The organism is Streptomyces sp. NPDC057854 (assembly GCF_042797055.1).
Lineage (GTDB): Bacteria > Actinomycetota > Actinomycetes > Streptomycetales > Streptomycetaceae > Streptomyces.
The window spans coordinates 55,265-108,220 of sequence record NZ_JBHVMF010000026.1 but is presented as its reverse complement, the minus strand read 5'-3'; the positions used below and the strand labels follow the sequence as shown (position 1 = coordinate 108,220).

Annotated in this window: 58 protein-coding genes and 1 tRNA gene (2 of these 59 only partly in view); 33 read left to right on the top strand and 26 right to left on the bottom strand. The window is 74.5% G+C overall.

Features of this window, described 5'->3' with window-relative positions; all coding sequences use genetic code 11:
* Positions 1-800 carry the 5' portion of a formate dehydrogenase accessory sulfurtransferase FdhD gene (gene fdhD, locus ACFVQZ_RS30660; protein ID WP_383627972.1) on the bottom strand. The gene continues 43 nt to the left of window position 1, outside the view, so only the first 800 of its 843 coding nucleotides appear in the window; its start codon is at positions 798-800; its stop codon lies beyond the left edge, outside the window.
* Between the two features lie 224 nt (positions 801-1,024).
* On the opposite strand from fdhD, the gene ACFVQZ_RS30655 reads away from it, so the two are divergent.
* The 5 genes from ACFVQZ_RS30655 to ACFVQZ_RS30635 all read left to right on the top strand — a co-directional run bounded on the left by ACFVQZ_RS30655 (position 1,025) and on the right by ACFVQZ_RS30635 (position 4,557).
* Positions 1,025-1,969: a beta-ketoacyl-ACP synthase III gene (locus ACFVQZ_RS30655; protein WP_383627970.1), complete on the top strand. Its 945-nt coding sequence runs from the start codon at positions 1,025-1,027 to the stop codon at positions 1,967-1,969.
* Positions 1,970-2,136: 167 nt separating this feature from the next.
* Positions 2,137-2,694: a hypothetical protein gene (locus tag ACFVQZ_RS30650; protein ID WP_383627968.1), complete on the top strand. Its 558-nt coding sequence runs from the start codon at positions 2,137-2,139 to the stop codon at positions 2,692-2,694.
* An 81-nt stretch (positions 2,695-2,775) separates the two neighbouring features.
* Positions 2,776-3,411, top strand: a complete 636-nt coding sequence (locus ACFVQZ_RS30645) for a class F sortase (RefSeq protein WP_030495608.1) — start codon at positions 2,776-2,778, stop codon at positions 3,409-3,411.
* A 290-nt stretch (positions 3,412-3,701) separates the two neighbouring features.
* A tRNA-Leu gene (locus ACFVQZ_RS30640) sits at positions 3,702-3,789 on the top strand.
* Positions 3,790-3,882: 93 nt separating this feature from the next.
* Positions 3,883-4,557 carry a hypothetical protein gene (locus tag ACFVQZ_RS30635; protein ID WP_383627965.1) on the top strand — a complete coding sequence of 225 codons (675 nt, stop codon included), beginning with the start codon at positions 3,883-3,885 and terminating at the stop codon, positions 4,555-4,557.
* Between the two features lie 6 nt (positions 4,558-4,563).
* On the opposite strand, the gene ACFVQZ_RS30630 is transcribed toward ACFVQZ_RS30635, so the two are convergent.
* Genes ACFVQZ_RS30630 through ACFVQZ_RS30620 form a run of 3 tightly spaced genes read right to left on the bottom strand, consistent with a single transcriptional unit; the run spans position 4,564 to position 6,248 of the window.
* A complete protein-coding gene (locus ACFVQZ_RS30630; protein ID WP_030495610.1) occupies positions 4,564-5,274 on the bottom strand; it encodes a class I SAM-dependent methyltransferase in 711 nt (236 codons plus the stop codon).
* Between the two features lie 33 nt (positions 5,275-5,307).
* The gene (locus ACFVQZ_RS30625) at positions 5,308-5,748 is read right to left on the bottom strand and encodes a hypothetical protein (RefSeq protein WP_030495611.1); all 441 of its coding nucleotides are present in this window, start codon (positions 5,746-5,748) and stop codon (positions 5,308-5,310) included.
* Positions 5,742-6,248: an ATP-binding protein gene (locus tag ACFVQZ_RS30620; protein ID WP_321192904.1), complete on the bottom strand. Its 507-nt coding sequence runs from the start codon at positions 6,246-6,248 to the stop codon at positions 5,742-5,744. The genes ACFVQZ_RS30625 and ACFVQZ_RS30620 overlap by 7 nt, the downstream gene beginning before the upstream one ends.
* Before the next feature lie 251 nt (positions 6,249-6,499).
* Between ACFVQZ_RS30620 and ACFVQZ_RS30615 the strand changes: the two genes are divergently transcribed.
* The 3 genes from ACFVQZ_RS30615 (at position 6,500) to ACFVQZ_RS30605 (ending at position 8,507) form a co-directional block, all read left to right on the top strand.
* Entirely contained in the window at positions 6,500-7,375 is an 876-nt protein-coding gene (locus ACFVQZ_RS30615) for a helix-turn-helix transcriptional regulator (RefSeq protein WP_030495613.1), read from the top strand.
* Positions 7,376-7,612: a DUF397 domain-containing protein gene (locus tag ACFVQZ_RS30610; protein ID WP_030495614.1), complete on the top strand. Its 237-nt coding sequence runs from the start codon at positions 7,376-7,378 to the stop codon at positions 7,610-7,612.
* A 76-nt stretch (positions 7,613-7,688) separates the two neighbouring features.
* The gene (locus ACFVQZ_RS30605; protein WP_030495615.1) at positions 7,689-8,507 is read left to right on the top strand and encodes an SAM-dependent methyltransferase; all 819 of its coding nucleotides are present in this window, start codon (positions 7,689-7,691) and stop codon (positions 8,505-8,507) included.
* 58 nt (positions 8,508-8,565) lie between these two features.
* Here ACFVQZ_RS30605 and ACFVQZ_RS30600 read toward each other — a convergent pair whose 3' ends face one another.
* Positions 8,566-9,909: a 6-phospho-beta-glucosidase gene (locus ACFVQZ_RS30600; protein WP_383627961.1), complete on the bottom strand. Its 1,344-nt coding sequence runs from the start codon at positions 9,907-9,909 to the stop codon at positions 8,566-8,568.
* Positions 9,910-10,013: 104 nt separating this feature from the next.
* Between ACFVQZ_RS30600 and ACFVQZ_RS30595 the strand changes: the two genes are divergently transcribed.
* Positions 10,014-10,457, top strand: a complete 444-nt coding sequence (locus ACFVQZ_RS30595; RefSeq protein ID WP_383627959.1) for a YchJ family protein — start codon at positions 10,014-10,016, stop codon at positions 10,455-10,457.
* Positions 10,458-10,494: 37 nt separating this feature from the next.
* On the opposite strand, the gene ACFVQZ_RS30590 is transcribed toward ACFVQZ_RS30595, so the two are convergent.
* From ACFVQZ_RS30590 to ACFVQZ_RS30580, 3 genes are all read right to left on the bottom strand, one after another.
* Positions 10,495-12,597 carry an MDR family MFS transporter gene (locus ACFVQZ_RS30590; RefSeq protein WP_383627958.1) on the bottom strand — a complete coding sequence of 701 codons (2,103 nt, stop codon included), beginning with the start codon at positions 12,595-12,597 and terminating at the stop codon, positions 10,495-10,497.
* A 63-nt stretch (positions 12,598-12,660) separates the two neighbouring features.
* The gene (locus ACFVQZ_RS30585) at positions 12,661-12,909 is read right to left on the bottom strand and encodes a hypothetical protein (RefSeq protein WP_383628000.1); all 249 of its coding nucleotides are present in this window, start codon (positions 12,907-12,909) and stop codon (positions 12,661-12,663) included.
* Between the two features lie 390 nt (positions 12,910-13,299).
* Positions 13,300-14,358, bottom strand: coding sequence for an ATP-dependent DNA ligase (locus ACFVQZ_RS30580; protein ID WP_030495620.1), 1,059 nt, complete (start codon positions 14,356-14,358; stop codon positions 13,300-13,302).
* Between the two features lie 52 nt (positions 14,359-14,410).
* On the opposite strand from ACFVQZ_RS30580, the gene ligD reads away from it, so the two are divergent.
* Entirely contained in the window at positions 14,411-15,463 is a 1,053-nt protein-coding gene (ligD, locus tag ACFVQZ_RS30575; RefSeq protein WP_383627957.1) for a non-homologous end-joining DNA ligase, read from the top strand.
* A gap of 45 nt (positions 15,464-15,508) precedes the next feature.
* Positions 15,509-15,781: a WhiB family transcriptional regulator gene (locus tag ACFVQZ_RS30570; RefSeq protein ID WP_051787973.1), complete on the top strand. Its 273-nt coding sequence runs from the start codon at positions 15,509-15,511 to the stop codon at positions 15,779-15,781.
* Between the two features lie 28 nt (positions 15,782-15,809).
* Here the strand turns inward: ACFVQZ_RS30570 and ACFVQZ_RS30565 are convergent, their stop codons facing one another.
* From ACFVQZ_RS30565 to ACFVQZ_RS30555, 3 genes are all read right to left on the bottom strand, one after another.
* Entirely contained in the window at positions 15,810-16,784 is a 975-nt protein-coding gene (locus ACFVQZ_RS30565) for an acyl-ACP desaturase (RefSeq protein WP_030495623.1), read from the bottom strand.
* Positions 16,785-16,990: 206 nt separating this feature from the next.
* Positions 16,991-17,260 carry a hypothetical protein gene (locus ACFVQZ_RS30560; RefSeq protein WP_383627954.1) on the bottom strand — a complete coding sequence of 90 codons (270 nt, stop codon included), beginning with the start codon at positions 17,258-17,260 and terminating at the stop codon, positions 16,991-16,993.
* Between the two features lie 13 nt (positions 17,261-17,273).
* Positions 17,274-18,119, bottom strand: a complete 846-nt coding sequence (locus ACFVQZ_RS30555) for a helix-turn-helix domain-containing protein (RefSeq protein WP_383627952.1) — start codon at positions 18,117-18,119, stop codon at positions 17,274-17,276.
* Positions 18,120-18,308: 189 nt separating this feature from the next.
* Between ACFVQZ_RS30555 and ACFVQZ_RS30550 the strand changes: the two genes are divergently transcribed.
* Positions 18,309-18,785: a hypothetical protein gene (locus ACFVQZ_RS30550; protein WP_321192911.1), complete on the top strand. Its 477-nt coding sequence runs from the start codon at positions 18,309-18,311 to the stop codon at positions 18,783-18,785.
* Here the strand turns inward: ACFVQZ_RS30550 and ACFVQZ_RS30545 are convergent.
* From ACFVQZ_RS30545 to ACFVQZ_RS30535, 3 genes are all read right to left on the bottom strand, one after another.
* Positions 18,771-20,417: an ABC-F family ATP-binding cassette domain-containing protein gene (locus ACFVQZ_RS30545; protein WP_383627950.1), complete on the bottom strand. Its 1,647-nt coding sequence runs from the start codon at positions 20,415-20,417 to the stop codon at positions 18,771-18,773. The two genes, ACFVQZ_RS30550 and ACFVQZ_RS30545, sit on opposite strands and share 15 nt — an antisense overlap.
* 329 nt (positions 20,418-20,746) lie before the next feature.
* Positions 20,747-21,163 carry an SsgA family sporulation/cell division regulator gene (locus tag ACFVQZ_RS30540; protein ID WP_030495628.1) on the bottom strand — a complete coding sequence of 139 codons (417 nt, stop codon included), beginning with the start codon at positions 21,161-21,163 and terminating at the stop codon, positions 20,747-20,749.
* Between the two features lie 140 nt (positions 21,164-21,303).
* Positions 21,304-21,783, bottom strand: coding sequence for a (4Fe-4S)-binding protein (locus ACFVQZ_RS30535; RefSeq protein WP_383627947.1), 480 nt, complete (start codon positions 21,781-21,783; stop codon positions 21,304-21,306).
* Between the two features lie 158 nt (positions 21,784-21,941).
* Here ACFVQZ_RS30535 and ACFVQZ_RS30530 point away from each other — a divergent pair, with 158 nt between their 5' ends.
* Positions 21,942-23,024: a WD40/YVTN/BNR-like repeat-containing protein gene (locus tag ACFVQZ_RS30530; RefSeq protein WP_383627945.1), complete on the top strand. Its 1,083-nt coding sequence runs from the start codon at positions 21,942-21,944 to the stop codon at positions 23,022-23,024.
* 21 nt (positions 23,025-23,045) lie between these two features.
* On the opposite strand, the gene ACFVQZ_RS30525 is transcribed toward ACFVQZ_RS30530, so the two are convergent.
* Positions 23,046-23,345 carry a YciI family protein gene (locus ACFVQZ_RS30525; RefSeq protein ID WP_030495631.1) on the bottom strand — a complete coding sequence of 100 codons (300 nt, stop codon included), beginning with the start codon at positions 23,343-23,345 and terminating at the stop codon, positions 23,046-23,048.
* Positions 23,346-23,599: 254 nt separating this feature from the next.
* Between ACFVQZ_RS30525 and uppS the strand changes: the two genes are divergently transcribed.
* From uppS to ACFVQZ_RS30495, 6 genes are all read left to right on the top strand, one after another.
* Positions 23,600-24,346: a polyprenyl diphosphate synthase gene (gene uppS / locus ACFVQZ_RS30520; protein ID WP_383627998.1), complete on the top strand. Its 747-nt coding sequence runs from the start codon at positions 23,600-23,602 to the stop codon at positions 24,344-24,346.
* Positions 24,343-25,806, top strand: coding sequence for an oxygenase MpaB family protein (locus ACFVQZ_RS30515; RefSeq protein ID WP_383627943.1), 1,464 nt, complete (start codon positions 24,343-24,345; stop codon positions 25,804-25,806). The genes uppS and ACFVQZ_RS30515 overlap by 4 nt, the downstream gene beginning before the upstream one ends.
* A gap of 26 nt (positions 25,807-25,832) precedes the next feature.
* The gene (locus tag ACFVQZ_RS30510) at positions 25,833-26,585 is read left to right on the top strand and encodes an endonuclease V (RefSeq protein ID WP_383627941.1); all 753 of its coding nucleotides are present in this window, start codon (positions 25,833-25,835) and stop codon (positions 26,583-26,585) included.
* A gap of 49 nt (positions 26,586-26,634) precedes the next feature.
* Positions 26,635-26,772: a morphogenic membrane protein MmpA gene (gene mmpA, locus ACFVQZ_RS30505; RefSeq protein ID WP_321192914.1), complete on the top strand. Its 138-nt coding sequence runs from the start codon at positions 26,635-26,637 to the stop codon at positions 26,770-26,772.
* Positions 26,769-27,155 (top strand): VOC family protein, encoded by a 387-nt coding sequence (locus ACFVQZ_RS30500; RefSeq protein WP_030495635.1) that lies wholly within the window; start codon positions 26,769-26,771, stop codon positions 27,153-27,155. Before mmpA ends, ACFVQZ_RS30500 begins: the two co-directional genes overlap by 4 nt.
* 94 nt (positions 27,156-27,249) lie before the next feature.
* The gene (locus ACFVQZ_RS30495; RefSeq protein ID WP_036415222.1) at positions 27,250-27,681 is read left to right on the top strand and encodes a RidA family protein; all 432 of its coding nucleotides are present in this window, start codon (positions 27,250-27,252) and stop codon (positions 27,679-27,681) included.
* 18 nt (positions 27,682-27,699) lie between these two features.
* Here the strand turns inward: ACFVQZ_RS30495 and ACFVQZ_RS30490 are convergent, their stop codons facing one another.
* Positions 27,700-28,905: a saccharopine dehydrogenase NADP-binding domain-containing protein gene (locus ACFVQZ_RS30490; RefSeq protein ID WP_030495637.1), complete on the bottom strand. Its 1,206-nt coding sequence runs from the start codon at positions 28,903-28,905 to the stop codon at positions 27,700-27,702.
* A 230-nt stretch (positions 28,906-29,135) separates the two neighbouring features.
* Between ACFVQZ_RS30490 and ACFVQZ_RS30485 the strand changes: the two genes are divergently transcribed.
* From ACFVQZ_RS30485 to ACFVQZ_RS30470, 4 genes are read left to right on the top strand one after another with little or no spacing between them, the layout of a single operon-like run.
* The gene (locus ACFVQZ_RS30485; RefSeq protein ID WP_030495638.1) at positions 29,136-30,302 is read left to right on the top strand and encodes a CaiB/BaiF CoA-transferase family protein; all 1,167 of its coding nucleotides are present in this window, start codon (positions 29,136-29,138) and stop codon (positions 30,300-30,302) included.
* The gene (locus tag ACFVQZ_RS30480; RefSeq protein ID WP_030495639.1) at positions 30,299-31,450 is read left to right on the top strand and encodes an acyl-CoA dehydrogenase family protein; all 1,152 of its coding nucleotides are present in this window, start codon (positions 30,299-30,301) and stop codon (positions 31,448-31,450) included. Before ACFVQZ_RS30485 ends, ACFVQZ_RS30480 begins: the two co-directional genes overlap by 4 nt.
* A gap of 44 nt (positions 31,451-31,494) precedes the next feature.
* Positions 31,495-32,709, top strand: a complete 1,215-nt coding sequence (locus ACFVQZ_RS30475) for an acetyl-CoA C-acetyltransferase (protein ID WP_383627937.1) — start codon at positions 31,495-31,497, stop codon at positions 32,707-32,709.
* A gap of 44 nt (positions 32,710-32,753) precedes the next feature.
* Positions 32,754-34,928, top strand: coding sequence for a 3-hydroxyacyl-CoA dehydrogenase NAD-binding domain-containing protein (locus tag ACFVQZ_RS30470; protein ID WP_383627935.1), 2,175 nt, complete (start codon positions 32,754-32,756; stop codon positions 34,926-34,928).
* Here ACFVQZ_RS30470 and ACFVQZ_RS30465 read toward each other — a convergent pair.
* Genes ACFVQZ_RS30465 through ACFVQZ_RS30455 form a run of 3 tightly spaced genes read right to left on the bottom strand, consistent with a single transcriptional unit; the run spans position 34,915 to position 36,453 of the window.
* On the bottom strand, positions 34,915-35,652 hold the full coding sequence (locus tag ACFVQZ_RS30465) for a MerR family transcriptional regulator (protein WP_030495642.1): 738 nt from the start codon (positions 35,650-35,652) through the stop codon (positions 34,915-34,917). The two genes, ACFVQZ_RS30470 and ACFVQZ_RS30465, sit on opposite strands and share 14 nt — an antisense overlap.
* 52 nt (positions 35,653-35,704) lie before the next feature.
* Positions 35,705-36,244 carry a Clp protease N-terminal domain-containing protein gene (locus ACFVQZ_RS30460; RefSeq protein ID WP_030495643.1) on the bottom strand — a complete coding sequence of 180 codons (540 nt, stop codon included), beginning with the start codon at positions 36,242-36,244 and terminating at the stop codon, positions 35,705-35,707.
* Positions 36,244-36,453 (bottom strand): helix-turn-helix domain-containing protein, encoded by a 210-nt coding sequence (locus tag ACFVQZ_RS30455; RefSeq protein ID WP_030495644.1) that lies wholly within the window; start codon positions 36,451-36,453, stop codon positions 36,244-36,246. Before ACFVQZ_RS30455 ends, ACFVQZ_RS30460 begins: the two co-directional genes overlap by 1 nt.
* Positions 36,454-36,539: 86 nt before the next feature.
* On the opposite strand from ACFVQZ_RS30455, the gene ACFVQZ_RS30450 reads away from it, so the two are divergent.
* Both ACFVQZ_RS30450 and ACFVQZ_RS30445 read left to right on the top strand, forming a co-directional pair.
* Complete coding sequence (locus ACFVQZ_RS30450; RefSeq protein ID WP_030495645.1) at positions 36,540-37,025, top strand: macro domain-containing protein; 486 nt, start codon at positions 36,540-36,542, stop codon at positions 37,023-37,025.
* Positions 37,026-37,069: 44 nt separating this feature from the next.
* Positions 37,070-37,582: a hypothetical protein gene (locus ACFVQZ_RS30445; RefSeq protein WP_036415225.1), complete on the top strand. Its 513-nt coding sequence runs from the start codon at positions 37,070-37,072 to the stop codon at positions 37,580-37,582.
* A gap of 10 nt (positions 37,583-37,592) precedes the next feature.
* Here the strand turns inward: ACFVQZ_RS30445 and sph are convergent, their stop codons facing one another.
* A complete protein-coding gene (gene sph, locus ACFVQZ_RS30440; protein ID WP_383627931.1) occupies positions 37,593-38,582 on the bottom strand; it encodes a sphingomyelin phosphodiesterase in 990 nt (329 codons plus the stop codon).
* 172 nt (positions 38,583-38,754) lie between these two features.
* On the opposite strand from sph, the gene ACFVQZ_RS30435 reads away from it, so the two are divergent.
* Positions 38,755-39,246, top strand: a complete 492-nt coding sequence (locus ACFVQZ_RS30435; protein ID WP_063835331.1) for a hypothetical protein — start codon at positions 38,755-38,757, stop codon at positions 39,244-39,246.
* 139 nt (positions 39,247-39,385) lie between these two features.
* Entirely contained in the window at positions 39,386-40,252 is an 867-nt protein-coding gene (locus ACFVQZ_RS30430; protein WP_383627929.1) for an oxygenase MpaB family protein, read from the top strand.
* 24 nt (positions 40,253-40,276) lie between these two features.
* Here the strand turns inward: ACFVQZ_RS30430 and ACFVQZ_RS30425 are convergent, their stop codons facing one another.
* The gene (locus ACFVQZ_RS30425; RefSeq protein WP_383627927.1) at positions 40,277-41,797 is read right to left on the bottom strand and encodes a M1 family metallopeptidase; all 1,521 of its coding nucleotides are present in this window, start codon (positions 41,795-41,797) and stop codon (positions 40,277-40,279) included.
* A gap of 206 nt (positions 41,798-42,003) precedes the next feature.
* Here ACFVQZ_RS30425 and ACFVQZ_RS30420 point away from each other — a divergent pair, with 206 nt between their 5' ends.
* The 4 genes from ACFVQZ_RS30420 (at position 42,004) to ACFVQZ_RS30405 (ending at position 45,952) form a co-directional block, all read left to right on the top strand.
* The gene (locus tag ACFVQZ_RS30420) at positions 42,004-43,317 is read left to right on the top strand and encodes a M14 family metallocarboxypeptidase (RefSeq protein WP_383627925.1); all 1,314 of its coding nucleotides are present in this window, start codon (positions 42,004-42,006) and stop codon (positions 43,315-43,317) included.
* Between the two features lie 117 nt (positions 43,318-43,434).
* Complete coding sequence (locus ACFVQZ_RS30415) at positions 43,435-43,740, top strand: hypothetical protein (protein WP_030495651.1); 306 nt, start codon at positions 43,435-43,437, stop codon at positions 43,738-43,740.
* A gap of 114 nt (positions 43,741-43,854) precedes the next feature.
* A complete protein-coding gene (locus ACFVQZ_RS30410; RefSeq protein ID WP_383627922.1) occupies positions 43,855-45,492 on the top strand; it encodes an ABC-F family ATP-binding cassette domain-containing protein in 1,638 nt (545 codons plus the stop codon).
* Positions 45,493-45,547: 55 nt separating this feature from the next.
* A complete protein-coding gene (locus tag ACFVQZ_RS30405) occupies positions 45,548-45,952 on the top strand; it encodes a hypothetical protein (protein ID WP_030495653.1) in 405 nt (134 codons plus the stop codon).
* 60 nt (positions 45,953-46,012) lie between these two features.
* On the opposite strand, the gene ACFVQZ_RS30400 is transcribed toward ACFVQZ_RS30405, so the two are convergent.
* The 3 genes from ACFVQZ_RS30400 to ACFVQZ_RS30390 form a co-directional block, all read right to left on the bottom strand.
* Entirely contained in the window at positions 46,013-48,391 is a 2,379-nt protein-coding gene (locus ACFVQZ_RS30400) for a Tex family protein (RefSeq protein ID WP_383627920.1), read from the bottom strand.
* A 113-nt stretch (positions 48,392-48,504) separates the two neighbouring features.
* The gene (locus tag ACFVQZ_RS30395; RefSeq protein WP_383627918.1) at positions 48,505-49,371 is read right to left on the bottom strand and encodes a hypothetical protein; all 867 of its coding nucleotides are present in this window, start codon (positions 49,369-49,371) and stop codon (positions 48,505-48,507) included.
* Between the two features lie 82 nt (positions 49,372-49,453).
* The gene (locus ACFVQZ_RS30390) at positions 49,454-50,206 is read right to left on the bottom strand and encodes an enoyl-CoA hydratase/isomerase family protein (protein WP_030495656.1); all 753 of its coding nucleotides are present in this window, start codon (positions 50,204-50,206) and stop codon (positions 49,454-49,456) included.
* A gap of 72 nt (positions 50,207-50,278) precedes the next feature.
* On the opposite strand from ACFVQZ_RS30390, the gene ACFVQZ_RS30385 reads away from it, so the two are divergent.
* Positions 50,279-50,956 carry a DUF308 domain-containing protein gene (locus ACFVQZ_RS30385; RefSeq protein WP_321192917.1) on the top strand — a complete coding sequence of 226 codons (678 nt, stop codon included), beginning with the start codon at positions 50,279-50,281 and terminating at the stop codon, positions 50,954-50,956.
* Positions 50,957-51,086: 130 nt separating this feature from the next.
* Positions 51,087-51,605 (top strand): ATP-binding protein, encoded by a 519-nt coding sequence (locus tag ACFVQZ_RS30380; protein WP_051787975.1) that lies wholly within the window; start codon positions 51,087-51,089, stop codon positions 51,603-51,605.
* Here ACFVQZ_RS30380 and idi read toward each other — a convergent pair.
* Both idi and ACFVQZ_RS30370 read right to left on the bottom strand, forming a co-directional pair.
* Positions 51,571-52,203 carry an isopentenyl-diphosphate Delta-isomerase gene (gene idi, locus ACFVQZ_RS30375; RefSeq protein ID WP_030495659.1) on the bottom strand — a complete coding sequence of 211 codons (633 nt, stop codon included), beginning with the start codon at positions 52,201-52,203 and terminating at the stop codon, positions 51,571-51,573. The genes ACFVQZ_RS30380 and idi overlap by 35 nt on opposite strands.
* 151 nt (positions 52,204-52,354) lie before the next feature.
* A protein-coding gene (locus tag ACFVQZ_RS30370; RefSeq protein WP_383627915.1) for a GNAT family N-acetyltransferase crosses the window boundary here: on the bottom strand, positions 52,355-52,956 show its 3' end. Its footprint extends 652 nt past the window's final position; only the last 602 of its 1,254 coding nucleotides appear in the window; its start codon lies beyond the right edge, outside the window — the gene reads right to left on this strand; the stop codon is at positions 52,355-52,357.

The window sequence follows — 52,956 nt, the reverse complement described above, 5'->3', positions numbered from 1 at the left end:
TACACGTTCATGTCCGCCCCGCGCAGGAAGCCGACCAGCGTCAGCCCCGTCTCCGCCGCCAGGTCGACCGCCAGCGACGACGGCGCGGACACCGCGGCGAGCACCGGGATCCCCGCCATCACCGCCTTCTGCGCCAGCTCGAACGAGGCCCGCCCGGACACCAGCAGCACCGCCCGGTCCAGCGGCAGCAGGTCCTCCCGCAGCGCCCGCCCGACCAGCTTGTCGACCGCGTTGTGCCGGCCCACGTCCTCCCGCACGTCCAGCAGCTCGCCGTCCTCCGCGAAGAGCGCCGCCGCGTGCAGGCCGCCCGTCGTGGCGAAGACCTTCTGCGCCGCCCGCAGCCGGTCCGGCAGCCCGGCGAGCAGCGCCGGGGAGACCCGTACCGGGGGAGTGTCGGCGATCGGGAAGCGGGCCGTCGTCCGCACCGCGTCCAGGCTCGCCTTGCCGCACAGCCCGCACGACGAGGTCGTGTAGACGTTCCGCTCCAGCGTGATGTCGGGGACGGCGACGCCGGGCGCCAGCTGCACGTCGACCACGTTGTACGTGTTGGTGCCGTCCTCCCTGGCGCCCGCGCAGTACACGATCGACCGGACGTCGGCCGCCGACGCCAGCACCCCCTCGCTCACCAGGAACCCCGCCGCCAGCGCGAAGTCGTCGCCCGGCGTCCGCATCGTGACGGCGATCGGCCGGCCGTTCAGCCGGATCTCCATCGGCTCCTCCGCCACCAGCGTGTCCGGCCGCGCGCTCACCGCGCCGCCGCGGATCCGCGTGACTCGCCGTCGCTCGGTGACCCGTCCCATCCGCGCCGCCCTCGTTTCCCTCGCCGTTCCCGCCCGACCCCGACATTCTCCGTCACCCCGGCACCCCGCACCGCCCGCCCCACCCGGTGTGCCACCTGACCCCTTGTCACGGTCGGACAGGCGACCCGGGGGAATCTTGGTGGTTTACGTCACCTGTTACCCATCAGTCGCTGGCAAGACTGGGTGGCTCCTGCCGCAGAACGAACCATCGAGGGGGTCCCGGGATGACGGGCACTCGCATCGCCGCGCTCGGGCACTACCAGCCCGCCAAGGTGTTGACCAACCACGACCTGGCCGAGCTGGTCGACACCAGCGACGAGTGGATCCTCAGCCGGGTCGGCATCCGCACGCGGCACGTCGCTGGCCCCGGGGAACCCGTCGACGAGCTCGCCGCGCACGCCGCCGGCAAGGCGCTCGCCGCGGCCGGCCTCACGGCCGCCGACATCGACTACGTCGTCGTCGCCACCTCCACCGCGATCGACCGCTCGCCCAACACCGCCGCCCGGGTCGCCGCCCGCCTCGGCATGGGCGCCCCCGCCACCCTCGACCTCAACGTCGTCTGCGCCGGCTTCACCCACGCCCTCGCCACCGCCGACCACGCGGTCCGCGCCGGGGCCGCCCGCCGCGCCCTCGTCATCGGCGCCGACAAGATGACCGAGATCACCGACTGGACCGACCGCACCACCTGCGTCCTCACCGGCGACGGCGCCGGCGCCGCGATCGTCGAGGCCACCGAGACCGACACCGGCGCCATCGGCCCGGTCCTGTGGGGCTCCGTCCCCGAGATGGGCCACGCCGTCCGCATCGAGGGCACCCCGCCCCGCTTCGCCCAGGAGGGCCAGAGCGTCTACCGCTGGGCCACCCAGAAGCTCCCCGCCCTCGCCCGCGAGACCTGCGCCCGCTCCGGCATCGCCCCCGAGGACCTGGCCGGCGTCGTCCTCCACCAGGCCAACCTGCGGATCATCGAACCGCTCGCCGCGAAGATCGGCGCCGTCAACGCCGTCGTCGCCCGGGACGTCGTCGACTCCGGCAACACCTCCGCCGCCTCCGTCCCCCTCGCCCTCGCCAAGCTCGTCGAGCGCGGCGAGCTGCCGTCCGGCGCCCCCGTCCTCCTCTTCGGCTTCGGCGGCAACCTCTCGTACGCCGGCCAGGTCGTCCGGGTGCCCTGAACGCACCCCCGCGTGCCCCGGACGGCGCAGCGCGCGCGGGGACCGGTGGCGGCGCCCCCGCGCCGCCCCTAGCTTCGATCGCGGCGGGGGTCCCGGACGCCGGCCGGCCCCGGACCCGGACGCGGAGCGGCTCCGCGCCCGTGCCCCCGCCGCGACCGGAGGACCGCATGCGCGCGATACGTACCGCTTCCGCCGCCCTGCTGCTCACCGCGGCCACGGCCCTGTCCGCGCCCACGGCCTCCGCCGGTGACGGGACGACCCCGGATGTCACCTCCTTCGGCTTCTCCGTCACCCCGCGCACCGTCGCCCCCGGCGGCACCGTCACCCTGACCGCGGACGGCTGCGAGGTCCCGTCCGTCACCGTCACCTCGGGGATCTTCGACACCGTCACCCTCACCGAGGGCCGCCCCGGCACCGCCACCGTCGACCTCGACGCGAAGGCCGGCGCCGCGTACGAGATCGCCTTCGACTGCAAGGGCGAGCGCGGCACCGCCACCCTGACCGTCGCCCATGGCACCACCCCGCCGGCCCCGGTCACCCCGGCCGACCCGTCCGTCCCGCCGCCCGCCCCGCGCAAGGGCGTCAAGGCCGGCTTCGGCGGCTCCACCGGCTCCGACGCGCTCGGCGCGGCCGCACTGGCCGCCGGCACCGCCCTCATCGCCGGGGCCCTGGGCGCCGCCGTCGTCCTCACCCGCCGCCGCGGCCGCACCGGCGACCGCCCCTGAGACGGCCCCTCCGCCCCGGTGTGACGAGGTCCGGGGCGGAGGGGCGACCAGCACCGCACCCCAGCCGAGGAGGCCGAGCCCGTGGAGAGCGCGTACGGCCGCCGCGGCGCCTGGGGCGTCGTCGCGGTCCTCCTCCTCGCCGGTGTCCACCTCGTCCGCGGCGGTACGGAACAGCTCACCGCCGCCGGCCCGCCCCGGCCCCTCGTGGCGGACGCCCCGGCGGCCCCCGCGCCGCCCCCGCCCCCGGCCCGCCCGGGCCTCCCGGCCGCCGCCCCGCTCGCCGTCACGATCCCCGCGCTCGGCGTGGACGCCCCGCTCACCGGCGTCGGCCTGGACGCCGACGGCTGGATCGAGGCCCCGCCGCCCGAGCACCCCGGCCGGGCCGGCTGGTACACCGGCGCCGTCACCCCCGGCGAACCCGGCACCGCCGTCGTCGTCGGCCACGTCGACACCCCCACAGGCCCGGCCGTCTTCCACGCCCTGGGCTCCCTCACCCGCGGCCGGACGGTCGAGATCCGCCGGGCCGACGGCCGGACCGCCGTCTTCACCGTCCACGGCGTCGAACTGGTCCCGAAGGATGGCTTCCCCGCCGACCGCGTCTACGCCTCCACCGGCACCCCCGAACTCCGCGTGATCACCTGCGGCGGTCCCTACACCCGCGCCGCCGGCTACACCGGCAACGTCGTCGTCTCCGCCCGCCTCACCGCCGTCCGCTGACCTGACGTATTCCGGTCAGGGACTGGCCTGGACCAACGCCCCGGGGAGAAGGTGGGACCCGGAGCGGGCGTCGGGGGGCGCCAGGCTCCAGGCCGCCGAGGCGGCATCCCCGGGGATGGGCGGTCCCCGTGCGCCCGGGTCGCGGCCCGGGGTCCACCCGGCGCACGGGACCGCCCCCTCCCACCCACCCCACGACTGACCACGGAAAACGCCGGTGAAAGCGCCCGCGAACCCCTGGTAGAGTTATCCATGTCGCCGCGGGGAACACCCCGCGAGCCGACAGACACCTTGTCCGGGTGGCGGAATGGCAGACGCGCTAGCTTGAGGTGCTAGTGCCCTTTATCGGGCGTGGGGGTTCAAGTCCCCCCTCGGACACCACACGAAGCGCCGGTCGACTCCACGTCGACCGGCGCTTTCGGCATGCCGTGCCTACGCTGGGAGGATCCCTCTCGGGGAGCGGGGAGGCGTGCCATGCGCGACGCGAACGGGTCCGGCTCCGGCACACCCCCGTCCGGGCCGCCGCCCGGACCCCTCAGCGGATCCACCGCCCGGCCGCCGCGCCGCCGCGGGTGGCTGCCCGCCCTGATCGGGGTGCTCGTCCTCGCCGTCGGCGTCGCCGGCCTGCTCGCCGGCACCGGCGCGTTCCGGGGCGGCGACGGCGGGGAGACCCCCGCGCCGCCCGCCCCCTCGTCGGCGGCCGGGACCACCACCGCCTCCGGCACCCCGCCGCCGGGTACGAGCCCGGCCGCCGGACTGCTGCCCTTCGGCCGGACCCACCGCTTCCCCGACGGGGTCGAGGTGACGGTCTCCGCCCCCGAGCGGTTCACCCCGGCGGACACCTCGGCCGGGCACAAGGACGGGAACATCGCGGTGAAGGTCGAGGTGACCGTCCGCAACGGCTCCGGGGAACGGCTCGACCTCGTCACGGTGGTGGTGCGGGGCCGGGACGGCGACGGGCGCGAGGCGGTCCGCGTGTTCGACGCCGGGCAGAACGTCATGGCGCTCTCCGGCGGCCTGCTCCCCGGGCGGAAGGCCGTCGCCGACCACGGCTTCGACCTGCCGCCCCCCGCGGCCGACCCGTTCGAGGTCGAGGTGAACGTCGGCTTCGACGGCGACTCCGCCTTCTGGGGCGGCGCGGTGCCGTGACCGCGCTCAGTCCTTCCGCGCCACCACCAGCCGGCAGTGGGGGCTGCCGTCCGGGCGGTGGCCGAAGGGGGCGAGGGGCTGGTGGGTGACGGTGAAGCCGGACTCCTCCAGGCGGGCGCGGACGTCCGGGAGGCGGAAGGTGCGGTAGTACATGACGAAGCGGGGGCGCCAGACGGCGTTGCGGACGCGCATCGCGGCGTCGAAGGCCCACAGGGTCCAGTAGGCGCGGGAGCCGACCGGCGGCGGGGCCGGGAGGGGGAAGGCGAAGGTGCCGCCGGGGCGGAGGGAGGCGTGCACCTGGGCGAAGAGGGTGCGCTGGGCGTCGGGGAGGAAGTGGCCGAAGGCGCCGAAGCTGACCGCCAGGTCGAAGGCGGGGGCGAAGGGCAGGGCCAGGGCGTCGGCGCGGACCAGGGTCGCCGCGGGGTGCCGGCGCCGGGCCTCGGCCAGCATGTTCGTACTGAAGTCGACTCCGGCGACGCGGCCCGCGCAGACCGAGCGGAGCACGCGGAGCCCGGCACCGGTGCCGCAGCACACGTCCAGGCCCGACGTGAACGGGCCCAGCTCCGCCAGGGCGTCGGCCACCGCCGTGAGGACGCGGTCCGGGGTGCGGAAGGGCGTGGCGTCGAAGGCGGGCGCCAGGAGGTCGTAGCCGTGCTCGACCGAGGAGAGCGCCTGCCGGGTCAGTTCGCGGAGGGTCGGGCCCTGCGGGGTGAACATGGGGCCGACTCTACGCAGCCGGGGCCCGGAGCGTCACAGGGCGCTGCGCACCTGCGGGGCCGGCCAGGCCGGGGCGATGCCGGTGAGCTGGCAGACCAGCAGGTAGAGCGGGATCGGCGGGCTGTAGGGCGAGGTGCCGTCCGGGTGGTGGATCAGGCGGGGGCCGCGGTCGGGGATCTCGGCGCCGGGCGCGTAACAGGAGGGCATCGGCCAGACCAGGTCGAGGTCGGAGCCGGCCGGGACGAGCCACCACCACCAGTCGGTGTCGGCGTACACGCAGCCCTTGGCGGGCAGCCGGGAGAGGATCTTGAAGCCGAAGCGGGCGGGGACGCCGACGGCGTCGCACCCGAGGCCGGTGGTGAGCCCGGTGGGGACGGCGAGGCGGGTGGCGGCGACGGCGGGGCCGTGACCGGGGCCCTGCTCGGGGGAGCGGCGGGCGCGGGGGGCGAGGAGGGTCGCCATCGACTTCAGCATGGCTCCCCCAGGGCGAGCGGAAGCTCCGCCCAGACGATCTGGGCCGTGCCGTGGCCGGTGCGCTCGGCGCCCCAGGCCGCGCACAGCGCGTCGACGATGAGCAGGCCCCGGCCGCGTTCGTCCGCGCCGCAGTCGCGTATCCGGGGGCCGGCCGGACCGCCCTCGTCCCGTACGGCGACGCGGAGGGCTTCGGCGCCCTCGCGGACCTCGCAGACGATCCGGCTGCTGGCGGTGTGCAGCACCGCGTTGGTGACCAGTTCCGAGACGACCAGGGCGGCCGTGTCGCGTATCTCGGCTCCGCAGCCCCAGAGGGCCAGCCGTTCCTCGGTGAGGTGGCGGGCGCGGCTCACGGACTCGGTGCGGGCGGGCAGCTCGAAGGCCATGCGGCGGAGGGGGGCGCGGTGGAGCGGGTCCCGGTGGTGCGGCTCGCGGTACCGGGTGTCGTGGGAGGCGGGATCGTGGCGGGTCTGCGGGCGCTGGGCCATGACTCGGGGGCTCATGAGACCTGAGGGCTGCGCGTTACCAGAGGCCACGACCGGTTCCTCACAACAGTGGGCAGGGCTGCCGTACGTCGCTGTCGCCGGGGCCCGGGGGAGGCGCACCGGCGGCAGCCTGTACTGGTTCACCGGAACACTGTCCTCCTGACTCGGACACTTGGCAAGTGGCACTCTGAAAATTGCAGAGTGCCGTGTTCTCTCTGGCGCGGTCTCGTGGCACACTCATCGAAACAGCGCGTCGGGGAGGTCTGAGAGTGAGCGAGCCGCGGTCCGCCCCCACGGTGGGGCAGGTCGTCCTCGGCCGGCGTCTGCAGGATCTGCGCGAGCGCGCGGGCCTCAAGCGCGAGGAGGCCGCCAAGGTCCTCCACGTCGCCCCGGCCACGATCCGCCGCATGGAGACCGCCGAGGTCGCGCTGAAGATCCCGTACGTCCAGCTGCTGCTGAAGGCGTACGGGGTCGTCGACGCCGAGGCGGAGGCGTTCGTCGCCCTCGCCGAGGAGGCCAACCTGCCCGGCTGGTGGCAGCGGTTCCACGACGTGCTGCCCGGCTGGTTCTCCATGTACGTCAGCCTGGAGGGGGCCGCGAGCCTCATCCGGTCCTACGAGCCCCAGTTCGTGCCCGGTCTCTTCCAGACCGAGGCGTACGCCCGCGCCATCCTGCGCAGCGGAGCGGTCGGCGGCGGCGGTGACGCCGCGCGCGAGGAGGACATCGAGCGCCATGTGGCCCTGCGGATGGAGCGTCAGTCCCTGCTGACCCGGGAGGACGCCCCGAAGTTCTGGGTGATCATGGACGAGACGGTGTTCCGCCGGCCGGTCGGCGACGGGCCCGAGGTGATGCGCGACCAGCTCGACCGGCTGCTCGAAGCGTCCGAGCAGCCGAACGTCACCCTGCAGATCGCGGAGTTCGCGTCCGGCCACCACCCCGGCACGTACGGTCCCTTCGTCCTCTTCCGCTTCGCCATGCCCGAACTCCCGGACATGGTCTACAGCGAGTACCTGACCGGCGCCGTCTACCTCGACGCGCGCCCGGAGGTGGCGTCCCACCTGGAGGTCATGGACCGGATGGCGGCGCAGGCCGCGACTGCACAACGCACGAAGGAGATCCTCCGGGATCTCCGCAAGGAGCTGTGAATGGATCGCATATACAACGGCATGCCCGCCGCGGAGCTCGGTGCCGAGGGATGGCACAAGCCCTGGAGCGGCGGGAACGGGGGCAACTGCGTGGAGGCCATGAAGCTGGCCGACGGCAGGGTCGCCGTGCGACAGTCCGCAGACCCTGAAGGACCGGCGCTCATCTACACCCACGGCGAGATCGCCGCGTTCATCGCGGGGGCCAAATCCGGCCAGGCTGACTTCCTGCTCACCTGACCCTTCCGCACCGCCCCTACCGTCACGTAACTCTTGTAGCAGCGCCACCCGTTCGTCCCGACCAGGAGAGCCGACGATGACCCAGGACGCCGCATCCGCCCGCAGCGAGATCCGGATCGACACCAGCAAGCCGCACCCGGCGCGGATGTACGACTGGTTCCTGGGCGGCAAGGACAACTACCCCGTCGACGAGGAGATGGCCCGCCAGCTCCTCACCGTCGACGCCCGCGGCCGGGACATGGCCCGGGTCAACCGCGCCTTCATGCACCGCGCCATCCGCTGGCTCAGCGCCCACGGCGTCCGCCAGTACCTGGACATCGGCACCGGCATCCCCACCGAGCCCAACCTGCACCAGATCGCGCAGGAGGCCGCGCCGGAGTCCCGGATCGTCTACTGCGACAACGACCCGATCGTCCTCGCGCACGCCGCCGCCCTGCTGCGCTCGACCCCCGAGGGGGCCACCGAGTACATCCAGGCGGACGCCCGTGACCCCGAGATGATCCTCGAACGGGCCGGAAAGGTCCTTGACTTCGACCAGCCGATCGCGCTGTCGATGCTGGCCCTGCTGCACTTCCTGGGCGACGAGGACGGCGCCCACGACATCGTCGGCAAGCTGGTCGACCAGCTCGCCCCGGGCAGCTACCTCGTCCTCTCGCACGTCACCGGGGACTTCGACCCCGAGGGCGCGGCGAAGGCCGTCGGCATGTACAAGGCCCGCGGCCTGACCCTGCGGCCCCGCTCGCGCGACGAGCTGGCCGAGTTCTTCGCCGGCCTGGAGCTCGTTGAGCCCGGCGTGTCGCTCACCGCCGAGTGGCACCCGGAGCTCGGCGAGCCGGTGCCGGTCCAGGGCGACGACCCGATCCCGGGCTGGGCCGCCGTGGCCCGCAAGCCCTGACCCGTACCCGTACGCACGGGACAGGGGGGAGGGCCCGCCGGCCCTCCCCCCTGTCCCGTCACGCCCGCAGGTACGCCAGCCCCGGGTGCGCGGCCGTGTAGCCGTCGAGCAGCCGGCGGGCCACCGCCACCGAGTCCACCAGCGGGTGCAGCGCGAACGCCTTCACCGCGGTCGCCCGCGCCCCGCTCTCCGCCGCCGCCAGCACCTCCCGCTCCACCGCCTTCACCGCGGACACCAGACCCATGGCGTGGTCCGGCAGCGGGTCCACCGCCACCGGGCGGGCGCCGCCCGCGTCGACCAGGCACGGCACCTCCACCACCGCGTCCGCGTCGAGGCCCGGCAGCGTCGTCCCGTTCCGCACGTTCAGGATCAGGGTGGCCCGCTCGCCGCGCGCGATCGCCCGCATCAGCGCCAGCGCCACCTTCTCGTACCCGCCCGACTCCAGGTCCTCCTCGGCCCGGTCGCCGGCCCCGGCCGCCTCCCGGTTGTGCGCCATGTACGTCGCCTCCCGGTCGGCGAGCGTGCGGTGCCAGGCGTCCAGGGCGCGGGTCTCCGGCTTGCCGGCCGCCGCGTAGAACCCGGCCTGCTGGTCCAGGAGATAGGCGCCCCGGGTCTTCTCCGCGCCCCGGTAGGAGGCGACGGCCTCCCGGTTGAAGTAGTAGTAGTGCAGGTACTCGTTGGGGACCGCGCCCAGCGACCGCAGCCACTCGGTGCCGAAGAGCCGCCCCTCCTCGAAGGAGCCGAGCAGGGAGTCGTCCGCGAGGAGCCGGGGCAGCTCGTCCCGCCCGTCCACCCGCAGCCCGCGCAGCCACCCCAGGTGGTTGAGACCCGCGTAGTCGATCCACACCCGGCCGGGGTCGGCGCCCAGGACCCGGGCGACCCGGCGGCCGAGGCCCACCGGCGAGTCGCAGATGCCGACGACCCGGTCGCCCAGCACCCGGGACATCGCCTCCGTGACCAGGCCCGCGGGATTGGTGAAGTTGATGACCCACGCGTCCGGGGCGAGCGCCGCGATCCGGCGGGCGATCGCCGTGGCGACGGGCACGGTCCGCAGGCCGTACGCGATGCCGCCCGCGCCCACCGTCTCCTGGCCCAGCACCCCCTCGGCCAGCGCCACCCGCTCGTCGGCCGCCCGCCCCTCCAGGCCGCCGACCCGGATCGCCGAGAAGACGAAGTCCGCGCCGCGCAGGGCTTCGTCGAGGTCGGTGGTGGCCGTGACGGCCGGCGCGTCCGGCACCCCCTCGGCCTGCTCGGCCAGCACCCGCGCGATCGCCGTCAGCCGGTCCCCGTCGAGATCGTGCAGGGTGACGTGGGTGATCCGCCCTTCGGCGTGGTCGCCGAGCAGCGCGCCGTACACCAGCGGCACCCGGAACCCGCCGCCTCCGAGAATCGTCAGTCGCATGGGCCGTACGCTACTCGGACGGCCCCGCCGGACGGCCCGGACCGGCCGCGGCGTCCACGCCGGCGTCCGCATCCCGGGCAGCGGCGCCGGGGGAGAATGACCGCATGTCCCGACGCAAGACCCGCCCCCGCACTCCCGCGCCCGCCCCCGCCGTCACCGCGGGCACGCCCTGCCCCTGCGGCCTCGACGCCGCCTACGGCGCCTGCTGCGGCCGCTTCCACAGCGGTACGCAGGGTGGCGCGCCGACCGCCGAACTCCTGATGCGCTCCCGCTACAGCGCCTTCGCCGCCGGCGACGCCGCGTACCTGCTGCGCACCTGGGCCCCGGAGACCCGCCCCGCCACGCTCGACCTGGACCCCGGTATGCGCTGGACGGGCCTGGAGATCCTGGACACCACCGACGGCACCGCCTTCCACCAGGCCGGCACGGTCACCTTCCGCGCCCACTACACCCACGGCGGCACCCCCGGCACCCTCCACGAACGCAGCCGCTTCACCCGCCACGAGGGCGCCTGGGTCTACGTGGACGGCGACTTCCCGGACGACTGACCGGCCACCGCCGACGACCGACGGCCGGCGCGGGCCCTCAGCTTCCCGTCGTGACCGCCGGGCGGGTGGCGGGGCCGTGGGTGGGGAGGCCGGTGGAGAGGTCTTCCGCGACGGCCTTCTTCGCGATGGCGTCGACGGCGGCGCGGAGTTCGGGGCCGCTCGGCCGGCCGCGCTCCTGCTCCAGGCGGGCGGAGAGCCAGTCGCCCCAGGCGCGGGTGATGACCTCGGCCTCGCGGGCGCCGGCCGGCGTGTGCGACAGCAGGTTGCCGTGCCGGGTGAGGAAGCCCTCGTCGACCATGCGGTCGAAGGTGGGGAGCAGGACCTCGGGCGGCAGCCGCCGGCTCGCCGCGATGAGGCCGAGGCTGGCGTGCCCGACGGTCCGCGTGTACAGCTCCACCTGCATGACCGCCCAGGCGCCCGCGATGTCGAGACGGGTGTCGGAACCCGCCACGATCCGGCGGGCGGTGGCCATGTCCGTCCGGCGCAGCAGCCGTCCGACGGAGAGTTCGAGGAGCTTCGCGGAGTCGCCGCTGCTCGTCGGCGAGGCGAAGCCCTCGCCCATGTCGGGGGCGGCCTCCCGGACCGTGTCGCGCAGCGTGACCTGCCGGAGGAAGAGGGCGACGACGAAGCCGACGACGGCGACCGGCACGGTCCACAGGAAGACGGTGTGCAGGGTGTCGGCGTACGCCCGGACGATCGGTTCGGCGACGCCGCCGGGCAGCGCGTGCAGCCCCTGCGGGCTCTGTGCGGCCCGCGCGACGGTCTGCGGATCGATGCCGACGGGCCCGGCGAGCACGGACGCCTCGGCGACCCCGGTGGTGAGGTTCGGCTTCAGCGCGTTGGTGTAGATCGTGCCGAAGACGGCGGTGCCGAAGGAGCTGCCGAGCGTGCGGAAGAAGGTGACGCCCGAGGTGGCGGTGCCCAGGTCGGCGTAGTCGACGGTGTTCTGCACGGCGATGGTGAGCACCTGCATGCACAGGCCGATGCCGACGCCGAGCACGAACATGTACAGCGACTCCAGCCAGGCGCCGGTGTTCTGGTCCATCAGCGACAGCAGGAACAGTCCGAGGCCCATCACCGCGCAGCCGGCGATGGGGAAGATCCGGTAGTGCCCGGTCTTGCTGACCACGTTGCCGCTGTAGATCGAGGCGATGAGCAGGCCGGCGACCATCGGCAGCGTCCGGATGCCTGAGACCGTCGCCGAGTCCCCGTCCACGTACTGGAGGTAGGTCGGCAGGAAGGTCATCGCGCCGAGCATCGCGAAGCCGACGACGAAGCTCAGGACGGAGCAGACGGTGAAGACGGGGTTGCGGAACAGCCGCATGGGCAGCATCGGTTCGGACGCCCGTGACTCCACCCAGCAGAACAGGCCGAGGGCGATTAGACCGCCGGCGAAGAGTCCGATGATGACGCCGGAGCCCCACGCGTACTCGTTCCCGCCCCAGCTGGTCGCCAGGATCAGGGCGCTGGAGCCGACCGCGACCAGCGCGATGCCGAGGTAGTCGATGACCGGCCGGCTCGCGGAGCGCACGGAGGGGATCGTGCGGGCGGCGGCGATGACGACGAGGATAGCGATCGGCACGTTGACGTAGAACGCCCAGCGCCAGCTGGCGTGGTCGGTGAACAGGCCGCCGAGCAGCGGTCCGATGACCGTCGAGACGCCGAACACGGCGCCGATCGCGCCCTGGTACTTGCCGCGTTCGCGCAGCGGGATGACGTCGGCGATCAGCGCCATCGAGGTGACCATGAGACCGCCGGCGCCGATGCCCTGGAGGCCGCGCCAGACGATCAGCAGCGTCATGTTGGTGGCGAGGCCGCAGAGGAAGGAGCCGGTGATGAACACGACGGCCGAGATCTGGAAGATCACCTTGCGGCCGAACAGGTCGCCGAACTTGCCGACCAGGACCGTCGCGACGGTCTCGGCGAGCAGGTAGGAGGTGACGACCCACGACATGTGGGCCGCGCCCCCGAGGTCCGCGACGATCGTCGGCAGCGCGGTGCCCACGATCGTCTGGTCGAGCGCGGCCAGGAGCACGCCGAGCATGATCGTGCCGAACACGATGTTGCGGCGGCGGCCGTCGAGCACGGGCGGTGCGGGCGCGGCGGGGGCCGCGGGTGCGGCGTCGCTGGTCGTGGTCACCCTCGCAGCGTCACACCGCGCCGCCGCCGCTGCCCGTGGGACGCACCCGAACGGGCGAGCCCGTCAGGGGCGTACGGGCAGGGTCGGGTGGTGCTTGGCCAGGATCTTGTTGGCGCGGGCGAGCGCGGCCAGCGCGTGCTCGCGGTCGGCCCGGTCCTCCGGGCAGAGCGGGCCGCGGAAGCGGTACACCTCGCGCGCCGCGCAGTCCGCCTCGATCTCCGCCTGGAGGACGTGCGCGGGCAGGCAGGAGCCGATGAGGGCGGCCACGCGGTCGGGGATCGGGACGGGGACGAGGGGGGAGGGCGAGGCGATCACGGGTCAGTCCTAGCGGTTCGTGGGGGCGGTCGGGAAGGGCTCTCACCTCCATACGTACCGGATGGCGGGAGCGGTTCCGGTACGGCTCCGATGCCGGTGCGCGCCGGGGGCGCCCGGCCCGTCCGGAGTGCGCGGGCGCACCCGCCGCCCGGCTCGCAGGCGGGCGCGCGGCGGCGGTGGCGTTCTCGCAGGTACGGGGCCCGCCGACGGCCCGGACGGTCGGACGGCCGGCTCGCGGGGCGGGCCGGGGAGCCCGCGGGCGGGGCCGGGCGGGAGGCGCGCAAGCCCCGGGACGGCACCGTGTGTGTGAAGGAAATCACGTGGCGCCGGACCGCCGGGAACGGGACGATCGTCAGCTCGCCCGGGCGCGGCGGGGCCGGGGGCGGCTCAGCCCAGGACGTCCGACAGGTCGTACGAGACCGGTTCGTCGAGCTGGCCGTAGCCGCAGGACTCCGGGGTGCGGTCGGGGCGCCAGCGCTTGAACTGCGCGGTGTGCCGGAAGCGGTCGCCCTCCATGTGGTCGTAGCCGACCTCGCAGACCCGTTCCGGCCGCAGCGCCACCCACGACAGGTCCTTCTTCCCGGACCAGCGGCTGGGCGCGCCGGGCAGCCGGGCGCCCTCGTGGGCGGCCTCCTCGGCCCAGGCGGCCCACGGGTGCCCGTCCGGCGGGTCCATCCGCAGCGGCTCCAGCTCCTCGACCAGTTCGGCGCGGCGCCTGGCGGTGAAGGCGGCGCAGACGCCGACGTGCTGGAGGGCGCCCCGGTCGTCGTACAGGCCGAGGAGGAGCGAGCCGACGACGGGGCCGGTCTTGTGGAAGCGGTATCCGGCCACGACGACGTCGGCGGTCCGCTCGTGCTTGATCTTGTACATCAGCCGGGCGTCGGGCCGGTAGGGCAGGTCGAGCGGCTTGGCGATCACCCCGTCGAGACCGGCGCCCTCGTACTGCTCGAACCAGCGTGCGGCCAGTTCGGCGTCCCGGGTGGCGGGGGCGAGGTGGAGCGGGGCGGTGGTGCCGTCGAGCACCCGCTCCAGGGCCGCGCGGCGCTCGGCGAGCGGGGTGTCGAGGAGGGCGTCGTCGCCGAGGGCCAGCAGGTCGAAGGCGACGAAGCGGGCCGGGGTGGTCTCGGCGAGCATCCGCACCCGGGAGTCCGCCGGGTGGATCCGTTCGCTCAGCCGGTCGAAGTCGAGCCGTCCGCCGTGCTCGATGACGATCTCGCCGTCCACCACGCACCGCTCCGGCAGCCGCTCCCGCAGCGCCTCGACGAGCTCGGGGAAGTACCGGGTGAGGGGTTTGCCGGTGCGGCTTCCGATGACCAGCTCGGGGCCGTCGCGGTGGACGATCGCCCGGAAGCCGTCCCACTTGGCCTCGTACTGCATCCCGGGCGGGATGGTCTTCACGGACTTGGCGAGCATCGGCTTCACGGGCGGCATCACCGGCAGATCCATGGGTTGATTGTCCGGTATGCGGCAATGGTCGGCGAGCTCTAGGGTGGCGCCCATGGCAGGCAAGACGGCAGCGGTGGAAGTGGAGGCCGGCGGGCGCACCGTCCGCGTCTCCAACCCGGACAAGATCTACTTCCCGGAGCCCGGCTACACCAAGCTCGACCTCGTCCGCTACTACCTCGCCGTCGGCGAGGGCGTGACGCGCGCGCTGCGGGACCGGCCCACGACCCTGGAGCGCTACCCCGACGGGGTGACGGGGGAGTCCTTCTTCCAGAAGCGGGCGCCCAAGTACCTCCCCGACTGGATCCCGACCGCCCACATCACCTTCCCCAGCGGCCGGTCCGCCGACGAGCTGTGCCCCACCGAGCCGGCCGCCGTGCTGTGGGCCGCCAACCTCGGCGCCGTCACCTTCCACCCCTGGCCGGTCCGGCGCGGCGACACCGACCACCCGGACGAGCTGCGCCTCGACCTCGACCCGCAGCCCGGCACCGGCTACGCCGACGCCGTCCGCGCCGCCCACGAGCTGCGCGCGGTCCTCGGCGAGTACGGGCTGCGCGGCTGGCCCAAGACCTCCGGCGGGCGCGGCCTGCACGTCTTCGTCCCGATCCGCCCCGACTGGACCTTCGTCCAGGTCCGGCGGGCGGCCATCGCCGCCGGACGGGAGCTGGAGCGGCGGATGCCGGACCGGGTCACCATGAAGTGGTGGAAGGAGGAGCGCGGCGAGCGGATCTTCGTCGACTACAACCAGACGGCCCGCGACCGCACGATCGCCTCCGCCTACTCGGTGCGGCCCAGGCCGCACGCCCCGGTCTCCGCCCCGCTGCGCTGGGACGAGATCGACGACGCGGTGCCGGAGGACTTCGACATCCGCACGATGCCCGCCCGGTACGCCGAGCTGGGCGACGTGCACGCGGACATGGACGACGAGCGCTTCGACCTGGAGCCGCTGCTCGAACTGGCCCGGCGCGACGAGGCCGACCACGACCTCGGGGACCTGCCCTATCCGCCCGAGTACCCGAAGATGCCCGGCGAGCCGAAACGGGTCCAGCCGAGCCGGGCGCGCAAGCCGGCGGAGAACGGTCCGGGCGCGCCCGACGAGCCGCATTGATCGGACGTTGACGGTGTGTTTAGCGCCCGGCGCCAGAGTGGAGCCATGCAGACCGACACCGACGTCCTGACCTTCCCGGCCTCCCGCCCCGCCGCCGACCTCGCCTGGCGCGAGGACGCGCTGTGCGCCCAGGCCGGGCCCGAGTTCTTCTTCCCGGCCCCCGGTTCCTCGACCCGCGAGGCCAAGCAGCTCTGCGGCGCCTGCGAGGGGCGCGTCGCCTGCCTGGAGTACGCGCTCGCGCACGACGAGCGGTTCGGGGTGTGGGGCGGGCTCTCCGAGAAGGAGCGGCTCAGGCTCCGGCGCACGCGCCGCTCCTGAACCGCTCCGAGGGGGTGGGCGCCGGGGCTCAGCCCGCGGCGCGCGCGGCCATCCGGGCCTTGCGGGCGGCGAGCTTGGCGTCGAACTTCGACGCCTCCGCGTCGAGCCCGTTCATGAACAGGCCCAGCTCCTCCTGGGCGCGCAGCCCGTCGGGGCCGAGGCCGGTGATGTCCAGCACCTTGAGGTGGCGGAGGACCGGCTCCAGCACGTCGTCGTGGTGGATGCGCATGTTGTAGATCTCGCCGATCGCCATCTGCGCGGCGGCCCGCTCGAAGCCGGGGATGCCGTGGCCGGGCATCCGGAAGTTGACGACCACGTCGCGGACGGCCTGCATGGCGAGGTCCGGGGCGATCTCCAGCGCGGCCTTCAGCAGGTTGCGGTAGAAGACCATGTGCAGGTTCTCGTCGAGCGCGATGCGGGCGAGCATCCGGTCGCAGACGGGGTCGCCGGACTGGTGGCCGGTGTTGCGGTGCGAGATGCGGGTGGCGAGCTCCTGGAAGGCCACGTACGCCACGGAGTGCAGCATCGAGTGGCGGTTGTCCGACTCGAAGCCCTCGCTCATGTGCGACATCCGGAACTGCTCCAGCTTGTCCGGGTCGACGGCGCGGGAGGCGAGCAGGTAGTCGCGCATCACGATGCCGTGCCGGCCCTCCTCCGCGGTCCAGCGGTGCACCCAGGTGCCCCAGGCGCCGTCGCGGCCGAAGAGGCTGGCGATCTCATGGTGGTAGCTCGGCAGGTTGTCCTCGGTGAGGAGGTTGACCACGAGCGCGGTCTTCCCTATCTCCGTGACCTTGGACTGGGACGGGTCCCACGCCTCGCCGTCCTCGAAGAAGCCCGGGAAGTTCCGCCCGTCCGACCACGGCACGTACTCGTGCGGCATCCAGTCCTTGACGACCTTGAGGTGCCGGTTGAGCTCCGTCTCCACCACCTCTTCCAGCGCGTACAGCAAGCGGGCGTCGGTCCACCCTGCCGAGCTGCCGAGGTGGGGAGAGGTGAGCGTCACGGGGACTCCTGGGGACGGAGAGGGGGAGCGGAAAACTACCTACGGCTTCGTAGGTTACGTATCCGTAGGTTAAGGCCCCGTAAGGCGCCGTCCAAGCCCCGTCCGCGCGTTGTCCGGTTACGTTCTGTTATGTACGCAGCTCGGGGCGAGGAAAAGAGACGCAGGTCACGTCGGGGCCTGTCACCCGTGAACAACTGAACGGCTACTCAGAGCAGATGGTCCGCCGCTCCGGACTTGACGGCGGAGATCAGCGCGCGCAGCGCCTCGACCGAGTCGCTGACGTACTCACCGGGGGTGAGGGTCGAGCCGATGTAGGCCCGGCCGGCGTCGTCGAGGCCGAACCGGAAGCAGTTCGCCCCCTCGCTGCAGAAGGCGTCGCCCCAGACGATCGCGCCGGCGGGGACGGCGGGATGGGCGGCGGGGGCGGCCGGGCGGGCGGCGGGGACGGTCTGCGGGACGTTCATGGTGTCGGGCATGGTGCGGGGTCCTTCACAGGTCCTGGGCTATCGAGCGGACGAACGCGCGGGAGTCGGCGGTGGACAGGGCGAGTCCGCGCAGCCGTTCCAGCAGGCCCCGGTACCGGCGCAGTGTCATGTCGGCGTCGAGGAGGAGCGAGCCGTGCGAGGAGTCGAGCTGCACGGTGTCGAGCTGGGGCACGGGCGCGGACACATAGGTGAACGACTGTCCCGCCCCCGGGAAACCCCCGGCGGCGAACGGGATGACCCGCACGGTGACGGTGGCCCGCTCCGACTGCTCCAGGATGTGCTCCAGCTGCGCCCGGGCGACCTTCGGGCCGCCGAACTGCATGCGCAGCGCCGCCTCGTGGATCACCGCCTCGTACGGCACCGACCGGTCCAGGGTCTCCTGGCGGCGCAGCCGCAGGGCGAGCCGGGCCTCCAGGTCGGGGCCCGGCAGCGGCGGCACGGCGGTGTCGAAGACCGCCCGGGCGTGCTCCTCGGTCTGCAGCAGCCCGGGGATGTGGGTGGTCACGGCGGTGGCCAGCTCGGCGGCGTGGTACTCCAGTTCGGCGATGTCGAGGAGGGCGGGCGGCAGGAGTCCGCGGTGCTCCTCCCACCAGCCGCGGTCGCGCTCCTGGGCCATGGCGGCGAGCAGATCCACCAGGGCCGTGTCCGGGCAGCCGTAGTTGAAGGCGAGGGTCCGCACCCGTTCGGGGCTGATGCCGAAGCGGCCGGACTCCACGTTGGGGATCCGGGTCCGGTCGACGCCCAGGAGGGCCGCCGCCTGCTGGGCCGACATCCCCGACTGTTCGCGCAGCTTGCGCAGTTCGGCGCCGAGCCGCTGCTGGCGGGCGGTGGGGCTGCTCCTGGGTGGCACGTGCTCTCCCTCGTCCGCGGGGCGGCCCCCTGCCACCCCGTCCGTGCCGCCGGTCACACGCTGTCCGGAACCGGCGCCACTACCTGCAAGTAGTAGCACTGTGCTCCGCTTCTGCGCTACGGTCGGTAGCGCAAGTCTCACACGGGGCGACCGACGACCGTGTGCAGAGCACCCCCATGTACAGGAAAAGTGAGCAATCCGATGAAGGGCGCCCTGCGTTGCCTTCCGGCCGCCGTCCCGGCGGCCGGGCCCATACCCCCCGCCGCGGAGAACCTCAGCTACTCGCTGCTGCTCCCCGGCGGCGCCTACTGCGCGGGCCTCGCCCGCGAGGCCGTCCGCGGCCTCCTCACCCGCCACGGACTCGCCGGACTGCGCGAGACCGCCGCCCTCGCCGCCTCCGAACTCGTCGCCGCCGCCTACCGGTTCACCCCCGACCGGGAGATGGCGCTGCGCGTCCGCTGGCAGTACGACGCGCTGCGGATCGTGGTGTACGACCAGCACCCGTCCCACCACGCGCCCGACGCCGCCGAGGCGTGCCGCGACCGCCGCAGCCGCAGCATGTGGCTGCTGGCCGCGGCGGTCGGGGAACACGGCGGCGACTGGGGACTCACCCCCGCCCTCACCCCCGAGGGCGGGACCAAGTCCTGGGCGTTACTGCACCTCTGACGGGGACATCGCCCGCAGCTCCTCCGCCGACGACGGCCGCAGCCGGCCGTCGAGGAGCACCCGGCGCGTGAGCCCCAGCGACTCCAGGAACGGCAGGTCGTGACTGGCCACGACCAGCGCCCCCTCGTACGCGCGCAGCGCCTCCGTCAGCTGCCGCACCGACGCCAGGTCCAGGTTGTTCGTCGGCTCGTCCAGCAGCAGCAGCTGCGGGGCCGGCTCCGCGAGCAGCAGCGCCGCCAGCGTCGCCCGGAACCGCTCCCCGCCCGACAGCGCGCCCACCGGCCGCTCCGCCCGCGCGCCCCGGAACAGGAACCGCGCGAGCCGGGCCCTGATCGCGTTCGCCGACGCCCCGGGCGCGAACCGCGCCACGTTCTCCACGACGCTCAGCCCGTCGTCGAGCACGTCAAGACGCTGCGGCAGGAACCGGAGCGGCACCAGCGTCTCCACCTCGCCCGCCACCGGAGCCAGCTCGCCGGCCACCGTCCGCAGCAGCGTCGTCTTGCCGGCCCCGTTCCGGCCCACCAGCCCGACCCGCTCCGGCCCCCGCAGCTCGAACCCGCCGTCGACCCGCGCCCCGTACCGCAGCTCCAGGTCCCGGATCCGCAGCACCTCGCGCCCCGGCGGCACCGACGTGCCCGGCAGCTCGACCCGGATCCCGTCCTCGTCGCGCACCGCCTCCACCGCCAGGTCCAGCCGCTCCCGCGCCTGCGCCAGCCGCTCCTCGTGCAGCGCCCGGTGCTTGCCCGCCGAGACCTGCGCCGCACCCCGCCGGGTGTGCGCCACCACCTTCGGCAGCACCTTGTTCTCGAAGCTCTTCTGCGCGTACCGCCTCCGGCGCGCCAGCCTCATGCCGGCGTCGGCCAGTTCCCGCCGCTGCCGCCGCACGTCCGCCTCGGCGACCCGCACCATCCGCTCCGCCGCCTCCTGTTCGGCCGCCAGCGCCTCCTCGTACGCCGACCAGGGGCCGCCGTACCAGCTGAGGCCGCCGTCGTGGAGGTCGGCGATCCGGTCGACCCGCTCCAGCAGCTCCCGGTCGTGGCTGACCACCACCAGCACCCCGGGCCAGCTCTCCACCGTCTCGTACAGACGCGAACGGGCGTACAGATCCAGGTTGTTGGTCGGCTCGTCGAGCAGCAGCACGTCCGGCCGGGCCAGCAGCAGCGCCGCGAGCCGCAGCAGCACGGACTCGCCGCCGGACACCTCGCCGACCGTGCGGTCCAGGCCGATCGCGCCGAGACCGAGCCGGTCGAGCACGGCGAGCGCCCGCTCCTCCACGTCCCAGTCGTCGCCGATCACGGCGAAGTGCTCCTCGGCCGCGTCGCCCGCCTCGACGGCGCGCAGCGCGGCACGCTTCCGGCCGACGCCGAGGATCTCGTCGACCCGCCGGCCGGTGTCCAGGACCAGGTTCTGCGGGAGGTGGCCGATCCTCCCGGCCGCCCGTACGGTCCCGGCGGTGGGGGCGAGTTCGCCGGCGAGGAGCCGGAGCAGGGTGGACTTCCCCGAGCCGTTCGACCCGACCAGGCCGGTGCGGCCGGGGCCGACCGTCACCCGGAGGTCGTCGAAGACCTCGGTGCCGTCGGGCCAGCTGAAGGAGAGCGAGGGGGCGGAGAGGAAGACAGGACGATGTGACACGAGGGCCTCCGGTGCCGCGAGCACGGTGTGAGCGTGGGCGTGGTGCGACGCGTGAGACACCGGGGCGCGGGCGGCATGCGGAACGGCTGCTCGTCCACCGAGGTCGAGAACGGCACGCACGGCACGGGGCACGCGCGCGGCACGGTGTCTCGGGACCTCAGATGAACAACGTTCCTTCTCCGATCGGGAGGCGATACGACCTCACCGACGGTAGGACCGGGCGAGCGGAGGCGCAAAGGGTTTTCGGCCGGGAGCCCAGGGCCGCCCGGGGCCGTTCGGGGGCAGTGCCGCCCGAGCCCCGCCGGGCCGCCCGCGCCGACCCGAGCCGCTCAGGGCCGCTCGCCGAGGAGTTCGGCCAGGTTCCGGTCCCAGTCCAGGTACTGGTGCTCCCGCCCGGCGGGCACCAGGTGCTGCGAGCGCTCCAGGAAGAGGCGCAGCTCCGAGGTCCGCACATGGACCATCGCCACCCCCTCCGGCGCGTGGAACTCCACCACCGTGCGGTCGTAGCCGTACGGGCGGAGCCGGACGTCCCCGTCGCCGGCGGGCCGCTCCACCCCCTGGGCCAGCAGCTCCCGGGCGAAGGCCCACGAGACCTCGACGCCCTCCAGGGTGGCCGGCGGCGGGAACGCCATGCTGACCGCGTACGGGTCCTCGCGGTCGTACCGCAGGGTGGCGGGGACGGTCTCCATCCGGGGAGCGGAAGCGACCAGACGGGCCTGGACGGGCTGCTCGATCACGGCCGACACGGCGGACTCCTCTCGCGGGGGTGCGATCCTGTGCGTCTCCCCGACACCAGGCCACCTGACACCCCTGAAGACGAGCGGAACAAGCGGAACGTGCACCGCACCCCCACGTGAGGTGCGTCACCGCCGCGCCGCGCGCGTCGTCAGCGCTCCCCGGCCGCGCCGCCGGCGGCATCCCCGCAGAGCCCCGCGCGGTCGCAGTACGGCTGGTTCGCCGAGGCCCCGCAGCCGCACAGCACCGCCCGGGTCTCGTGCCGCACCCCCTGCGCGCCGGAGACCAGCAGGTCGCCCCGTACCAGCAGCCGGCCCGACGGGTCGCGGCGCACGCGGGTCGGCGCGTCCGGCACCTCCTCCGCGCCGCCCGCCGCCGGGTGGTACTGGAGCGCCCCCGACGGGCAGCGCCGGATCACCTCGGCGACCCGCTCCGGCGCGGCGGCGTCCGGCAGCACCCACGGGCGGCGCGCCAGGTCGAAGACCTCGGGCAGGCCGCGGACGCACTCGGCCGCGTGCAGGCAGCGGCGCGGCTCGAACGTGACGGTGATGCCCTCGCCGTCGTACTCCTTCAGCCGCGGTGGGCCTTCGTCCGGCGACTCCGCCCCGGCGTCCGTCGTTCCCTCGGTCATGCGCCCAGCCTAGGAACGCCCGGAGCGCCCCGCACTCCGGCGCCGCCGGTCCGGTCCGGTTCGGTCCGGTGGCGACGCCCTCTGGACGGGCCGGGCCGCCGCCGCTAGCTTCCGGCGCCATGACACCTGTGCGAAAGATGCGAACGACGCGACGCACGATGACGGCGGGACTGGTGGGGACGGCGCTGGCGCTGGCCCTCGCCGCCCCCGCGCGGGCCGGGGAGACCCCCGCGGCCCCCGCCTCCGCCGCCCCGGCCGCCGACGCGGGCTGGCGGCTCACCCCCACCGGCACCGACGCCCGCTTCCGGGGCCTGGCCGCGGTCGACCGCCGCACCGCCTGGGCCGCCGGATCCCGGGGCACCGTCCTGCGCACCACCGACGCCGGCCGCACCTGGCGCGACGTCTCCCCGCCGGGCGCCGAGGGCCTGGAACTCCGCGACGTCGAGGCGTTCGACGCCCGCCGGGCCGTCGTCCTCGCCATCGGCGAGGGCGAGGCGTCCCGGCTGCTGCGCACCGAGGACGGCGGCGCCACCTGGACCGAGACCTTCCGCAACACCGACCCGCGCGCCTTCTACGACTGCGTGACCTTCCTCGACCCCCGTCACGGCCTGGCGCTGAGCGATCCCGTCGACGGCCGGTTCCGCGTCCTCGCCACCGACGACGGCGGCCGCAGCTGGGAGGTCCGGCAGGACACCGTGATGCCCGCCGCCCTCCCCGGCGAGGCCGGCTTCGCCGCGAGCGGCCAGTGCCTGGTCACGGCCGCGGCCGGAGGACCGGACGTCTGGTTCGCCACCGGCGGCGCCGCCACCGCCCGCGTCTTCCGCTCGGCCGACCGGGGCCGCACCTGGACCGTCACCGACAGCCCGGTCCCGGCCGGCGACCCGGCCCGGGGCGTCTTCGCGCTCGCCTTCCGCGACCGCCACCACGGCCTCGCCGTCGGCGGCGACTACCGGGCCGGGCAGCCGTCGCCGCGGGCCGCCGCCGTCACCGCCGACGGCGGGCGCGGCTGGACCCCGGCCGTCACACCGCCGCCCGCCTACCGCTCCGGCGCCGCCTGGCTCCCGCACACCCGGTCGTCAGCCCTCGCCGTCGGCCCCACCGGCACCGACCTCACCCGCGACGGCGGACGCACCTGGCGGACCGTGGACACCGGCTCGTACGACACCGTGGACTGCGCGCCGGACGGCGGCTGCTGGGCCTCCGGCGAGAAGGGCCGGATCGCCGCGCTCGCCCGGCGGTGAGGCGTCCGCGCGGCGCCCGGGTCAGGCCGGCGGCTGCTCGCGGTAGCCGGCCAGGCCCTCGACGGTCTTCGACGCGTAGAACTCGGTGATCCGGTACGCGCACACGCCCTCGGCGCTGAAGGGGTCGGCCGCCGCGATCCGCTCGATCGCGGCCCGGTCGACCCCGGCCGCCAGGATCACCCCGCCGTCCCGCGGGTTCTTCCGCCCCGACGCGAGGAACACGCCCGCCGCGTACTGCTCGTCCAGCCAGGCGCGGTGCGCGTCCATGAGGGCGTCCGCCCGTTCGACGGGCGCGGTGTAGGTCAACTCGAGTACGAACATGCGTGCAAGGCTACCGCCGGCCCCGTCGCCGGCGATCAGCCGTCCGAGGCCGCCGCGCCCCGCCGACACCATGATCCGGACACCTGTGCCAGGGGTGATGGAGGCCCTTCCGGGCAGGTCGCGGGGGTCGCGCGCTGCCACACTGCGGACAGGCGCGTGCCGGAGGGGGCGCGGGGGAGCCGGAACGGAACGGGCGGGGCGGGGTGGGTGTGACGGACCGCGTCACGGAGGGCGTACGCGCCTCCGGGGTCGGTGTGCGGCAGCGGACGGCGGACGGCGGGGTACGGGCGGTGCCACGGCACGTGGCCTGCGTCATGGACGGCAACGGCCGCTGGGCGCAAGCGCGTTCCCTGCCGCGCACGGACGGGCACCGGGCCGCCGAGACCACCGTCATCGACGTCATCGAGGCGGCACGCACCGCCGGCGTCGGCTGGCTCAGCCTCTACGCCTTCTCCACCGAGAACTGGTCCCGGCCGAGCGGCGAGGTCGACTACCTCATGCGGCTCGTCCGCCGCGTCGTCCGCAAGCACGCGCCGCTGCTTCTCGCCCGCGGCATCCGCTGCCGCTTCCTCGGCGTCACCGACCCGCGCATCCCGGCCGAACTGGCCCGGGACTTCGCCGACCTGACGACACTGACCGCCGGCAACACCGGCATGACGCTCACCGTCGCCTTCGACCACGGCGGACGCCGGGACATCGTCGCCGCGGCCCGGTCGCTGATCCGCGCCGGGACCCCCGCCGAGGAGGTCACCGAGGAGCTGTTCGCCGCCCACCTGCCCTGCCCGGACACCCCGGACGTCGACCTCGTCATCCGCACCTCCGGCGAGCAGCGCATCTCCAACTTCATGCTCTGGCAGGTGGCTTACGCGGAGTGGGTCTTCCCCCAGGTGCTCTGGCCCGACTTCCGGGCCCCCGACTTCCTCGACTGCCTGCACGCCTACCGGCGCCGCGACCGCCGCTTCGGCGGCGTCGTGCCCCGGCCGAACGGAGAACCACGATGACCACCACCGGCACCACCACCGAAAGCCCCGGCGGGGCACCGCTGTTCGGGCCCGGCTCCCGCTTCGACGACTTCTTCGACGACCCGCGGTGGGCCCTCGCCATGATCCGCGCCACCGTGCTGGAGGCCGCCCACCCGCAGATCGGCGCCGCCCTCATCGACAACTCCACCTTCGTCGCCCACCCGTGGCGCCGGCTGCGGAACACCTTCCTCAGCATGCGGCGGATGTTCGGCGCCGACCCCGAGGCCCGGGAGCGGGAGGCCGCCCGGCTCAACCGGCTGCACGCCCGCATGAGCGGCAGCGACACCCGCGGACGCCCGTACGACGCCATGGACCCGGAGACCCGCGCCTGGGTGGTGGCGACCCTCTTCGAGAGCGCCGTCACCATGTGCCGCATGAGCGGCCGTCCGCTCCACCCCGAGGCGATGGAGCAGATGTACGCCGAGTACCGCGCCTTCCTCGCCGCCCTCGACGGTGACGCCCGCCACCTGCCCGCCGAACTCCGGGACTTCTGGCCGTACTTCGACCGGGTCGTCGAGGAGCAGCTGGAGAACACCGAGGCGGCCCGGGTCATCCTCTACCGCCTCTTCGACCAGCTGCCCGCGCCCGCGCTGCTCGACGGCATGCCGACGCTGTGGGCGGCGGGCCGGGCCGTCGTCGGACCCGTCATGGGCGCCCTCACGATCGCCTCGCTCCCCGAGCCCTTCCGCCGCCGCGCCGGCCTCCCGGAGATGCCCGGCGTGCAGACCCTGATGCAGGGCGCGTACGTCGCCGCGGGGCTGGCCCGCCACCTCCCCGGGGACCTCTTCCGCGCCGAGGCGATCATCGACCTGCTCTCCCTGGCGCCCGGCAGCGACGACCCCCGCGCCCGCACCGTCGAGGCCCTGCGCGCCCGGATGCAGCGCGCGGCGGCCCTGCTCCGCCTGATCACCCCGCTGGTGCCGGACCCGGACCCGGCCCCGGCGGCGGCCCGGGAGGACCGGACGCGCGGCGCCGAGGAGTTCTTCCGCCAGGTCCTCGACCAGACCGGCGACGGCCACCTCGACTGGCCCGACCTCGCCGCCATGGCCCGCGAGCTCTCCACCCGCCTCGACCTGGACGAGCCCGAGGAGACCCGGCTCTACGACGCCTTCGCGGCCTGGTGGCGCGAACTCCAGGCCGCCCTCGACACGGACGGCGACGGACGGGTCAGCGCCGCCGAGTACGCCGCCGCCGTCCCCTCCCTCGCCGGGCCCGCGCTCATCCGCGTCGCCGAGGTCCTCTTCGACGCCACCGACACGGACGGCGACGGCACCCTCGACGCGGACGAGTACCGGGCCCTCTTCCGCACCGCCTTCCACCGCGACCTCGCCACCGAGGACGGCCGCTGCACCCGCGGCGCCTTCGTCGGCGACTTCCTCTCCTTCATGTCCGCCCGCCGCTCCGGCAGCCCCTACGACCCCCTCCTCACCGACGCCTGACCGGCCGCCGCCGTAGGGTGGCGCGCATGGGGATCATCGGGGTTCCGGCGGACTGGCCCGCCGACGAGGAGACGGCACGGGACGTCCAGCGCGCGCTGCGGGAGCGGCTCGTGCTGGACGAGGACGGCCCGGCGCCCGGCGACGGCCACGTCACCGGGCTCGACGTGGCCTACGACGACGAGCGCGACCTCGTCGCCGCCGCCGCGGTGGTGCTGGACGCCCGGACCCTGGAGGTCGTCGAGGAGGCGACCGCCGTCGGCCGGGTCTCCTTCCCGTACGTCCCCGGGCTCCTCGCCTTCCGCGAGATCCCCACCGTGCTCGCCGCCCTCGGCAGGCTCGGCGCCGACCCGGGCCTCCTCGTCTGCGACGGCTACGGCCTCGCCCACCCGCGCCGCTTCGGGCTCGCCGCCCACCTCGGCGTCCTCACCGGCCGGCCCGCGATCGGCGTCGCCAAGAACCCGTTCGCCTTCACCCACGAGCGCCCCGGCCCGGAGCGCGGCGACTCCGCGCCGCTGCTCGCCGACGGCGAGGAGGTCGGGCGGGCGCTGCGCACCCGGCCCGGGGTCAAGCCCGTCTTCGTCTCCGTCGGCCACCGGATCTCCCTCGGCAACGCCTGCGCCCACACCCTCGCCCTCACCCCGCGCTACCGGCTCCCCGAGACCACCCGGCACGCCGACTCGCTCTGCCGGCGCGCCCTCGCTGCGGCGACGGCCGGACACCACCCGGACACCGGCACCGCCCGGGTACCCGGCACCGCCCCGGTACCCGGAACCGTCTGAGTATCCGTACGGATGCCCGTTGTCAGACCCCCACGGCACAGTGGGCGCCATGACAACCCCCGTCACGCATCCCCGCCGTCGTGCCTCCGGCCGCGCGCTGCCCGTCGTCCTCGCCGTCGCCGCGCTCTCCGCGTTCGCCTGGACCTGCGCCATCCTGTACGTGCTCGCCGACTGGACCACCGGATGACCGGGCGGCTGCGGTGCGTCGTGCTCGACTGCCCCGACTCCCGTGAACTCGCCGGGTTCTACCGGGAGATGCTCGGCGGCGAGATCGCCGCGCCCGACCCGGGGCTCGCCGTCGGCGCCGGCTCCGCCGTGCTGCGCGACGCGCACGGACCGGTCCTCGCCTTCCAGGACGTCGCCGACCACCGGCCGCCCGTCTGGGGCGCCCCCGAGCAGCAGTTCCTGCTCGACGTGCGGGTCCCGGACCCGGCCGCCGCCCACGAGCGGGTGCTCGCCCTCGGGGCCGTACCCCTCGGCGAGGGCGGCGGGGACGGGGACGGCGCCCGGCCGCTGTGGCGGGTCTACGCGGACCCGGCCGGGCACCCGTTCCGGCTCATGGGCGACTGAGCCCGGCACCTCCCCGCCGGCCCCGCCCCGCAGCCCGTCCCGGACCGTGCCCGCACCGGATTGGACCGGGGCGCGCCCGGGGAAAGAAGACGGGATGGAGCTGAACACCACACCCCGACGCCTCGTCTCCTCCGGCTCCCCGCTGGAGCCGCAGATCGGCTTCTCCCGCGCGGTACGGCACGGCCCGTACGTCTCCGTGGCCGGCACCGCGCCGATCGCGCCCGACGGCACCACCACCGCGCCCGGCGACGTCTACGCCCAGACCGTGCGCTGTCTCGACATCGCCGAGGCGGCCCTCCGCGAGGCCGGCGCCCGCCTGGAGGACGTCGTCCGCACCCGCGTCCTGCTCACCGATGCCACCGCCTGGCGCGAGGCGGCCCGCGCGCACGGCGAGCGGTTCGCCGCCGTCCGCCCCGCCTGCACCTTCATGGAGGTGTCCCGCTTCATCGACCCGGAGTGGCTGGTCGAGATCGAGGTGGACGCCGTGGTCGTCGACCACAGCGCCCCCGACATGATCGGCTGGTGAACCCCGCGCCGGGACGGCTCAGTCCTGGTGGGCCACCCGGAAGCGGAGGCCCGCGGCCCGCAGCCGGGCGATGAGCGCGTCGCCCATCGCCACCGCCGTCGTGACCTGGCCCGCCGTCTCCGGCAGCGGGTCCAGGGCCAGGCAGAGCGCCGACTCGGCGAGCATCTTCGCCGTCTCGTCGTAGCCCGGGTCGCCGCCCGACACCTCGGTGAGGACCCGCCGCCCGCCGCCCTCGCCGACGAAGCGGACCGTGAACCAGCTGCGGGCGCGCCGCTCGGCGGACGGGCCCGAGCCCGCTGCGTACCGGTCCATGAGCCACCGGCGCACCGGCGGCAGCTGGGCCGCGGCGACGGTCGCGCCGAGCGCCGCCGTGCCGCCGAGCGCCATCGGGAGGGTCTTCACCGAGGCGTAGTGGCGGTAGCGGAAGTCGGGGCCGTACCGGTCGAGCGCGGCGGCCGAGCGGGCCACCACCCGCGGGTCCAGCGTCGGCAGCGGCAGCGCCCAGGTGCCCGTCTCGGGGCTGAACCGGGGGGTGCCCAGCGGCGCCCGGGCCCGCCGGCCCACCAGCCGGGGCGCGTGCATCCGGCGCTCGCGGGCGGCCCGCAGGATCTCCGGGCCGCGTCCGAAGGCGGTGAGCGCGGAGGCGAAGGTGCCGCCGGAGAAGGCGGCGCCGGCCCGCACGTAGCCGTCGACGCGCAGCGGTACGCCCTCCGGCAGCCGCTGCACGGTGAAGAGCACGCCGAGGTCGTGCGGGATCGAGTCGAAGCCGCAGGCGTGCACCAGCCGGGCGCCGGTCTCCCGGGCGCGGGCGTCGTGGCGGACGTACACGCGGTCCACGAACTCGGCCTCGCCGGTGAGGTCGAGGTAGTCGGTGCCGGCCTCGGCGCAGGCGGCGACCAGGCCGTCGCCGTACCGCACGTAGGGACCGACGGTGGAGGCGACCACCCGGGCCGACTCCGCGAGCGCGCGCAGCGCGACGGGGTCGCCGGAGTCGGCGACGAGCAGCGGGAGCCCCGCGAGGTCCGGCCGGCCGGCGGCGAGCCGGTCCCGCAGCGCCGCCAGCCGGTCCCGGGAGCGCCCGGCGAGGGCCCAGCGGCACCCGGCGGGCGCGTGCGCGGCCAGGTACTCCGCGGTGAGCTCGCCGACGAACCCGGTCGCGCCGAACAGGACCACGTCGTACGGCCGTCCGGCGCGGTCCCGTCCCGCGTCCGTCCCAGTCTCCATCGAGCCCCCACTCCGTCGTCATCGGGTCGCGCCGCGCGCCGCCGCCGTTCACCGGCCGGCGCGGCGCGCCGCCGGCGCCTCATGTCGCGGCGCCGTCGGCGGAGGATAGCGGACCCGCCCGGCCCGGCGAATTTCCAAGCGCTTGCTCGGCCCGGGGGCTTGTGCCGAGTGGAACACGTTCCTAGCATCTCCGGTGTTACATCATTGGTGTCACACACTCTGGGGGCGCGATGGGCACGACGCAGACCGAGCGGACCGGCCCGCTCGCCGGCCTCCGGGTCGTGGAACTGGCCGGCATCGGCCCCGGCCCGTTCGCCGCCATGCTCCTCGCCGACCTCGGCGCCGACGTCGTCCGCGTCGACCGCCCCGGCGGCGCCGGCCTCGGCGTCGACCCCGCGAAGGACCTCACCAACCGCAACAAGCGCTCGGTGATCGTCGACCTCCGGCTCCCCGAAGGCCCCGGCACCGTCCTCGACCTGGTCGCCCGCGCCGACGTGCTGATCGAGGGCTACCGCCCCGGCGTCGCCGAACGCCTCGGCGTCGGCCCCGACGCCTGCCTCGCCCGCAACCCCCGGCTCGTCTACGGCCGGATGACCGGCTGGGGCCAGGACGGCCCGCTCGCCCCCACCGCCGGACACGACATCGGCTACATCGCCCTCACCGGCGCCCTCGGCATGATCGGCCCCGACCCGGACGGCCCCCCGGTCGTCCCCGCCAACCTGGTCGGCGACTACGCCGGCGGCTCCCTCTACCTCGTCGTCGGCGTCCTCGCCGCCCTCCAGCACGCCCGCGCCCACGGCGAGGGCCAGGTCGTCGACGCCGCCATCGTGGACGGCACCGCCCACCTCACCACCATGATCCACGCCATGCTCGCGGCCGGCGGCTGGCAGGACCGCCGCGGGTCCAACCTGCTCGACGGCGGCTGCCCCTTCTACGGCGTGTACGCGACCTCCGACGGCGGCCACATGGCCGTCGGCGCCCTGGAGCAGCGCTTCTACGACGAGTTCGCCCGCCTCCTCGGCCTCGGCGACGCCCTGGAACTGCGCGGCGACCTCGCCCGCTGGCCCGAGCTGCGGGAGGCCGTCGCCGCCCGCTTCCTGACCCGCACCCGGGCCCAGTGGACCGAGGTCTTCGAGGGCACCGACGCCTGCGTCGCCCCCGTCCTCTCGCTCCGCGAGGCCCCCGCGCACCCGCACCTCGCCGCCCGCGGCACCTTCACCGACCACGGCGGCCTGGTCCAGCCGGCGCCCGCACCCCGCTTCTCCGCCACCCCCGGCACCCTCCGTACCGGCCCCGCCCTGCCCGGCGCCGACGCCGCGTCCGTCGCCCGCGACTGGGCCGTCCCCGCCCTGCGCCCCCAGGACGCCCCGCACACCCAGGAGTCGAAGACCGCATGAAGCGCACCCTCTACACCGAGGACCACGAAGCCTTCCGGGCGACCGTCCGCACCTTCCTGGAGAAGGAGGTGCTGCCCCACTACGCGCAGTGGGAGAAGGACGGCATCGTCTCCCGCGACGCGTGGCGAGCCGCCGGCCGCCAGGGCCTCCTGGGCATCGCCGTCGACGAGGAGTACGGCGGCGGGGGCAACCCCGACTTCCGGTACGCCTCCGTCCTCGCCGAGGAGTTCACCCGGGCCGCCGCGCCCGGCCTCGCGATCGGCCTGCACAACGACATCATCGGCCCGTACCTCACCAAGCTCGCCACCGACGAGCAGAAGCGGCGCTGGCTGCCCGGCTTCTGCTCGGGCGAGATCATCACCGCCATCGCGATGACCGAGCCCGGCGCCGGCTCCGACCTCCAGGGCATCCGCACCACCGCCGAGGACCGAGGCGACCACTGGGTCCTCAACGGCTCCAAGACCTTCATCTCCAACGGCATCCTCGCCGACCTGGTGATCGTCGTCGCGAGGACCACCCCCGAGGGCGGCGCCCACGGCCTGTCCCTGCTCGTGGTGGAGCGCGGCATGGAGGGCTTCGAGCGCGGCCGGAACCTCGACAAGATCGGCCAGAAGGCCCAGGACACCGCCGAACTGTTCTTCACCGACGTCCGCGTCCCCAAGGAGAACCTGCTCGGCGAGCTGAACGGCGCCTTCGTGCACCTGATGACCAACCTGGCGCAGGAGCGGCTGGCCATCGCGGTCGCCGGGATCGCCGGCGCCGAACACCTGCTGGAGCTGACCACCACGTACGTCAAGGAGCGCGAGGCGTTCGGCCGGCCGCTCGCCCGGCTCCAGCACGTGCGCTTCGAGATCGCGGAGATGGCCACCGAGTGCGCCGTCACCCGCGCCTTCGTCGACCGCTGCATCGAGGAGCACGCCGACCCGGCCGGGCTCGGCCTCGATCCCGTCCACGCCTCCATGGCCAAGTGGTGGGCGACCGAGCTCCAGAAGCGCGTCGCCGACCGCTGTCTGCAACTGCACGGCGGATACGGCTACATGAGCGAATTCCCGGTCGCCCGCGCCTTCACCGACGGCCGCATCCAGACCATCTACGGCGGCACGACGGAGATCATGAAGGAGATCATCGGCCGCTCCCTCCTCGGCTGACCCGCACCCCTCCTGAGCAACCCCTCACCGTTGAAAGGCTTCCCGTGAGCACCGAAGCGTACGTGTACGACGCGATCCGCACCCCGCGCGGACGCGGCAAGGCCAACGGCTCCCTGCACGGCACCAAGCCCATCGACCTGGTCACCGGCCTGATCCGCGAGATCCAGACCCGCAACCCCGGCCTCGACCCGGCCGCGATCGACGACATCGTCCTCGGCGTCGTCGGCCCCGTCGGCGACCAGGGCTCCGACATCGCCCGGATCGCGGCCATCGCCGCCGGACTGCCCGACACCGTCGCCGGCGTCCAGGAGAACCGCTTCTGCGCCTCCGGCCTGGAGGCGGTCAACATGGCCGCCATGAAGGTCCGCTCCGGCTGGGAGGACCTGGTCCTCGCCGGCGGCGTCGAGTCCATGTCCCGGGTGCCGATGGCCTCCGACGGCGGCGCCTGGTTCGCCGACCCGATGACGAACCTGGAGACCAACTTCGTCCCCCAGGGCATCGGCGCCGACCTCATCGCCACCATCGAGGGCTTCTCCCGCCGCGACGTCGACGAGTACGCCGCCCTCTCCCAGGAGCGGGCCGCCACCGCCTGGAAGGAGGGCCGCTTCGCCCGCTCGATCGTCCCCGTCGTCGACCGGGCCGGGCTGACCGTCCTCGACCACGACGAGTTCATGCGCCCCGGCACCACCGCCGACTCCCTCGCCAGGCTCAAGCCGTCCTTCAAGGACATCGGCGAGCTCGGCGGCTTCGACGCGGTCGCGCTCCAGAAGTACCACTGGATCGAGGAGATCGACCACGTCCACCACGCCGGCAACTCCTCCGGCATCGTCGACGGCGCCTCCCTCGTCGCCGTCGGCTCCAAGGAGACCGGCGAGCGGTACGGGCTGACGCCCCGCGCCCGGATCGTCGCCGCCGCCGTCTCCGGCTCCGAGCCCACCATCATGCTCACCGGCCCCGCCCCGGCGGCCCGCAAGGCGCTCGCCAAGGCCGGTCTCACCATCGACGACATCGACCTCATCGAGATCAACGAGGCGTTCGCCGCGGTCGTCCTCCGATTCGTCAAGGACATGGGCGTCTCCCTGGACAAGGTCAACGTCAACGGCGGCGCCATCGCGCTCGGCCACCCGCTCGGCGCCACCGGCGCGATCATCCTCGGCACCCTCGTCGACGAGCTGGAGCGGCAGGACAAGCGCTACGGCCTCGCCACCCTCTGCGTCGGCGGCGGCATGGGCATCGCCACCGTCGTCGAGCGCGTCTGACCCCCCGTCCGCACCCCCACACCGGCCACCGGAGAAGCATCAGCATGAGCGAGAGCACCACCATCCGCTGGGAGCAGGACGCCACGGGGATCGTCACCCTCGTCCTCGACGACCCGAACCAGTCCGCCAACACCATGAACCAGGCGTTCCGGGCGTCGATCACGGCCGTCGCCGACCGCCTGGAGGCCGAGAAGGACTCCGTCCGCGGCATCATCTACACCTCAGCGAAGAAGACCTTCTTCGCCGGCGGCGACCTCAAGGACATGATCCAGGCGGGCCCCGAGCACGCCCAGGACATCTTCGACGCCGCCATGGAGATGAAGCGCGCGCTGCGCCGCATCGAGACCCTCGGCAAGCCCGTCGTCGCCGCGATCAACGGCGCGGCCCTGGGCGGCGGTTACGAGATCGCGCTCGCCTCCCACCACCGGATCGCGCTCGACGCGCCCGGCTCCAAGATCGGCCTGCCCGAGGTCACCCTCGGCCTGCTGCCCGGCGGCGGCGGCGTCACCCGCACCGTCCGGCTCATGGGCATCACCGACGCCCTGCTCAAGGTCCTCCTCCAGGGCACCCAGTACAACCCGAAGCGCGCCCTCGACAACGGCCTGGTCCACGAACTGGCGGCCACGCCCGAGGAGATGATGGCCAAGGCCATCGCCTTCATCGACGCCCACCCGGAGTCCGCCCAGCCCTGGGACGTCCCCGGGTACAGGATCCCCGGCGGCACCCCCTCGAACCCGAAGTTCGCCGCCAACCTGCCGGCCTTCCCGGCCAACCTGCGCAAGCAGCTGAACGGCGCCCCCTACCCGGCCCCGCGCAACATCATGGCCGCAGCCGTCGAGGGCTCCCAGGTCGACTTCGAGACCGCGCAGGTCATCGAGTCCCGCTACTTCACCGAGCTGGTCACCGGCCAGACGGCGAAGAACATGATCCAGGCGTTCTTCTTCGACCTCCAGGCCGTCAACTCCGGCGCCAGCCGCCCCCAGGGCGTCGAGAAGGGCCAGGTCCGCAAGGTCGCCGTGCTCGGCGCCGGCATGATGGGCGCCGGCATCGCCTACTCCTGCGCCCGCGCCGGCATCGAGGTCGTCCTCAAGGACGTCACCGACGAGGCCGCCGCCAAGGGCAAGGGCTACTCCGAGAAGCTCTGCGCCAAGGCCGTCGCCCGGGGCCGCACCACCCAGGAGAAGGCCGACGCCCTGCTCGCCCGCATCACCCCGACCGCCGACCCGCAGGCGCTGGCCGGCTGCGACGCGGTCATCGAGGCCGTCTTCGAGGACACCGCCCTCAAGCACAAGGTCTTCCAGGAGATCCAGCACGTCGTCGCGGACGACGCGCTGCTCTGCTCCAACACCTCCACCCTGCCGATCACCGTCCTCGCCGAGGGCGTCGAGCGCCAGTCCGACTTCATCGGCCTGCACTTCTTCTCGCCGGTCGACAAGATGCCGCTGGTCGAGATCATCAAGGGCGAGCGCACCGGCGACGAGGCCCTGGCCCGCGCCTTCGACCTGGTCCGCCAGATCAACAAGACGCCGATCGTCGTCAACGACTCGCGCGGCTTCTTCACCTCCCGCGTCATCGGCCACTTCCTCAACGAGGGCGTGGCGATGGTCGGCGAGGGCATCGAGCCCGCCTCGATCGAGCAGGCCGCGGCCCAGGCCGGCTACCCGGCGAAGGTCCTCTCCCTGATGGACGAGCTGACCCTCACCCTCCCGCGCAAGATCCGCAACGAGACGAAGAAGGCGGTCGAGGAGGCCGGCGGCACCTGGGCCACCCACCCCGGCGAGGCCGTCATCGACCGCATGGTCGACGAGTTCGGCCGCCCCGGCCGCAGCGGCGGCGCCGGCTTCTACGAGTACGGCGAGGACGGCAGGCGCGGGAAGCTCTGGCCGGGCCTGCGCGAGCACTTCACCAAGCCCGGGTACGAGATCCCCTTCCGCGACATGCAGGAGCGGATGCTCTTCGCGGAGGCCCTGGACACCGTCCGGCTGCTGGAGGAGGGCGTGCTGACCTCGGTCGCCGACGCCAACATCGGCTCCATCATGGGCATCGGCTTCCCCGCCTGGACCGGCGGCATCCTCCAGTACGTCAACGGCTACGAGGGCGGCGTCGCCGGCTTCACCGCCCGCGCCCGCGAGCTGGCGGAGACGTACGGCGAGCGCTTCGCCCCGCCCGCCCTCCTGGTGGAGAAGGCCGAGCGCGGCGAGACGTTCACGGACGCCTGAACGCGGAGCGCAGCTCCTCGCTCAGCGACCGCTGGAACGCGGTGACGAGGGCCTGGACCACGATCGGCTGCATGTGCGCGGACAGCGACTTCATGGCGGTCAGGTGGTCCGGGTCCTCCCCGCTCTCCCGGTACGGGTTCCACACCTGCTCCTGGAAGAGCCGGGCCAGCTCCTGGGCGGCGGACCGGGCGTGGTCGAGCAGCACGGTCCGCGAGGCCAGGATGGCGTCCTGCTCGATGGGCACGTCCAGCATCTCGACCCCGAGCCGCAGCAGCGACGCGTCGAGCCGGAACACCTCCGGATCCTCGCCGGCCTCCACCACGCCCATCGCGGCGAGCCGCGCGAGGTCCCGGTCGGTCAGCTCCCGCCCGGCCCGCCGCCCCAGCTCCCGCCGGGTGATCGTCTCGGCCGCCTCGGGCGCCCAGGACGCCACCAGCGCCCGGTGCACCGCGAGGTCCTGCGCGTTCAGGTCGTCCGGCAGCTGCTCCAGATACCGCTCGATCGCGGCGAGCGTCATGCCCTGCCGCTGGAGCTCCTCGATGAGCGCGAGCCGGGCCAGGTGCTCGGGGCCGTACCGCCCGACCCGGCGGGGCCCGATCTCCGGCGGCGGCAGCAGCCCCCGCGTCCCGTAGAACCGCACGGTCCGCACCGTGACCCCGGCCCGCGCGGCCAGCTCGTCGACGGTGTACCCGGGCGGCAGTCCCTCGTCGCTCGCGTCCTCCATGGTGGAACAGTATTGCTGTCTCACCACCGCTGTAAAAGCCCCCCGCGACGGCTCAGAGCGCGCTGTCCACGGCCGCGTAGGTGACGCCGTGGTCGGCCAGCGCCTCGGCGACGACCCCGCCGGCCGAGGTGAGGGCGAGGAGCAGGTGCTCGTCGCCGATCTCGCGGTCCTTGCGGGCCAGCGCGACCCGCAGCGACCGCTCCAGGACGCCCTTCGCCTCCCGCGAGAAGGTGGTCCGCCGGCCGGACCGCCGGCCGGCGCCCTTCCGGTCGCCCGCCAGCGCCCCCGCGCCGTGCGCCTCCTCGACGCGGGCGACGATCGCGCCGACGTCGATGCCGAGCCCGGCCAGCGCCTCCGTGTCCGCCCGGGACAGCCCGGCCCGCCGCCGGGCACCGGCGAGCGAGGCGAGCAGCGCCGGCCGCCGCTCCGCCGGGCAGAGCCGCCCCAGCACCTCCGCCGCCCGGGTGTCCTCCCGGTCGAGCAGCGCCATCAGCAGGTGCTCGGGCGTGACGACCGGGTCGCCGCCGCGCTCCGCGTGCTCGGCGGCGCCCTTCACCACGGCGCGCGCGGCCTTCGTGAACCGCTCGAACATCACTGCCTCCCGTACTTCTTGTGGACGGCCTGCCGGCTGACACCCAGCTCGGTGGCGATCTCCTGCCAGGACCACCCCTGGGCACGCGCGGCGCGCACCTGGACGGCCTCCAGTTGCTCCAGCAGCCGCCGCAGAGCGGAGACGGCCCGCAGCCCCACCCGGGGATCACGGTCCCCCGCCCGCGCGGCGAGATCGGTCGCATCGGTCATGGTGTCAATCTAGGTTGACACCCGGATCGTGTCAACCGTGGTTGACGCGATCCGGCGATGTCGGTGCCGCCGCCTACGGTGCCCCCATGGCAGAGATCACGTACGTACGGGGCGACGCCACGGCCCCCCAGGGCAAGGGCGTCCGGATCATCGCCCACGTCTGCAACGACCTGGGCGGCTGGGGCAAGGGCTTCGTGGTCGCCGTCTCGCGGCGCTGGCCGGAGCCGGAGGCGGCCTACCGCCGCTGGTACCGGGAGCGGGCGTCCAACGACTTCGGGCTCGGCGCGGCGCAGTTCGTCCAGGTGTCGCCGTACCTCTGGGTGGCCAACCTGATCGGGCAGCGCGGGATCCGCACCGGGCGGAGCAGTGGCGTCCCCGTGCGGTACGAGGCGATCGACGCGGCCCTCGGGCGGCTCGCGGACAAGGCCGTCGAGCTGGGCGCGTCCGTGCACATGCCGCGGATCGGCTGCGGCCTCGCCGGCGGGCGCTGGGAGCGGGTGGAGCCGATGGTGCGGGAGCGGCTGGTGGCGCGGGGGATACCGGTCACCGTGTACGACTTCGGCGGGAGCTAGAGTCGGCGGCCGGTCCGCGTCGGCGGAGGGAACAGGGGAGTGGGATGTACGCGCAACTCAGGGAGACGGCCGCGGAATTGGCCCGCATACTGTGGCGGGAGCACACGGTGTACCGGGAGCGGGGCGGCGGCGTCGTGATCCGCGGCGAGCACGTGCGCCGCTGGATCAGCCTCGCCCCGACCGGCGGCAAGGACCGGGCGCTGCTGCGGGCCGGCCGGCTGCTCGACGGGGGGACCACGGCGCCGGCCCGCACCGAGGTGGTGGTGGACCTGACGGCGCCGGTCGCCGAGCTGGCCACCGTCTGCCGGCGGATGCTCGCCGAGGTCGCCGCCGCGGCCGAGCCGGCCGCCCCCTCCACGGGACCCTCGCGCGCCGGACGCCCCGCGAAGAAGGCGAAGAAGGCGAAGAAGGCGAAGAAGGCCGACAAGAAGGCTGCGAAGAAGGCCGAGAAGGCCAGGAGCCGGCACACGGGTGCCGGCTCCTGGGTGGTGCTGCTGCTGGTCGGCCTGGCCGTCGCCGCCTGGGCGTACACCCTCTTCGGCGGCCCCGGTCTCTGACCCCGGAGGATCAGAAACCGGTCACCGGGTAGTGGTCGGAGAGGTTGGTGTACGTGTACGAGGTGCCCCAGCTGGACACCGTCCACGGCGCGCTCGACTCCAGTACCACGTGGTTCGTCCAGTTCGCCGGGCGGGCGTGGCCGGCCCGGTACAGGACGTAGTCGAGGTCCTCGCGCGGGTCGTCCGGGTACCGCTCGGCCGCGATCGAGTTCAGCTCGGTGTCGAAGGAGTACGGGTGGCCGGTGCGCGCGTCCGCGCCGGCGAGCCCCGCGTCGGCGAGCATCGTGGCGTACTCGGGGGTGCGGGAGTCGACGTTCAGGTCGCCGGCGACGATCACCTGCTCGTCCGCCGGGATGTTCTTGGCGTCCAGGAACGCGTCCATCGCCTTGAACTGGCGGCTGCGCATCTGCGCCGCCTCGCCCGCCGAGCAGCCCGGGTCGGTGGACTGGGCGTGGGTGCCGACGACGTGGACCCGGCTGCCGTTCACGTCCAGGACCGTGTAGACGAAGCCCTTGTTCGAGTACCAGTCGGAGCCGCAGGCGTCCTTGTAGACGTACTGCTCCTTGCGGACGATCGGCCACTTGCTGAGGACGGTCACCCCGCCGTCCTCGGGCGTGGTCGCCGAGTACGCGCCGCCGGTCGCGTCCCAGCCGGTCTTCGAGCGGCCCATGACGGGGGTCTGGTGCGGGTAGGCCGCGGCGGCGGTCGCCTTGAGCAGGTCCGAGGAGGAGTTGTCGAACGCCTCCTGGACCACCACCACGTCCTGGCCCTGGAAGAACGGGGCCGCGGGGATCGCCCGGGCCCGGTGGTCCTGCCCCCAGTTCGGGTACAGGGTCTTCGAGAAGAGGAAGGCGTTGTACGAGAGCACCTTCAGGCGCGGCGCCTCGGCGGTGGCGGCGGAGGAGGCGGAGGCGGCCGGGGCGGTGGCCGCCAGGGTGGCGGCGGCGAGCGCCAGCGAAAGGGCGGCACCGGGGATGCGGCGGAACGCGCGGAGGGGCACGTGAACTCCCGTCGAGAGGTGGGGGGTTGGACTCGGCGCGGGACATACAACCAGCCGTGGTTACCTTCCGGTAGCCTTCAGGTGCCGGGAATCTGGACCGCGTCGGTCGAGCGCGCCAACGATCACCGGGGTGTACGATTCGCCGCTTCGGGGACCAGGTAGAATGCGCGCCATGACGACCCTCGCCTCCAATGCCAAGATCTTCAACATGGACCTCGGTCCGCTCAACCCCGTGCTGGCTGAGCTGATCCTCGGTTTCGCCGTGTTCTTCCTGACCTTCTTCTTCCTGGCGAAGGTCATCCTCCCGAAGATCAAGCGCACCATCGAGGAGCGCGAGGACGCCACCGAGGGCGCCACCGGCCGCGCCGACGACCTGCGTGCCGAGGCCGCGGAGATCCGCGCCCAGTACGAGGCCGAGCTCGCCGAGGCCCGCCACGACGCCGCCCGCATCCGCGCCAAGGCCGTCGAGGAGGGTTCCGCCGCCATCGCCGCCGCCCGCGCCGAGGGCCAGGCCGAGCGCGACGCCCTGCTCGCCGCCGGTGGCGCGAAGATCGCCGCCGAGCGCGAGGCCGCCGAGCGCGAGCTCAACGCCGACGTCGACGCCTGGGCCCGCGCCCTCGCCGGCCGCATCGTCGGCGAGCCGGTCGGCGCCGACCGCGCCTGATCCGCGACCCGCACCACCACGCCGGGGCCGCACCCGGGGCGAGAGCCCCCGGGAGCGGCCCCGGCGTCGTCGTACCGCCCCCCGGGTGCACCCTGGAGGGGCCGCCACCGAGGCGAGAGAGAGGCACGGGCACCCCCGCATGACCACCACCGACGCCATCCCCGACCCCGCTCCGCCGCCCCCCGGGGGCGTCCTGTGGAGCGTCGCCGGCGACGTCCGCGCGCTGCTCATGCTTCCGGCCGCGCTCACCATGCAGGTCGCCCACCCGGCGATCGGCGCCGGGGTCGACGAGCACTCCGTCTTCCGCACCGACCCCTGGGGCCGCGGCGAGCGGTCGCTGTGCTCCGTCCAGCTGTGGGTCTACGGCGGCGATGAGGCCGCCGCCGAGGGGCGCCGGCTGCGCAGGCTGCACCGGGACATCCAGGGCATCGACGCCCACGGGCGGCGCTACCACGCCCTCACCCCCGCCTACTACGCCTGGGTCCACGCCACCGGCTACCCCGTCTACCGGCACGGCCTCGCCCTGCTGCACCGCCCCCTCACCGAGGCCCAGGACCGCAGGCTGTACGCGGAATGGCTCCAGGTCGGCCGGATCCTCGGCATCCGCGACCGGGACATGCCGCAGACCGTCGAGGAGTTCTGGCCGTACTACCGGCGGGTCCTCGCGGAGGAGCTGGAGGCCACCGCCGTCGTCCGCGAACTGCTCGACCCGGACGCCCCCGTCCCCGCCCCCGACCGGGGCCCGCTGCTCCTCCAGCTCGTCCTGCGCCCCCTGTGGCCGCTGCTCCGCCGCCCCTTCCAGCGGATCCGCGCCTTCCTCACCGTCGGCCTGATGCCGCCGGACGCCCGCGCCGCGATCGGCCTCGCGTGGTCGCCGGAGCAGGAGCGGGCGCTGCGCCGCCTCGCCCTGGTTGTCCGGGCCGTCGTCCCGGTCCTGCCCGAGCGGCTGCGCTATCTGCCGCTCGCCCGGCGCGCCAGAGAGGCCGCCCGCCGCGCCGTGCGCTGACGGACGGCCTCCCCGGACGGCGGCTCAGTGGTCCCGGTGCTCGTGGACCGTGTTCGTCGCCGCGATCTTCTTCCACGACTTCGGCTGCACCGGCTTCCCGGCCTTCGCCCGCGCCGAGGGAGCCGCCTGCGTCGCGGCGGCCGGGGCGACGGGACCGGTCGCCGGCTTCGACGGCTGGTACAGCCAGGTGTCGAAGAGCGCCGTCAGCGGCTTGCCGGAGACCTCCTCGGCGTACCGCACGAAGTCCGCGACCCGCGCGTTGCCGTGCGCGAACCGCTGCGGCCAGCCCTTGAGGAGCGTGAAGAAGTCCTCGTCGCCGATCTCGTTCCGCAGCGCCTGGAGCGCCAGCGCGCCCCGGTCGTACACGGCGATGTGGAACTGGTTGTCCGGGCCAGGGTCACCCGGCTTCACCGTCCAGAACGGGTCCTCGGCCGTCCGCGTGGCGTACACGTAGTCCGCCAGCTCCTGGGCCGTGCCCTCGCCCTCCTTCTCCGACCACAGCCACTGGCTGTAGCGGGCGAAGCCCTCGTTGATCCAGATGTCCTTCCAGTCGCGCACCGAGACGCTGTCGCCGTACCACTGGTGCGCCAGCTCGTGCACGACCACCGACACGTTCGCGCCGTTCGCGAACTGGCGCGGGCTGTAGAACGGCCGGGTCTGGGTCTCCAGCGCGTAGCCGCTGGTCACGTTCGGCACATAGCCGCCGAGCGCGTTGTAGGGGTACGGGCCGAAGATCCCCTCCAGCCACTCCGCGACCTCGGCGGTCCGCTCGATCGACGCCCGCGCGGCCCCCGCGTTGTCGCCGAGGTCCTTGCTGTACGCGTTGAGGACGGGCAGCCCGTTCGCCGTCCGGTCCGTCGTGATGTCGAACTTGCCGACCGCGAGCGTGGCCAGATAGGTGGCCTGCGGCTTGTTCGAGCGCCAGGCGAAGCGGGTCCAGCCGAGCCGCGACGACTGCGACTGGAGCACCCCGTTGCTGATCGCCTGGGTGCCGTCCGGCACCGAGACGGACACGTCGAAGGTGGCCTTGTCGCGCGGGTGGTCGTTGGACGGGAACCACCAGGCGGCCGAGTCGGGCTCCTGCGCGGCGACACCGCCGTCCGGGGTGCGGTGCCACGCCGACCAGCCGTCGACCTTGAACTCGGACGGCTTGCCCGCGTAGCGGACCACCACCGTGATCTGCTTCCCCTTCGGCAGCGGGACGGCCGGCACGACCTCCAGCTCGTGCACCCCGGTCGCGGTGGCCTTCGCGAGCCGCCCGTCGACCCGGACCTCGGTCGTCCGCAGCCCCAGGTCCAGGTTGAACCGGGACAGGTTCTGCGTGGTGGTCGCCAGGATCGTCGCCGTGCCCTCCAGGAGGTCGGTCGCCGGCTGGTACTTCAGCCGCAGGTCGTAGTGGGAGACGTCGTAGCCGCCGTTGCCGCTCGCCGGGTAGTACGCGTCGCCGATGCCCGGCGCGCCCGGGACGTAGTCGGCCGCCGTTGCCGGGATCGCCAGCAGCAGAGAGGCCGCGAGGGTGCTCGGGACGATGAGTCTGCGGTGCACGGATTGCTCCCCAAGTCGTGAGAGACGTCAGACGCGTGGGTGGGCGTCGGTCCTTGGTCCGGGACTCTATGAACCACGTGGCGCACGGTCACGTAAAGAGCGCCTTCCGTCACATGATCGCCATTCGGCCGACACGAACCGCCCGTTCACCCGTTTCCCGTACGCGCTCTTCCGTCCCGGCGGGCCCGGCGAGTACGTTCCGCCCCATGCCGAAGCGACCGCGTGCCGTCCGCCGCGCCCTGGCCCTCGCCGCCGGGACCGCCGTGCTCGGACTGCCCCTCGTCACCGCCCCCGCGAAGGCGGCCGGCCCCGCCGGCGTCCCCGCCCCGCCCCGGACCGGATTCGAGACGAGCGGCGGCGTCCGCTGGACCACCGAGGCGGAGGCGCGGGACTTCCTCGCCGCCGTCGACCGGGCCTCCGACCGGGTCACCGTCACCACCGTCGGCACCAGCGGACAGGGCCGGCCGCTGCGTCTCGCCGCCCTCGGCCCCGCCCGCGGCGCCCCCGTCACCGTGCTGCTCGTCTGCGGCCAGCACGGCGACGAACCGGCCGGCCGGGAGGCGTGCCTCACCGCCGTCCGCGACCTCGCCCTCACCCGGGACCCCGGGACCCGGCGCCTCCTCGCCCGCACCAGCGTCCTCGTCGTGCCCGACGCCAACCCCGACGGACGCGAGGCCGGCACCCGCGGCAACGCCGCCGGCGTCGACGTCAACCGCGACCACCTGGCGCTGCGCAGCCCCGAGGCCCGCGCCCTCGCCGCCGTCCTCCGCGACCGGCGCCCCGACCTCGTCCACGACCTGCACGAGTACGACCCCACCCCCGGGTTCTACGACAAGGACCTGCTCACCCTCTGGCCGCGCAGCCTCGACACCGACGCCCGCGTCCACGCCGAGTCCCGCGTCCTGTCCGAGGAGTACGTCCGCCCCGGCGCCGCCCGCGCCGGACGCACCCACGGCGTCTACGGCATCTGGACCGACCCGCTCACCGGCCGCCCGGTGCGGCAGGTCGCCGGCGACGGACAGGAACGCATCCTGCGCAACACGGCCGGAATCAAGCACATGGCCGCCCTGCTCGCCGAGACCCGCGAGGACCCGCTCGGCGAAGCCGAGGAACGCGACCCGGCCCTCTCCCAGCGCCGCCGCGTCGCCACCCACCTCACCGCGCTGAAGGACGTCCTCGCGTACGTCTCCGAGCGCGGCGGCCCGCTCGCCGCGGCCACCGCCGCCGCCCGCCGCACCGGCTTCGCCGACCGCGGCCCCGTCTTCCTCGGCGGCGCCGACAACGACCCGCCCGAGCCCGCCGAGGTCCTGGCCGACCCGCCCTGCGGCTACCGCCTCGACGCCGCCGGCCTCGCCGAGGCGGGCGACGAACTCGCCCTGCACGGCGTCACCGTGCTCCGCGAGCCGGGCGGCGGCGCGTTCGTCCCGCTGCGCCAGTCGCACCGGCTGCTGGTCCCGCTGCTGCTCGACGGCCGCGCCGCCCACCCCCTCGTCCGTGCGCGTCCCGTGGAGGAATGCTGAGGATCGGGTGGGTACGGCGGGTCGCGTCCGTTCGGTCCCTTCCGGGACGCGTAAAGTTACCCGTCGGTACTGACCATGCCTCAGACGGGCCCGCACGGCCCCGACTTGGAGAAACACATGCACCACGCGACGCCACTGCGCCGCCTCCTGCCCGCCCTGCTCGCCACGACGCTGCTCGCCGGGGGCGTGCTGCTCGGACAGACCGCCGCCGCCCCGACGGCCGAGGCCGCCGTCAGCGGCACCTGCCACCCGGAGCAGCTGCGGCGCCAGGCCCACGTCGAGCGCAACCGCGCCGCCGAGCTCAAGCGCCTCGGCGCCCGCGAGGACGCCCGCCGCGCCTACGCCCGCGCCGACGCCCTGGAGCGCCGCGCCAAGCAGTGCGAGCGCGCCGACGAGGTCGTCGCCCCGCCGTTCGGCAGGTGACCACCGGCGGGGCACACCCGCCACCGCGCCGACGGCCCCCGTCCCTCCGGACCGGGGCCGTCGCCCGTTCCCGCACGTCACCGGCTCCGCCGCCCACGTAGGATGCGAGGTCTGATGACTGCCACCCTCGTCGCCAAGGACCTCGCCGCCGGCCACGGCGAGCGCACCCTCTTCGCCGGCCTCGACCTCGTCGTCGCCCCCGGCGACGTCATCGGCCTCGTCGGCGTCAACGGCGCCGGCAAGTCCAGCCTGCTGCGGCTGCTCGCCGGACTCGACACCCCCGAGGAGGGCGAGGTCCGGCTCTCCCCGCCGGCCGCGACCGTCGGCCACCTCCCGCAGGAGCCCGAGCGGCGCCCCGGGGAGACCGTCCGTGAGTTCCTGGCCCGCCGCACCGGCGTCGCCGCCGCCCAGATCGCCATGGACGAGGCCACCCAGGGCCTCGTCGACGGCACCCCCGGCGCCGACGACGCGTACGCCACCGCCCTGGAGCGCTGGCTGGACCTCGGCGGCGCCGACCTCGACGAGCGCGCCGAGGAGGTCGCCGCCTCCCTCGGCCTCACCGTCGGCCTTGACCAGCCCATGACCGGCCTCTCCGGCGGCGAGGCCGCCCGCGCCGGCCTCGCCTCCCTCCTCCTCTCCCGCTACGACGTCTTCCTCCTCGACGAGCCGACCAACGACCTCGACCTGGACGGCCTGGAGCGCCTGGAGACCTTCGTGCAGGGCCTGCGGGCCGGCACCGTCGTCGTCAGCCACGACCGCGAGTTTCTCACCCGCACCGTCACCAAGGTCCTCGAACTCGACCTCGCCCAGCAGCGGATCACCCTCTACGGCGGCGGCTACGACGCGTACCTGGAGGAGCGGGCCACCGCCCGCCGGCACGCCCGCGAGGAGTACGAGGAGTACGCCGACAAGAAGTCCGCCCTGGAGAGCCGCGCGCTCATGCAGCGCAACTGGATGGACAAGGGCGTCCGCAACGCCCGCCGCAAGGCGACCGACAACGACAAGATCGGCCGCAAGCTGCGCGGCGAGGCCAGCGAGAAGCAGGCCGCCAAGGCCCGCCAGACCCAGCGCATGATCGAACGCCTCGACGTCGTCGACGAACCCCGCAAGGAGTGGGAGCTGCGGATGGAGATCGCCGCCGCGCCCCGCTCCGGCGCCGTCGTCGCCACCCTCCGCGACGCCGCCGTCCGCCGCGGCGACTTCTCCTTCGGGCCCGTCTCCCTCCAGATCGACTGGGCCGACCGGGTCGCCGTCACCGGCGCCAACGGCGCCGGCAAGTCCACCCTGCTCGCCGCCCTCCTCGGCCGCCTCCCGCTCGACTCCGGCCACGCCGCCCTCGGCTCCGGCGTCGTCGTCGGCGAGGTCGACCAGGCCCGCAAGCTCTTCCACGGCACCGAGACGCTCCTCGACGCGTTCTGCGCCGCCGTCCCCGACACCGAACCGGCCGACGTCCGCACCCTGCTCGCCAAGTTCGGCCTCAGGGCCGACCACGTGCTGCGCCCGGCCACCACCCTCTCGCCCGGCGAACGCACCCGCGCCGCGCTGGCCCTCCTCCAGGGCAGGGGCGTCAACCTCCTCGTCCTCGACGAGCCGACCAACCACCTCGACCTGCCCGCCATCGAGCAGCTGGAGTCCGCCCTCGACGCCTACGAGGGCACCCTCCTCCTGGTCACCCACGACCGCCGCATGCTCGACGCGATCCGCGTGAACCGCCGCGTCGAGGTCGCCGACGGCAAGGTCACCGAACTCTGACGACACCCCGCACGACCGCCCCCGCCCGCGCGGGCGGCGCATTCCAGGAGGCACCATGACCGACGACAGCGTGACCCGGCTCCTCGCGATGCTGGACGACCTCGACGCGGACGTCGACGCCACCATCGACCTCGCCGACGAGATCGCGGCCGGCGGCGACCGGGCGCTGCTGCCGCGCCTGGAGTCCGAGCTCGACCGGGCCGTCGCCGACCGCAACGGCTACGCCCGCGAACTCCTCGGCGGCGTGATCGCCGCCCTCGGCGGCCCCACCTCCCTGCCGGTCCTGGTCCGCGCCTCGGCCGCCGACCTCGGCGACGACCAGGACGGGCTCGCGACGGAGATCGTCGGCCTGGTCCAGGACGACCCGAAGACCGCCGAGCGGGTCCTGCGCCCCCTCACCGAGGACGACGACCTCACCGTCGCCCACCGGGCCGACTGGGCGCTGCGCTTCCTGCCGTAGCCGCGACCGCCCGGGGCCCGGCGGAGCGGCGACACCGCTCCGCCGGGCCCCGGCGCGTGGTCAGCGGCGCTTGCCGCCGCCCTCGCCGAGCAGGCCCGCCTTGCGGAGGGCGTCCGCCATCGCGCTGTTCGCGGGCGCGGCGGCCTGGCCGCGCGACGGCCCCTGCCCCTGCCCCTGGCCCTGGCCGCGCGCCTGGCCGCGGTGCTGCCCCTGCCGCTGCTGGGGCGGGCGCCCGCCGCGCTCGCGCCGGGGCGCCGCGTCCTGCGCGCCGGCCTCGTCGTCCAGCCGCAGCGTCAGCGAGATCCGCTTGCGCGGGATGTCGACGTCGAGCACCTTCACCTTCACCACGTCGCCCGGCTTCACCACGTCCCGCGGGTCCTTGACGAAGGTCTTCGACATCGCCGAGACGTGCACGAGCCCGTCCTGGTGCACGCCGACGTCCACGAACGCGCCGAACGCCGCCACGTTCGTCACCACGCCCTCCAGGACCATCCCCGGCGCCAGGTCGCCGATCTTCTCGACGCCCTCCTTGAAGGTGGCCGTGCGGAACGCCGGCCGCGGGTCGCGGCCCGGCTTCTCCAGCTCGCGCAGGATGTCGGTGACCGTCGGCAGACCGAAGGTCTCGTCGACGAAGTCGGCCGGGCGCAGCGACCGCAGCGTCCCCGTGTCGCCGATCAGCGCGGCGACCTCGCCGCCCGTCGTCTTCGCCATCCGCCGCACCACCGGGTACGCCTCCGGGTGCACCGCCGACGCGTCCAGCGGGTCGTCGCCGCCGCGGATCCGCAGGAAGCCCGCGCACTGCTCGTACGCCTTCGGGCCGAGCCGGGCCACGTCCTTCAGCGCCTTGCGGGAGCGGAACGGGCCGTTCGCGTCGCGGTGCGCGACGATGTTCTCGGCGAGCCCGGAGCTGATTCCGGAGACCCGCGAAAGCAGCGGCGCGGAAGCGGTGTTGACGTCCACGCCGACGCCGTTCACACAGTCCTCGACGACCGCGTCGAGCGAGCGCGACAGCTTCGTCTCGGAGAGGTCGTGCTGGTACTGGCCGACGCCGATCGACTTCGGGTCGATCTTCACCAGCTCGGCGAGCGGGTCCTGGAGGCGGCGGGCGATCGACACCGCGCCGCGCAACGACACGTCCAGATCGGGGAGTTCCTGCGAGGCGAAGGCGGAGGCCGAGTAGACCGAGGCGCCGGCCTCCGACACCATCACCTTCGTCAGGTTCAACTCGGGGTGCCTGGTGAGGAGTTCGGCCGCCAGCTTGTCCGTCTCGCGGGACGCGGTGCCGTTGCCGATGGCGACCAGCTCGACCGCGTACTCCTTCGCGAGCCGTGCCAGCTTCGCCAGCGACTCGTCCCAGCGGTTGGCCGGGACGTGCGGGTGGATCGTGTCGGTGGCGACGACCTTGCCGGTCGCGTCGACCACCGCCACCTTCACACCGGTACGGAAGCCGGGGTCGAGGCCCAGCGTCGCCCGGGTGCCCGCCGGGGCGGCCAGCAGCAGATCCCGCAGGTTCGCCGCGAAGACCCGGACGGCCTCGTCCTCGGCCGCCGTCCGCAGCCGCAGCCGCAGGTCGATCCCGAGGTGCGTCAGGATCCGGGTGCGCCAGGCCCAGCGGACCGTGTCCTGGAGCCACTTGTCGCCGGGGCGCCCCCGGTCGGCGATCCCGAAGCGGGCCGCCACGATCGGCTCGTACGACGACGGCCCGTCGGTGGGCTCCTCCGGCTCCAGCTCCAGGCTGAGCACGTCCTCCTTCTCGCCGCGCAGCATCGCGAGGACCCGGTGCGAGGGGAGCGCGGTGAAGGGCTCGGCGAAGTCGAAGTAGTCGGCGAACTTCGCTCCGTCCTGCTCCTTGCCCTCGCGCACCTTCGCCACGAGCCGGCCCCGGCTCCACATCCGCTCGCGCAGCTCGCCGATGAGGTCGGCGTCCTCGGAGAACTTCTCGGTGAGGATCGCCCGCGCGCCCTCCAGGGCCGCGGCGGCGTCGGCGACGCCCTTGTCCGCGTCCACGAACGCCGCCGCCGCGGCGGCCGGCTCCACCGACGGGTCGGCCAGCAGCCCCTCCGCCAGCGGCGCCAGCCCGGCCTCGCGGGCGATCTGCGCCTTGGTCCGCCGCTTCGGCTTGAACGGCAGGTAGATGTCCTCCAGCCGGGCCTTGGTGTCGGCGCCCAGGATCCGGGCCTCCAGCTCCTCGGTGAGCTTGCCCTGCTCGCGCACCGAGTCGAGGACGGCGGTCCGCCGGTCCTCCAGCTCCCGCAGGTAGCGCAGCCGCTCCTCCAGGGTGCGCAGCTGCGCGTCGTCGAGCATCTCGGTCGCTTCCTTGCGGTAGCGCGCGATGAACGGCACGGTGGAGCCGCCGTCGAGCAGCTCGACCGCCGCCCTCACCTGTCGCTCGCGTACGCCGAGCTCCTCGGCGATCCTTGCTTCGATGGACGTCGTCACGGTGTCCCGACTCGCCTTCTCGTGCCTGCTGCTTGCGAGTGCATTGTGCCGGGTCGGTCACCCGTACGCGGCAACCGACCCGTCCCCGCGCGCGCCGCGCGGCTCCCGGGGGCTCAGCCCTTGCCGACGAGGTCCGCGGGGAAGGCGCCCGCGCCGGCGGCGGCGACCAGGAAGCCGCGGCCCAGCTCGGTCAGCCGCTCGACGCCGGCCGCGCCGAGGTGCGCGTACGGGGCGGCGTCCAGGCGGTCCGTGGTCTCCTCCAGCTCCTCCCGCAGCCGGACGCCGGACTCCGTCAGCTCGCCGTCCGCGTCGAGGAGGCCGCGCCCGCGCAGCCGCTCCCGGGCGGCCTCCCAGTCGGCGCGGCTCCAGCCCCGGCTGCCGAGCACCCAGCGCGGGGACATGCCCTTGCCGGTGGCGGTGTGGGAGACCAGCGCCTCGACCGGGTCCAGGCCGGCGGCGAGCAGGGCCGTCAGGTGGCCGTCGCCGCGGTGCTCGCGCAGCAGGGTCGCCGCGTGCCAGTAGGCGAGGTGCGGCTCCCCGGGAACGGGCAGGTCGGCGTTGGCGGAGTACAGCGGGCGGGCGTGCCGGGTGCACGCCTCGGCGGCCCGCAGCGCGAGCCCGGCCGCCTCGGCCATCTCCGGGGAGGCGACGGCCTCCTCGCCGAGCAGCCGGCGCAGGGTGGCGTCGACGGCCCGCAGCCGGGCGTCGAGCACGGCGGCGGGGGAGGCGGTCTCCCACACGGCGGGCAGGTGCCGGGCCAGCAGCTCGTGGCGGTAGCTGTAGAAGGTCGCGGCGACGGTGCCGGCGCCCACGGCGCCGAGCGGGGCGCTGCGGGCGGCGAGCCGCATCGCCGCCGGGTCGGCGAGGCCGAGGGCCCCGAGCTCCCGGTCCAGGTCGGGGGAGAAGTACAGCGTCGAGTGCAGCGGGTTCAGGGCGTTGTGGCAGCGGCGCCCGGCCCGCGGCGGCAGCGAGGTCGTCATGGCACCGAACCTAACCGACTGCTTGGTACGGAGGGAACGCCCCGCGGCCCCCGAACCGCACCGCGCAGGGGAAGGGGCGTCCTCACCGTCCGTACGTGAAGCGGGGCGCCCGGCGCTCCAGGAAGGCGGCCACGCCCTCCGCGGTGTCGCCGCTGCCGCGCGCCTCGGCGGCCCAGTGGGCGTCCCGGTCGCGCCGGCCGTCGGCGAACTCCTTCGCCGCGGCCTGGGTGAGCAGCGAGCGGGAGGCGAGCACCCGGCAGAACGCGTCGACGCGCTTCGCCAGCTCCTCCGCCGGGTGCACCTCGTCCACCAGGCCGGTCCGCAGCGCCCGTTCGGCGTCGATCAGCTCGCCGGAGAAGAGCAGGTACTTGGCGGCGGCCGGGCCGACCAGGGCGGTGAGCCGCCGGGTGGAGGAGGACGGGTAGACGATGCCGAGCTTCGCCGGGGTGATCCCGAAGAGGGCGTCCTCCGCCGCGAACCGCAGGTCGCAGGCGGCGGCGAGCTGGCTGCCGCCGCCGACGCAGTAGCCGCGTACGGCGGCCAGGGTCGGCTTCGGGAAGGCCGCCAGCGCCTCCTCGGCGCGGACCGCCAGCGCCTGCTGCTCGTCGCCCGGCTCGCGCAGCGCCGAGATGTCGGCGCCCGCGCAGAAGGTGTCGCCCGCGCCGGTGAGGACCAGCGCCCGGACCGCCGGGTCGGCGGCGAGGCGGTCGAGGACGGCGGGCAGCGCCCGCCACATCCCGGCGGTCATGGCGTTGCGCTTGGCCGGGTGGTCGATGACGAGGGTCGCGACCCCGTCGGTGACGCGGTCGGTGAGGCGGGGCTCCACGGTCTCCATGGGCCGGATGCTATCCAGCGGTCCCGACCGTACGATCGGGAAGGGGTCGTCAGGCAGCCGCGAGGAGGCACGATGACCGGGAAGTCCGGGGACGAGGCGTACGACCCCGTCCAGGAGATGGCCCGCGAGGGCAGGAAGCTGGGCCGGAGCTTCGGCTGGCTGGCCGCGCTCGGCGTGATCCTCGTGCTCTGCGGGATCGTCGGCCTGGTCTACACCGGGCTCGCCACCCTGACCTCCATGTGGCTCTTCGGCTGGCTGCTGCTGATCGGCGGCCTGGTCGGGCTGCTCCAGGCGTACTCGTCGCGGGGCACGAGCTACTTCTGGCTGGCGGCGGTGGTCGCGGCGGTGAACCTGGCGGCCGGCTGCGTGGTGCTGCGCCACCCGGAGGGCACGGCCGAGGCGCTGACCATGTTCGCCGCGCTGCTGTTCCTCACCGGCGGCGTGTTCCGGCTGGTCGGCAGCGTGGTGGTGCGCGGCCCGCAGTTCGGCTGGACGCTGCTCCAGGGCGCGTTCGGGGTGCTGCTGGGCGTGCTGGTGCTCTTCGACTGGCCGGACAGCAGCCGGTACGTCATCGGCTGCTTCTTCTCGCTCGCGCTGCTCTTCGACGGGCTCGGGCTGGTCGCGATCGGCGTCGGCGGCCGGCGGATCGTCGGCATGGTCACCCCGCGACCGGACCGGGACACGGAACCGGCCACCCCGCCGCCCCCGGAGACGCCTCCCGGAAACGCACAAGACCAGTCGCCCTACTGACGCGTACATGCGACATCGATCAGAAGGCGGCCGATAGGTGTCGACTTCTGGTCAGTAGGTCGGGAGACCCCTCGCGATTGCCAAGACTCGAAGCGTGGCGAGAATCGAGCACGAGGGTGGGAACCGGACCATGGAGACCCGCGGAGGTGTCCCCGCCCGGCCACCGTCCTACGAAGGAGTCTGGCGCTTCACCGCTCCCGCGGTCGACGTCTCCGTCCCCCAGGCCCGGCACGCGGTACGCGACCTGCTGGCCCGCCAGGGAGTTCCGGTCCACGAGGACATCCGGCACGGGCTGCTGCTGATCGTCTCCGAGCTGGTCACCAACGCCGTGCGGCACGCGGCGCTGCTCTCCCCGGAGATAGCGGTCGAGGTGGCCATCGGGCCGGAGTGGGTGCGGGTGTCCGTCGAGGACAACCACCCCTACCGGCCCAAGGCCCTGGAGGCGGACTACGGCCAGACCGGCGGCCGGGGGCTGCTCCTGGTGAAGGAGATCGCCCTGGAGGCCGGCGGCGCCTGCGACGTCGAGCACACCGCGGGCGGCGGCAAGATCATCTGGGCGGCGCTGCCCCTGGCCCCGATGGCACCGGGGCCGGGGACGGCGGCGGACGGCCGGGTCACCAGCCCCCGGACGGACCCGTCAGCTCCCTGATCGCGGGACGCGCCGCGTCGAGCACCGTCAGGAACCAGGCGGAGAACGGCGCGGCGGCGTGCCGCTCGGCCAGCTCGGCGGCGGTGACGAAGGCGTACTCGCCGATCTCCTCCGGGTCCGGCCGCGGCGTGGCCTGCACCAGGCCGACGAAGAGATGGTTGAACTCCTGCTCCACCAGGCCCGAGGCCGGGTCCGGGTGGTTGTAGCGGACCGTGCCGGCCTCGCCCATCAGGGACGGGGAGACGCCGAGCTCCTCGAAGGTGCGCCGGGCGGCCGCCGCGAACGGCGCCTCGCCCGGGTAGGGGTGCCCGCAGCAGGTGTTCGACCACACGCCGGGGGAGTGGTACTTGCCGAGCGCGCGGCGCTGGAGCAGCAGCCGGCCCTCCTCGTCGAAGAGGAAGACCGAGAAGGCGCGGTGCAGCTGCCCGGGGGCCTGGTGGGCGGCGAGCTTCTCGGCCGTGCCGATGGTGTTCCCGGCCTCGTCGACCAGTTCCAGCATGATCGGCTCCGGGGTGGCGGACGGCTCCGTGCCGTTCGACGAGAGCTTCGACGCAAGCCCCGGCGCGATCTCGGCCGCGGTGCCCTGTGTGGTCGGCATACCCATCCTTCGCTTCGGTCCTCGGCCCCTGGGGGCCACCCCAGTCTGCCGTACAAAACCGGCTTGTCCGCACTTCGGCGGCCGGAGCCCGCCGCTCCCACCGCACCGGAGTACACCGGCGCGGGGGAGCGGCGGGCCCGCCGGGGACGGGTCAGACCCCGAAAGCCGCCGGATACGCGACCGTGCCCGCCGGGACCGGAGCCGAACCGTCCAGGACCAGCGCCATCATCGCCTCGTCCGGAACCTCGAAAGCTGGCTTGATTCCATATGCGGACGCCCGTGCGAAACCGAACCGGGGGTAGTACTCCGGATGGCCCAGGACGAGCACCAGCCGCTCGCCCGCGAGCCGCGCCGCGTCGAGCGCCGCCCGGACGACGGCCTGCCCGGCGCCCGTCCGCTGGTGCTCCGGCGCCACCGAGACCGGCGCGAGCGCCGCCGCCGGCGCCCCGCCCACCCGGCAGCGGGTGATCAGCGCGTGCGCGGCGACCGAACCGTCCGGCGCCTCGGCGACCACCGAGAGCCCGGGCAGCCAGGCGTCCGGGTCGGCGCGCAGGGCGTCGACCAGGTCGGCCTCGTCCGGGCGCCCGAAGGCCGCCGCGACGACCTCCCGGACCGCCGCCCGGTCGCCGTCCCGCTCGGCGCGGACCGGCCAGCGCGGGTCGGCCGGGCGGAGCACCAGGCCCGCGTAGCCGTAGTCGCCGCCGTGCTCGCGCCGGAGCGCGATCTCGGCCCGCGCCGCCGCCACGGCCTCCG

What these genes read in the sequence shown, in the direction of transcription:
- ACFVQZ_RS30450 (WP_030495645.1), top strand. Translation starts at nt 36,540, where the DNA reads ATGGCAGAGATCACGTACGTACGGGGCGACGCCACGGCCCCCCAGGGC.
- ACFVQZ_RS30570 (WP_051787973.1), top strand. Translation starts at nt 15,509, where the DNA reads ATGCAGACCGACACCGACGTCCTGACCTTCCCGGCCTCCCGCCCCGCC.
- ACFVQZ_RS30385 (WP_321192917.1), top strand. Translation starts at nt 50,279, where the DNA reads ATGACCGGGAAGTCCGGGGACGAGGCGTACGACCCCGTCCAGGAGATG.
- ACFVQZ_RS30605 (WP_030495615.1), top strand. Translation starts at nt 7,689, where the DNA reads ATGACCCAGGACGCCGCATCCGCCCGCAGCGAGATCCGGATCGACACC.
- ACFVQZ_RS30445 (WP_036415225.1), top strand. Translation starts at nt 37,070, where the DNA reads ATGTACGCGCAACTCAGGGAGACGGCCGCGGAATTGGCCCGCATACTG.
- idi (WP_030495659.1), bottom strand. Translation starts at nt 52,203, where the DNA reads ATGCCGACCACACAGGGCACCGCGGCCGAGATCGCGCCGGGGCTTGCG.
- ACFVQZ_RS30480 (WP_030495639.1), top strand. Translation starts at nt 30,299, where the DNA reads ATGAAGCGCACCCTCTACACCGAGGACCACGAAGCCTTCCGGGCGACC.
- ACFVQZ_RS30525 (WP_030495631.1), bottom strand. Translation starts at nt 23,345, where the DNA reads ATGTTCGTACTCGAGTTGACCTACACCGCGCCCGTCGAACGGGCGGAC.
- ACFVQZ_RS30600 (WP_383627961.1), bottom strand. Translation starts at nt 9,909, where the DNA reads ATGCGACTGACGATTCTCGGAGGCGGCGGGTTCCGGGTGCCGCTGGTG.
- ACFVQZ_RS30560 (WP_383627954.1), bottom strand. Translation starts at nt 17,260, where the DNA reads ATGCCCGACACCATGAACGTCCCGCAGACCGTCCCCGCCGCCCGCCCG.
- ACFVQZ_RS30410 (WP_383627922.1), top strand. Translation starts at nt 43,855, where the DNA reads ATGACTGCCACCCTCGTCGCCAAGGACCTCGCCGCCGGCCACGGCGAG.
- ACFVQZ_RS30530 (WP_383627945.1), top strand. Translation starts at nt 21,942, where the DNA reads ATGACGGCGGGACTGGTGGGGACGGCGCTGGCGCTGGCCCTCGCCGCC.
- ACFVQZ_RS30595 (WP_383627959.1), top strand. Translation starts at nt 10,014, where the DNA reads ATGTCCCGACGCAAGACCCGCCCCCGCACTCCCGCGCCCGCCCCCGCC.
- ACFVQZ_RS30655 (WP_383627970.1), top strand. Translation starts at nt 1,025, where the DNA reads ATGACGGGCACTCGCATCGCCGCGCTCGGGCACTACCAGCCCGCCAAG.
- mmpA (WP_321192914.1), top strand. Translation starts at nt 26,635, where the DNA reads ATGACAACCCCCGTCACGCATCCCCGCCGTCGTGCCTCCGGCCGCGCG.
- ACFVQZ_RS30485 (WP_030495638.1), top strand. Translation starts at nt 29,136, where the DNA reads ATGGGCACGACGCAGACCGAGCGGACCGGCCCGCTCGCCGGCCTCCGG.
- ACFVQZ_RS30625 (WP_030495611.1), bottom strand. Translation starts at nt 5,748, where the DNA reads ATGCTGAAGTCGATGGCGACCCTCCTCGCCCCCCGCGCCCGCCGCTCC.
- ACFVQZ_RS30610 (WP_030495614.1), top strand. Translation starts at nt 7,376, where the DNA reads ATGGATCGCATATACAACGGCATGCCCGCCGCGGAGCTCGGTGCCGAG.
- ACFVQZ_RS30510 (WP_383627941.1), top strand. Translation starts at nt 25,833, where the DNA reads ATGGGGATCATCGGGGTTCCGGCGGACTGGCCCGCCGACGAGGAGACG.
- ACFVQZ_RS30415 (WP_030495651.1), top strand. Translation starts at nt 43,435, where the DNA reads ATGCACCACGCGACGCCACTGCGCCGCCTCCTGCCCGCCCTGCTCGCC.
- ACFVQZ_RS30635 (WP_383627965.1), top strand. Translation starts at nt 3,883, where the DNA reads ATGCGCGACGCGAACGGGTCCGGCTCCGGCACACCCCCGTCCGGGCCG.
- ACFVQZ_RS30630 (WP_030495610.1), bottom strand. Translation starts at nt 5,274, where the DNA reads ATGTTCACCCCGCAGGGCCCGACCCTCCGCGAACTGACCCGGCAGGCG.
- ACFVQZ_RS30535 (WP_383627947.1), bottom strand. Translation starts at nt 21,783, where the DNA reads ATGACCGAGGGAACGACGGACGCCGGGGCGGAGTCGCCGGACGAAGGC.
- ACFVQZ_RS30500 (WP_030495635.1), top strand. Translation starts at nt 26,769, where the DNA reads ATGACCGGGCGGCTGCGGTGCGTCGTGCTCGACTGCCCCGACTCCCGT.
- ACFVQZ_RS30650 (WP_383627968.1), top strand. Translation starts at nt 2,137, where the DNA reads ATGCGCGCGATACGTACCGCTTCCGCCGCCCTGCTGCTCACCGCGGCC.
- ACFVQZ_RS30495 (WP_036415222.1), top strand. Translation starts at nt 27,250, where the DNA reads ATGGAGCTGAACACCACACCCCGACGCCTCGTCTCCTCCGGCTCCCCG.
- ACFVQZ_RS30455 (WP_030495644.1), bottom strand. Translation starts at nt 36,453, where the DNA reads ATGACCGATGCGACCGATCTCGCCGCGCGGGCGGGGGACCGTGATCCC.
- ACFVQZ_RS30435 (WP_063835331.1), top strand. Translation starts at nt 38,755, where the DNA reads ATGACGACCCTCGCCTCCAATGCCAAGATCTTCAACATGGACCTCGGT.
- ACFVQZ_RS30580 (WP_030495620.1), bottom strand. Translation starts at nt 14,358, where the DNA reads ATGGATCTGCCGGTGATGCCGCCCGTGAAGCCGATGCTCGCCAAGTCC.
- ACFVQZ_RS30620 (WP_321192904.1), bottom strand. Translation starts at nt 6,248, where the DNA reads ATGAGCCCCCGAGTCATGGCCCAGCGCCCGCAGACCCGCCACGATCCC.
- ACFVQZ_RS30490 (WP_030495637.1), bottom strand. Translation starts at nt 28,905, where the DNA reads ATGGAGACTGGGACGGACGCGGGACGGGACCGCGCCGGACGGCCGTAC.
- ACFVQZ_RS30420 (WP_383627925.1), top strand. Translation starts at nt 42,004, where the DNA reads ATGCCGAAGCGACCGCGTGCCGTCCGCCGCGCCCTGGCCCTCGCCGCC.
- ACFVQZ_RS30465 (WP_030495642.1), bottom strand. Translation starts at nt 35,652, where the DNA reads ATGGAGGACGCGAGCGACGAGGGACTGCCGCCCGGGTACACCGTCGAC.
- ACFVQZ_RS30515 (WP_383627943.1), top strand. Translation starts at nt 24,343, where the DNA reads ATGACCACCACCGGCACCACCACCGAAAGCCCCGGCGGGGCACCGCTG.
- ACFVQZ_RS30430 (WP_383627929.1), top strand. Translation starts at nt 39,386, where the DNA reads ATGACCACCACCGACGCCATCCCCGACCCCGCTCCGCCGCCCCCCGGG.
- ACFVQZ_RS30405 (WP_030495653.1), top strand. Translation starts at nt 45,548, where the DNA reads ATGACCGACGACAGCGTGACCCGGCTCCTCGCGATGCTGGACGACCTC.
- ACFVQZ_RS30390 (WP_030495656.1), bottom strand. Translation starts at nt 50,206, where the DNA reads ATGGAGACCGTGGAGCCCCGCCTCACCGACCGCGTCACCGACGGGGTC.
- ACFVQZ_RS30460 (WP_030495643.1), bottom strand. Translation starts at nt 36,244, where the DNA reads ATGTTCGAGCGGTTCACGAAGGCCGCGCGCGCCGTGGTGAAGGGCGCC.
- ACFVQZ_RS30395 (WP_383627918.1), bottom strand. Translation starts at nt 49,371, where the DNA reads ATGACGACCTCGCTGCCGCCGCGGGCCGGGCGCCGCTGCCACAACGCC.
- ligD (WP_383627957.1), top strand. Translation starts at nt 14,411, where the DNA reads ATGGCAGGCAAGACGGCAGCGGTGGAAGTGGAGGCCGGCGGGCGCACC.
- ACFVQZ_RS30380 (WP_051787975.1), top strand. Translation starts at nt 51,087, where the DNA reads ATGGAGACCCGCGGAGGTGTCCCCGCCCGGCCACCGTCCTACGAAGGA.
- ACFVQZ_RS30470 (WP_383627935.1), top strand. Translation starts at nt 32,754, where the DNA reads ATGAGCGAGAGCACCACCATCCGCTGGGAGCAGGACGCCACGGGGATC.